Annotated in this window: 50 protein-coding genes and 4 tRNA genes (1 of these 54 running past the window's edge); 39 read left to right on the top strand and 15 right to left on the bottom strand. The window is 68.5% G+C overall.

The features are described from left to right. Window positions 1–268: the start of a glucose 1-dehydrogenase gene (locus ACFQ9V_RS10745; RefSeq protein ID WP_382459149.1), read on the bottom strand. It extends 629 nt beyond the left edge of the window; only the first 268 of its 897 coding nucleotides appear in the window; its start codon is at window positions 266–268; the stop codon falls past the left edge of the window. Between the two features lie 347 nt (window positions 269–615). Here ACFQ9V_RS10745 and ACFQ9V_RS10740 point away from each other — a divergent pair, with 347 nt between their 5' ends. The 8 genes from ACFQ9V_RS10740 (at window position 616) to ACFQ9V_RS10705 (ending at window position 14,855) form a co-directional block, all read left to right on the top strand. Then, a complete protein-coding gene (locus tag ACFQ9V_RS10740) occupies window positions 616–1,632 on the top strand; it encodes an acyl-CoA dehydrogenase family protein (protein WP_382459148.1) in 1,017 nt (338 codons plus the stop codon). Then, window positions 1,629–2,891 carry a PIG-L family deacetylase gene (locus tag ACFQ9V_RS10735; protein ID WP_382459147.1) on the top strand — a complete coding sequence of 421 codons (1,263 nt, stop codon included), beginning with the start codon at window positions 1,629–1,631 and terminating at the stop codon, window positions 2,889–2,891. The genes ACFQ9V_RS10740 and ACFQ9V_RS10735 overlap by 4 nt, the downstream gene beginning before the upstream one ends. Further along, window positions 2,888–3,562: a glycosyltransferase gene (locus ACFQ9V_RS10730; RefSeq protein WP_382459146.1), complete on the top strand. Its 675-nt coding sequence runs from the start codon at window positions 2,888–2,890 to the stop codon at window positions 3,560–3,562. The genes ACFQ9V_RS10735 and ACFQ9V_RS10730 overlap by 4 nt, the downstream gene beginning before the upstream one ends. A gap of 83 nt (window positions 3,563–3,645) precedes the next feature. Next, a complete protein-coding gene (locus ACFQ9V_RS10725; protein ID WP_382459145.1) occupies window positions 3,646–9,969 on the top strand; it encodes a hypothetical protein in 6,324 nt (2,107 codons plus the stop codon). 201 nt (window positions 9,970–10,170) lie between these two features. Further along, window positions 10,171–12,513 carry a fibronectin type III domain-containing protein gene (locus ACFQ9V_RS10720; RefSeq protein ID WP_382459144.1) on the top strand — a complete coding sequence of 781 codons (2,343 nt, stop codon included), beginning with the start codon at window positions 10,171–10,173 and terminating at the stop codon, window positions 12,511–12,513. A gap of 204 nt (window positions 12,514–12,717) precedes the next feature. After that, window positions 12,718–13,584 (top strand): GTP-binding protein LepA, encoded by an 867-nt coding sequence (locus ACFQ9V_RS10715; protein WP_382459143.1) that lies wholly within the window; start codon window positions 12,718–12,720, stop codon window positions 13,582–13,584. Between the two features lie 69 nt (window positions 13,585–13,653). Beyond that, window positions 13,654–14,307, top strand: coding sequence for a helix-turn-helix domain-containing protein (locus tag ACFQ9V_RS10710; RefSeq protein ID WP_382459142.1), 654 nt, complete (start codon window positions 13,654–13,656; stop codon window positions 14,305–14,307). Beyond that, a complete protein-coding gene (locus ACFQ9V_RS10705) occupies window positions 14,304–14,855 on the top strand; it encodes a PIN domain-containing protein (protein WP_382459141.1) in 552 nt (183 codons plus the stop codon). Before ACFQ9V_RS10710 ends, ACFQ9V_RS10705 begins: the two co-directional genes overlap by 4 nt. Window positions 14,856–15,146: 291 nt before the next feature. Here the strand turns inward: ACFQ9V_RS10705 and ACFQ9V_RS10700 are convergent. From ACFQ9V_RS10700 to ACFQ9V_RS10690, 3 genes are all read right to left on the bottom strand, one after another. After that, a tRNA-Phe gene (locus ACFQ9V_RS10700) sits at window positions 15,147–15,222 on the bottom strand. A 59-nt stretch (window positions 15,223–15,281) separates the two neighbouring features. Then, window positions 15,282–15,358: transfer RNA gene (locus ACFQ9V_RS10695), tRNA-Asp, on the bottom strand. 57 nt (window positions 15,359–15,415) lie between these two features. Further along, a tRNA-Glu gene (locus ACFQ9V_RS10690) sits at window positions 15,416–15,488 on the bottom strand. 342 nt (window positions 15,489–15,830) lie between these two features. Here ACFQ9V_RS10690 and ACFQ9V_RS10685 point away from each other — a divergent pair. Both ACFQ9V_RS10685 and ACFQ9V_RS10680 read left to right on the top strand, forming a co-directional pair. Continuing rightward, the gene (locus ACFQ9V_RS10685) at window positions 15,831–17,090 is read left to right on the top strand and encodes a M23 family metallopeptidase (protein ID WP_382459219.1); all 1,260 of its coding nucleotides are present in this window, start codon (window positions 15,831–15,833) and stop codon (window positions 17,088–17,090) included. After that, complete coding sequence (locus tag ACFQ9V_RS10680) at window positions 17,083–18,408, top strand: C40 family peptidase (protein WP_382459140.1); 1,326 nt, start codon at window positions 17,083–17,085, stop codon at window positions 18,406–18,408. The genes ACFQ9V_RS10685 and ACFQ9V_RS10680 overlap by 8 nt, the downstream gene beginning before the upstream one ends. Window positions 18,409–18,500: 92 nt before the next feature. Here the strand turns inward: ACFQ9V_RS10680 and ACFQ9V_RS10675 are convergent, their stop codons facing one another. Further along, on the bottom strand, window positions 18,501–18,992 hold the full coding sequence (locus tag ACFQ9V_RS10675; RefSeq protein ID WP_382459139.1) for an inorganic diphosphatase: 492 nt from the start codon (window positions 18,990–18,992) through the stop codon (window positions 18,501–18,503). A gap of 44 nt (window positions 18,993–19,036) precedes the next feature. Here ACFQ9V_RS10675 and tilS point away from each other — a divergent pair, with 44 nt between their 5' ends. The 15 genes from tilS (at window position 19,037) to lysS (ending at window position 32,090) form a co-directional block, all read left to right on the top strand. Continuing rightward, the gene (tilS, locus tag ACFQ9V_RS10670; protein WP_382459138.1) at window positions 19,037–20,140 is read left to right on the top strand and encodes a tRNA lysidine(34) synthetase TilS; all 1,104 of its coding nucleotides are present in this window, start codon (window positions 19,037–19,039) and stop codon (window positions 20,138–20,140) included. Window positions 20,141–20,156: 16 nt separating this feature from the next. Continuing rightward, window positions 20,157–20,708, top strand: coding sequence for a hypoxanthine phosphoribosyltransferase (gene hpt / locus ACFQ9V_RS10665; protein ID WP_370054821.1), 552 nt, complete (start codon window positions 20,157–20,159; stop codon window positions 20,706–20,708). 11 nt (window positions 20,709–20,719) lie between these two features. After that, complete coding sequence (locus ACFQ9V_RS10660; protein ID WP_382459137.1) at window positions 20,720–21,145, top strand: DUF1801 domain-containing protein; 426 nt, start codon at window positions 20,720–20,722, stop codon at window positions 21,143–21,145. A gap of 135 nt (window positions 21,146–21,280) precedes the next feature. Then, entirely contained in the window at window positions 21,281–21,631 is a 351-nt protein-coding gene (locus tag ACFQ9V_RS10655) for a nuclear transport factor 2 family protein (RefSeq protein WP_382459136.1), read from the top strand. 89 nt (window positions 21,632–21,720) lie between these two features. Next, on the top strand, window positions 21,721–23,724 hold the full coding sequence (ftsH, locus tag ACFQ9V_RS10650; RefSeq protein WP_382459135.1) for an ATP-dependent zinc metalloprotease FtsH: 2,004 nt from the start codon (window positions 21,721–21,723) through the stop codon (window positions 23,722–23,724). A 12-nt stretch (window positions 23,725–23,736) separates the two neighbouring features. Continuing rightward, window positions 23,737–24,312 (top strand): GTP cyclohydrolase I FolE, encoded by a 576-nt coding sequence (gene folE / locus ACFQ9V_RS10645; protein ID WP_382459134.1) that lies wholly within the window; start codon window positions 23,737–23,739, stop codon window positions 24,310–24,312. An 82-nt stretch (window positions 24,313–24,394) separates the two neighbouring features. Next, the gene (folP, locus tag ACFQ9V_RS10640) at window positions 24,395–25,198 is read left to right on the top strand and encodes a dihydropteroate synthase (protein ID WP_382459133.1); all 804 of its coding nucleotides are present in this window, start codon (window positions 24,395–24,397) and stop codon (window positions 25,196–25,198) included. After that, window positions 25,191–25,589, top strand: a complete 399-nt coding sequence (gene folB, locus ACFQ9V_RS10635; RefSeq protein WP_382459132.1) for a dihydroneopterin aldolase — start codon at window positions 25,191–25,193, stop codon at window positions 25,587–25,589. Before folP ends, folB begins: the two co-directional genes overlap by 8 nt. Next, window positions 25,586–26,134 carry a 2-amino-4-hydroxy-6-hydroxymethyldihydropteridine diphosphokinase gene (gene folK, locus ACFQ9V_RS10630; RefSeq protein WP_382459131.1) on the top strand — a complete coding sequence of 183 codons (549 nt, stop codon included), beginning with the start codon at window positions 25,586–25,588 and terminating at the stop codon, window positions 26,132–26,134. The genes folB and folK overlap by 4 nt, the downstream gene beginning before the upstream one ends. Further along, complete coding sequence (locus tag ACFQ9V_RS10625) at window positions 26,131–26,610, top strand: DUF3180 domain-containing protein (protein WP_382459130.1); 480 nt, start codon at window positions 26,131–26,133, stop codon at window positions 26,608–26,610. The genes folK and ACFQ9V_RS10625 overlap by 4 nt, the downstream gene beginning before the upstream one ends. Further along, entirely contained in the window at window positions 26,594–27,079 is a 486-nt protein-coding gene (locus ACFQ9V_RS10620; protein WP_382459129.1) for a PH domain-containing protein, read from the top strand. Before ACFQ9V_RS10625 ends, ACFQ9V_RS10620 begins: the two co-directional genes overlap by 17 nt. Beyond that, window positions 27,076–28,764 (top strand): PH domain-containing protein, encoded by a 1,689-nt coding sequence (locus ACFQ9V_RS10615; RefSeq protein WP_382459128.1) that lies wholly within the window; start codon window positions 27,076–27,078, stop codon window positions 28,762–28,764. The genes ACFQ9V_RS10620 and ACFQ9V_RS10615 overlap by 4 nt, the downstream gene beginning before the upstream one ends. Further along, window positions 28,761–29,564 (top strand): Rossmann-like and DUF2520 domain-containing protein, encoded by an 804-nt coding sequence (locus ACFQ9V_RS10610; RefSeq protein WP_382459127.1) that lies wholly within the window; start codon window positions 28,761–28,763, stop codon window positions 29,562–29,564. The genes ACFQ9V_RS10615 and ACFQ9V_RS10610 overlap by 4 nt, the downstream gene beginning before the upstream one ends. A 73-nt stretch (window positions 29,565–29,637) precedes the next feature. Beyond that, window positions 29,638–30,513 (top strand): pantoate--beta-alanine ligase, encoded by an 876-nt coding sequence (gene panC / locus ACFQ9V_RS10605; protein WP_382459126.1) that lies wholly within the window; start codon window positions 29,638–29,640, stop codon window positions 30,511–30,513. Between the two features lie 50 nt (window positions 30,514–30,563). Further along, on the top strand, window positions 30,564–32,090 hold the full coding sequence (gene lysS, locus ACFQ9V_RS10600) for a lysine--tRNA ligase (protein ID WP_382459125.1): 1,527 nt from the start codon (window positions 30,564–30,566) through the stop codon (window positions 32,088–32,090). 78 nt (window positions 32,091–32,168) lie between these two features. On the opposite strand, the gene ACFQ9V_RS10595 is transcribed toward lysS, so the two are convergent. Next, window positions 32,169–32,993, bottom strand: coding sequence for a cytochrome c oxidase assembly protein (locus ACFQ9V_RS10595; RefSeq protein ID WP_382459124.1), 825 nt, complete (start codon window positions 32,991–32,993; stop codon window positions 32,169–32,171). 113 nt (window positions 32,994–33,106) lie between these two features. On the opposite strand from ACFQ9V_RS10595, the gene ACFQ9V_RS10590 reads away from it, so the two are divergent. Beyond that, window positions 33,107–33,280 carry a hypothetical protein gene (locus ACFQ9V_RS10590; RefSeq protein WP_382459123.1) on the top strand — a complete coding sequence of 58 codons (174 nt, stop codon included), beginning with the start codon at window positions 33,107–33,109 and terminating at the stop codon, window positions 33,278–33,280. A gap of 146 nt (window positions 33,281–33,426) precedes the next feature. Beyond that, window positions 33,427–34,905: a cardiolipin synthase gene (cls, locus tag ACFQ9V_RS10585; RefSeq protein WP_382459122.1), complete on the top strand. Its 1,479-nt coding sequence runs from the start codon at window positions 33,427–33,429 to the stop codon at window positions 34,903–34,905. Between the two features lie 3 nt (window positions 34,906–34,908). On the opposite strand, the gene ACFQ9V_RS10580 is transcribed toward cls, so the two are convergent. After that, the gene (locus tag ACFQ9V_RS10580; RefSeq protein WP_382459121.1) at window positions 34,909–35,886 is read right to left on the bottom strand and encodes a pirin family protein; all 978 of its coding nucleotides are present in this window, start codon (window positions 35,884–35,886) and stop codon (window positions 34,909–34,911) included. A 42-nt stretch (window positions 35,887–35,928) separates the two neighbouring features. Here ACFQ9V_RS10580 and ACFQ9V_RS10575 point away from each other — a divergent pair, with 42 nt between their 5' ends. The 6 genes from ACFQ9V_RS10575 (at window position 35,929) to ACFQ9V_RS10550 (ending at window position 42,869) form a co-directional block, all read left to right on the top strand. Continuing rightward, window positions 35,929–36,360, top strand: coding sequence for a hypothetical protein (locus tag ACFQ9V_RS10575; protein WP_382459120.1), 432 nt, complete (start codon window positions 35,929–35,931; stop codon window positions 36,358–36,360). A 104-nt stretch (window positions 36,361–36,464) separates the two neighbouring features. Then, a complete protein-coding gene (locus tag ACFQ9V_RS10570) occupies window positions 36,465–38,987 on the top strand; it encodes an ATP-dependent Clp protease ATP-binding subunit (protein ID WP_382459119.1) in 2,523 nt (840 codons plus the stop codon). Window positions 38,988–39,093: 106 nt separating this feature from the next. Beyond that, window positions 39,094–39,606 (top strand): amino-acid N-acetyltransferase, encoded by a 513-nt coding sequence (locus ACFQ9V_RS10565; RefSeq protein ID WP_382459118.1) that lies wholly within the window; start codon window positions 39,094–39,096, stop codon window positions 39,604–39,606. A gap of 45 nt (window positions 39,607–39,651) precedes the next feature. Further along, window positions 39,652–40,284, top strand: coding sequence for a hypothetical protein (locus ACFQ9V_RS10560; RefSeq protein WP_382459117.1), 633 nt, complete (start codon window positions 39,652–39,654; stop codon window positions 40,282–40,284). A gap of 116 nt (window positions 40,285–40,400) precedes the next feature. Next, complete coding sequence (radA, locus tag ACFQ9V_RS10555) at window positions 40,401–41,762, top strand: DNA repair protein RadA (RefSeq protein WP_382459116.1); 1,362 nt, start codon at window positions 40,401–40,403, stop codon at window positions 41,760–41,762. Window positions 41,763–41,930: 168 nt separating this feature from the next. After that, window positions 41,931–42,869, top strand: coding sequence for an alpha/beta hydrolase (locus tag ACFQ9V_RS10550; protein ID WP_382459115.1), 939 nt, complete (start codon window positions 41,931–41,933; stop codon window positions 42,867–42,869). Here the strand turns inward: ACFQ9V_RS10550 and ACFQ9V_RS10545 are convergent. Next, entirely contained in the window at window positions 42,866–43,630 is a 765-nt protein-coding gene (locus tag ACFQ9V_RS10545) for an SGNH/GDSL hydrolase family protein (protein ID WP_382459114.1), read from the bottom strand. The genes ACFQ9V_RS10550 and ACFQ9V_RS10545 overlap by 4 nt on opposite strands. Before the next feature lie 100 nt (window positions 43,631–43,730). Here ACFQ9V_RS10545 and ACFQ9V_RS10540 point away from each other — a divergent pair. After that, window positions 43,731–43,820 (top strand) — tRNA-Ser (locus ACFQ9V_RS10540). 194 nt (window positions 43,821–44,014) lie between these two features. Here ACFQ9V_RS10540 and ACFQ9V_RS10535 read toward each other — a convergent pair. The 4 genes from ACFQ9V_RS10535 to ACFQ9V_RS10520 form a co-directional block, all read right to left on the bottom strand. Next, entirely contained in the window at window positions 44,015–44,572 is a 558-nt protein-coding gene (locus ACFQ9V_RS10535) for an RES family NAD+ phosphorylase (RefSeq protein ID WP_382459113.1), read from the bottom strand. Further along, complete coding sequence (locus tag ACFQ9V_RS10530) at window positions 44,573–45,067, bottom strand: hypothetical protein (protein WP_382459112.1); 495 nt, start codon at window positions 45,065–45,067, stop codon at window positions 44,573–44,575. It abuts the gene before it with no gap. 7 nt (window positions 45,068–45,074) lie between these two features. Continuing rightward, window positions 45,075–45,842: a TIGR04255 family protein gene (locus ACFQ9V_RS10525; RefSeq protein WP_382459111.1), complete on the bottom strand. Its 768-nt coding sequence runs from the start codon at window positions 45,840–45,842 to the stop codon at window positions 45,075–45,077. Window positions 45,843–45,999: 157 nt separating this feature from the next. Continuing rightward, window positions 46,000–47,109 (bottom strand): tyrosine-type recombinase/integrase, encoded by a 1,110-nt coding sequence (locus ACFQ9V_RS10520; RefSeq protein WP_382459110.1) that lies wholly within the window; start codon window positions 47,107–47,109, stop codon window positions 46,000–46,002. A 138-nt stretch (window positions 47,110–47,247) separates the two neighbouring features. Here ACFQ9V_RS10520 and ACFQ9V_RS10515 point away from each other — a divergent pair, with 138 nt between their 5' ends. After that, window positions 47,248–47,646: a hypothetical protein gene (locus ACFQ9V_RS10515; RefSeq protein WP_382459109.1), complete on the top strand. Its 399-nt coding sequence runs from the start codon at window positions 47,248–47,250 to the stop codon at window positions 47,644–47,646. A gap of 14 nt (window positions 47,647–47,660) precedes the next feature. Here the strand turns inward: ACFQ9V_RS10515 and ACFQ9V_RS10510 are convergent, their stop codons facing one another. The 3 genes from ACFQ9V_RS10510 to ACFQ9V_RS10500 form a co-directional block, all read right to left on the bottom strand. Continuing rightward, the gene (locus tag ACFQ9V_RS10510) at window positions 47,661–50,234 is read right to left on the bottom strand and encodes an AAA family ATPase (protein WP_382459108.1); all 2,574 of its coding nucleotides are present in this window, start codon (window positions 50,232–50,234) and stop codon (window positions 47,661–47,663) included. A gap of 659 nt (window positions 50,235–50,893) precedes the next feature. Beyond that, complete coding sequence (locus ACFQ9V_RS10505) at window positions 50,894–51,073, bottom strand: hypothetical protein (RefSeq protein WP_382459107.1); 180 nt, start codon at window positions 51,071–51,073, stop codon at window positions 50,894–50,896. A gap of 438 nt (window positions 51,074–51,511) precedes the next feature. Then, window positions 51,512–52,642 carry an IS110 family transposase gene (locus tag ACFQ9V_RS10500; protein WP_382459106.1) on the bottom strand — a complete coding sequence of 377 codons (1,131 nt, stop codon included), beginning with the start codon at window positions 52,640–52,642 and terminating at the stop codon, window positions 51,512–51,514. 1,405 nt (window positions 52,643–54,047) lie between these two features. Between ACFQ9V_RS10500 and ACFQ9V_RS10495 the strand changes: the two genes are divergently transcribed. The 4 genes from ACFQ9V_RS10495 (at window position 54,048) to ACFQ9V_RS10480 (ending at window position 57,524) form a co-directional block, all read left to right on the top strand. After that, window positions 54,048–54,677 (top strand): GntR family transcriptional regulator, encoded by a 630-nt coding sequence (locus ACFQ9V_RS10495; protein WP_382459105.1) that lies wholly within the window; start codon window positions 54,048–54,050, stop codon window positions 54,675–54,677. Next, a complete protein-coding gene (locus tag ACFQ9V_RS10490) occupies window positions 54,677–55,324 on the top strand; it encodes a GntR family transcriptional regulator (protein WP_382459104.1) in 648 nt (215 codons plus the stop codon). The genes ACFQ9V_RS10495 and ACFQ9V_RS10490 overlap by 1 nt, the downstream gene beginning before the upstream one ends. Before the next feature lie 470 nt (window positions 55,325–55,794). Then, on the top strand, window positions 55,795–56,448 hold the full coding sequence (locus ACFQ9V_RS10485; protein WP_382459103.1) for a GntR family transcriptional regulator: 654 nt from the start codon (window positions 55,795–55,797) through the stop codon (window positions 56,446–56,448). Window positions 56,449–57,347: 899 nt separating this feature from the next. Continuing rightward, window positions 57,348–57,524 carry a hypothetical protein gene (locus ACFQ9V_RS10480; protein WP_382459102.1) on the top strand — a complete coding sequence of 59 codons (177 nt, stop codon included), beginning with the start codon at window positions 57,348–57,350 and terminating at the stop codon, window positions 57,522–57,524. The last annotated feature ends 147 nt before the right edge of the window (window positions 57,525–57,671 follow it).

Raw genomic sequence — 57,671 nt, 5'->3', positions numbered from 1 at the left:
CCTCCTCCTCCGGCAAGTAGACGATCGCGACATCGGCGCCCTCCCGCGCGAACGCGATGGCGACGGCCGCGCCGATCCCGGAGTCGCCTCCGGTCACGATTGCCTTGCGGCCGTTCAGCCGCCCCGAACCGACGTAGCTGGCCTCGCCGTGGTCGGCGGGCGGCTCGAGCTCGTTGTCGCGCCCGGGCTCGCGGACCTGGGTCTCCGGCGGGTGGATGTGCGGGTAGCGGTCGACGGGGTTGTCGAATTGGTACTGGCTCTCAGGCATGCGCGTTCCTCTCGGGTCGCCCGGCGAAGGCGTCGTGCGGTCCCGTGTAGACGACGGCCTTCATGCTTCCTCCCGGGTGTTCTCAGGGTTGTCGGATTCGCTGCGGACGCTACGCGGCCGGGGACGCGGGCATACCGGGTTGTCTGCTCGGAGACCCGCGGGTACCGTGCGGCCGTCGGCCACGAAGTCGGAGCACACGCCGACGGACACACACGTTGCCTGAGCACAAGGGGGTTGAACACCGGCCCTCCTGACCCGATCGTGGCGATCATGGAGAACACCCGGATCGCTGACTTCCGGTGTTCACGCACCCCGCAGCCGGCGCCCCAGGCGCTGATCGTCGCATGATGACGGCACAGACGACGACCCAGGGGCTCGGGCTCGACGCCTACCTCGACGCCGCGGCGCAGTGCGGAGGCGCCGTCGCTCCGCTGCTGGAGGTGCTGCGGGCGACGCCGCCGGCCGGCCTGCTGCCGTTGCCGGGGTCGGGGCGGACGGCGGAACGCTTCCGCGGTCTCGCCCGCGTCGCCGCGGCGGATGTGACCGCCGCGCGGGTGATCGAACCTCATCTGGACGCGGTGGCGATCCTCGCGGAGGCGGACGCCCCCGAGCCCGATCAGGGCACGACCTGGGGCGTGTTCGCCGCGGAGGCGCCCGACGCCGCGCTGCTCGCCTGTCGGGAGCAGGACCGCTGGGTGCTGCGTGGCCGTAAGCCCTGGTGCTCGCTGGCCGGCCGGCTCACCAGCGCACTCGTCACCGCTGCGACGCCGGAGGGCGGCCGCCGGATGTTCGCCGTCTCGATGGGCGCTCCCGGCGTCACGGCCCAACCGGCGCGGTGGGTCGCACGCGGCCTCAGCGACGTCGTCAGCGGCCCGGTGGCCTTCGACCATTCGCCTGCCCGTCCCGTCGGCGGAGAGGGGTGGTACCTCGACCGTCCGGGCTTCCGGTGGGGCGCGATCGGCGTCGCCGCCTGCTGGTGGGGCGGCTGCCTCCCCGTCGTGGACACGCTCATCGCGCGCACCAGGAAGCGTCCGGACGACGCGATCCTCGCCGCGCGCACCGGCGAGCTCTACCGTCGCCTCGACGCCGGTCGACTGGCCCTGGAGGACGCAGCGTTGCGGATCGACGAGGACCGGGTCGCGGACGCGGCCGTACTCGCGCACGCCGTCCGGGGAACCATCGCCGACGCGGTCGTCGCGACCCTCGACGCCGCGCGCGACGTGCTCGGCCCGGCCGCGCTGGCGTTCGACGAGAGCCTCGCCCGCCGCTGCGCGGACCTCGAGCTCTACGTGTCCCAGTACCACCGCGGGCGGGACGACGCCTCGCTCGCGGGCCACCTGGCGGGAGGTCTGCTCGCGTGGTGATCTTCGACCCTTTCATCATGGCGACCCCGGCCGCGGTCTGGGAGGACTCTGCCCGCTGGTCCTCCGTGCCACGGCGCACCCGGGACTGGCTCGCGGGCTTCACGCGGATCGTGGTCTTCTCCGCGCATCCCGACGACGAGACGCTCGGCGTGGGCGGCCTCCTCGTCCAGGCCGGCGAGCTCGGGATCGACATCTCGGTGATCGTCGCGACGAGCGACCGCGAGGAGCGCGTGGTCGAGCTGACGTCCGCCCTCTCGAGGCTCGGGACGACCATCGACCTGACCGTGCTCGGCCTGACCGATGGCGGTCTCAAGCACGAAGCGGACCTCCTCCGTGACGGGATCGAGCTGGCGCTCGCGGCGCGCCGAAGCGACACCATGCTCGTCCTGGCGCCCTGGCCGGGAGACCGGCACGGCGACCACCGGACGCTCGGTCGCGAGGTCGCTGCGGCGTGCGCGGTGCACGGCGACACCCTCATGCTCTACCCGGTCTGGCTGTGGCAGTGGGGCTCGCCGGACGACCTGCCGTGGGCGCGAGTGAGCGAGGTCGAGTTGAGCGCGTCGGCCCGCGCGCGCAAACGCGTCGCGCTCTCCGCGTTCGCCAGTCAGCTGCACACCTCGGCCAACCCGGAGGGCGTGCTGACGAGCGCGTTCGTGGAGCGAGCCGTGCACGGCAGGGAGGTGCTGTTCGAGCCGGAGGAGAGCGTCATCGGCGACCATTTCGAAGCGCTGCATCAGGTCAGCGCCGACCCGTGGTCGGTGCGGACGCGATGGTACGAGCGCCGCAAGCGGCTTCTCACAAGTGCCGTGCTCCCGAAAGAGCAGTACGCCCGCGGATTCGAGATCGGCTGCTCCAACGGGGAGATGTCGGCCCTGCTGGCGGAGCGGTGCGAGGCGCTGGTCTGCGTCGACAGCGCGCCGACCGCAGTGGCCCTCGCGAGCGAGCGGACCGCAGCGGCCTCCAACGTCGTGGTGCAGCGCATGCGCATTCCCGAGGAGTGGCCGGAGGGGTCGTTCGACCTGGTCGTCGTCTCGGAGGTCGTGTACTACCTCGCGGCCGATCAGTGGGCGGAGACGGTCGATCGCATCCTCGGGTCGCTCGCCGAGGGCGGCCACGTGGTGCTCTGCCACTGGACGGGGCACGCCGACGACTTCGCCCAGTCCGGCTGGGACGCCCACGCCGCGTTCGCGAAGCGCGCAGGGCTCCGCGTGCTCGTCCAGCACCAGGACGAGGGCTTCCTCCTGGAGGTCTTCGGGTGAGGGTCGACCACGTCCTCGTCGCGGTGCCCGCTCGCGACGAGGAGGCCACGCTCGCGGACTGCCTCCACTCGATCGAGCGCGCCCGCTCGGCGATCGGCATCCCGTCATCCGTCGTCGTAGTACTGGACTCCTGCACGGACGGGTCGGCGGATGCCGCGCGTCGCTTCGCCGACGCCCTGGTCATCGAGCGAGACCACGGGAACGTCGGTCGGAGCCGTCACGACGCCGTGCTGGCCGGGCTGGCGCACGTCGACGCCGAGCCCGAGCACACCTGGATCGCCTTCACGGACGCCGACAGCTGCGTACCGCGCTCCTGGCTCCGGGAGCACCTCACGGCGGCGGACGGCGGCGACGCGTACGTCGGCGCAGTCGTCCCGCGGCTGGGCGACCTGGACGACGAACGTCGGCAGGCCTGGCAGCGCACGCACCCGGCCGGCGCCACGCTCGGTCACGTGCACGGCGCCAACCTCGGCGTCCGAGCGCACGCGTACCTCCGCGTCGGCGGATTCCTGCCCCTCTTCGTCGGCGAAGACGTGGACCTGGTCTCTCGACTGCGCGCGGCCCGGTACTCCATCGCGGAGAGCGAGCGGCACCCCGTGGTCACCTCGAGCCGGCTCGTCGGCCGAGCGCCGGACGGCTACGCCGCCTACCTGGGCGGCCTCGCGACCTGAGCGCTCACTGATGTCACAGTCCGGGAGCGGTGGTACCCAATAGCAGGCCCCCAGGCTTAGCATGCCCCCGACGAGGGGGCGTCATGGCACACGAATCCCGACGGCGGTGGATCGCTTCGCTGTGCGCGATCGTGCTCGCCACCTCCGCCCTCGCGGTGATCGCGGTGCTGCCCGACGGGCCCGCGCAGGCCGCCGCCACCGTTCCGTTCACATCGAAGTTCTCGGTCAACGCCAACGGGGCGATGATCTCGATCGGCAACGGCCTGCTGACCTGTCCGGCGTCGAGCACGTGCACCAGCGCGCAGAACGGGGCCGCGCAGGACAACAACAACTTCAACATGGTCAACCTCGATGCGGACAATGTCGCAGGCACCTTCAACTCCTCGTCCTCGCAGCTCGCCCTGCCGGCAGGGGCGAGCGTGCTGTGGGCGGGGCTCTACTGGGGTGCGCGCCTCGATGCCGGTACGAACGGGAGCGCGGGAAATGCGGCGAATATCGGCACGATGTCGTTCCGCGCCCCCGGCGACGCGGCCTACCGGACGGTCACGGCCTCCGCCGCCGCGCGTGACCAGTTCGGCCCGAACAGCGCGAGTTACAACGCGTACCAGCGCTTCGCGGACGTGACGTCGATCGTGCGGTCGACGGGCAACGGCGTGTACTGGGGAGCGAACGTCACAGCCGCGACTGGTCAGGACCGGTACGCCGGGTGGGCGTTGACGGTCGTCTACTCCGCGCCGGGCCTGCCGCTGCGCAACCTGACGGTGTTCGACGGGTTCAATGTGGTCGGGCAGGGCAATCCGCAGTCGGTGACGGTGTCCGGGTTCCTCGCGCCGAAGTCGGGGACCGTGGACGCCCAGCTCACGATGGTGGCGTACGAGGGCGACCTGTCGCTGACCGGCGACTACACGCTGCTCAACAGCACGCAGCTCGCGACGCCGCTCTCGCCCGGCTCCAACTTCTTCAACTCCACCAACGACCTCAACGGAACGTCGGTCACGACCCGGACCCCCGCGTATCAGAACATGCTCGGGTACGACATCAAGAACCTCGGGGCGTCCGGCGCGATCCCGAACAGCGCCACGAGTGCGACCTTCACCTTCTCGTCCAACGGCGACGTCTACTATCCGGGCGTCGTCGGGCTCGCCATCAACCTGTATGCGCCCGACTTCACCGCGTCGGCCAAATCCGTCGTGGATGTCAACGGCAACAATCCGGCGCGCCCGGGCGACTCGCTCCAGTACACCGTCAACTACGCCAACACGGGCCAGGATGCCGCGCTCGGCGCGGTCTCGCACGACACCCTCCCGGCGAACACCACGTACGTGCCGGGGTCGCTCGCCCTGGTCAACCCGGTCACGGGCGCGACGACACCGCTCACGGACTCCCCGGGCGACGACCGCGGCGAGATCGCCGGGCGCACGGTGACGGTGCGCCTCGGCGCCGGTGCGAACGCGACCACTGGAGGGAGGATGGCGTGCTCGGGGACGGGGTGCACCGACGACGGCACCTCGCGCCAGTCGTACACCTTCCAGGTGACCCTCGACGGCGCGGCGGGAGGCACGACGGTGACGAACCTCGCCACCCTCGACTACCGCACCGAGACCACAGGCACGGCAGCGACCTACACGTCCAACGTCGCGAGCATCGCGGTGCTCCAGCAGGCGGACGTCGGGATCACGAAGACGCTGTCGCCGGATCCCGCCCTCGCCGGCTCGACCGTGACGGCGACGCTCACCGTCCGCAACAACGGCCCGAACACCGCAGCCGCCGTGACGGTGACCGACCCGATCCCCGTCGGCTGGAACGGGGTCACGGCCACCACCCCGCAGGGGTCCTGCGCGATCGCGGCCGGGACGGTCACGTGCTCGCTCGGCGACCTCCCGAACGGCGCGGTCCTCGCGATCACCCTGAGCGGCACGGTGGACGCGGCGTCGACGGCGACGAGCCTCAGCAACGTCGCCTCGGTGAGCACGACCTCCTTCGATCCGGTCCCGGGCAACAACGTGTCGGGCGACACCGTCTCGCTCGCCCGCCAGGCGGACCTCGCCATCACGAAGTCGCCCAGCCCGTCGCCCGCCGTGCCGGGCACGCGGGTGGTCTGGACCCTCACAGTCACCAACCAGGGGCCGTCCGACGCGCAGAACGTCACCGTCGACGACCTCCTCGACGACCCGTCGCAGGCGACGATCACCGGTACGGAGGGCGGAACGAGCTGCGTCGTGCAGCCCAGCGGCTCCGCACGCTGCACGATCCCCACGCTGGCGGCCGGTGCCAGCGTCACGATCCCGCTCGACACCGTGCTGGCCACCGGGCTCGCCCAGGGGACCGTCGTCGGGAACACCGCCACCGTCGCCTCGAGCACGCCCGACCCGGTGACCACGAACAACACGGTCCACGCGACGGTCACCGCGAGCGCGCCGACGGCCGACGTCCGGATGACGAAGACGGCGCCGGCGCAGGTCGTCGCGGGTCAGACCATCACCTGGACGCTGGAGGCCGCCAACTGGGGTCCGTCGGACGCGGCGGCGGTCACGGTCACGGACACCGCGCCCGCCGGCGTCACCCTGACCTCGGCCTCCACGACCCGCGGCACGTGCACCGTGACCGCGTCGAGCCTGAGCTGCGACCTCGGCACGCTCCTCTCCGCCGGTGTCGCCGGCGACGGCTCCCTGCAGGCCGGCGCGGGAGCGACCATCACGCTGACCGGAACCGTGTCCGCGCTGGCCGGCGGCACGCTGTCCAACACCGCCACGGCCACCAGCACGACGCCCGACCCGGCCCCGACCAACAACGCGGCGACCGCCTCCACGACGGTCACCGCCTCCTACGACCTGTCGGTCGCCAAGACCGCGAACCGCACGACGCTGCCCGCCCAGGCGCCTGCGCCCGTCGTCTACACGATCACGATCAGCAACGCCGGGCCGTCGGCCGCGACCGACGTCGCGGTGGACGACACCCTGCCGCCTCAGCTCGCGCTCGGCTCGATCGCGGGATGCGCGGCGACGACGACGGCGACCGGGTTCACCTGCGTCGTCCCCGGCCCGATCCTGCCCGGCGGCACGGCGGTGATCACGGTTAGCATGACGGCGCAGCAGGTGCTCGCCGGCGGCCCGGACGTGGTGGAGACGGTGAGCATCAGCGCGGCGGGCGACACCGATCCCGGCAACAACACCGCGAGCTGGACGCTCAGCGGCCTCCCATCGGTCGACCTCTCCCTCGCGAAGAGCGCGCCGCCAACCGTGATCCCGGGTGCGGGGACCGGCGTCCCGGCGGGCGCGCCCATCCCTCCGGTGCCCTACACGTTCGTCATCACGAACAACAACGACCCGGCGAACGTCGCCGAGAACCTGGCCGCGATCGCTCCGGTGATCCTCGACACGCTCCCGCCAGGCGCGACCTTCGTAAGCGCCAGCGTCACCGCGGGCCAAGGCCAGGGCGTCGGCTGCACCACGGCAGGCCAGGACCTGCGCTGCCAGCTCACAGGTACCGGCGGGATCTCGCCCGACCTCGACGCGGGTCAGTCGGTCACCGTCCAGGTCCTGGTCTCGCTCGATCCGGGCCTCGCCGCGGGCTCGAGCCTGACGAACACGGCCACGGTGCAGAGCGGCGACCCCGTCACCAACCCCGACAACAACCCCTCCAACAACACCTCGACCGCCACCAGCATCGTCCAGCCGCTCGCCGACGTCGCCGTGACCGACTTCACGGTCGATCCGGTCGACCCCGCCGCGACCGGGCCTGGCACCCTGCGACACGTCCACGTCGTGCTGACGAACAACGGCCCGTCGACCGCGACGGACGTCACCTACCTCGCCACCCGCACCGTCGACGCCTTCGTCACGAACGCCGGGACCCAGCCGTCGAACTGCGTGAACACCGGCAGGGAGGCCTCCTGCACCATCGAGAACGGCGCGTTCGGCTCCAGCCTGCTGCCCGGCCAGAGCGTGACCATCGACTACGACATCCAGGTCTCGGCGAGCGCAGCGCCCGGCTCGTATCCGGACACGGTCCAGGTCGCGACGACGACCCCGGAGACCACCCTCGCCAACAACCAGCTCGTCCGGCCGATCGTGGTCGGGCCGGCGGTGACGGCGCTGACCGTCACGAAGACTCCGATCGGTACGATCCCGAACCCGGACGAATCGCCGAGCCCCGCCGATCCGACCCTGCCCCACCCCTCCTTCGTGGCCGGCAGCACCTTCAGCTACCAGATCGCCGTGAGCGTGCCGTCGACCGGGTTCTCCGACGCCGAGAACACGTTCCTCACCGATGTGCTCCCGCCCGGCTTCACGGCGACGACGGTCTCCTCGACGGGGAGCGGGCTGTGCACGATCACGCCGGAGATCGAGATCGGCGTGGGAGTGGTGAGCGACGTGGAGTGCGAGCTCGGCACCGTCCCCGGGTGGCAGGGGACCACGCCGCCTCCCGCGGTCATCCTCACGATCAACGGAGTGCTGGCTGACGACGCCGCGACGATCAACGGCGGCGACCAGTTCGCCGAGCAGGTGCCGAACACGGCGACCGCGACGACCTCGACACCGCTGACCGGCGGCGCGACCTCGGTCAGCGGCACCGCGGACGTCGACATCGTCAACGTCGCCGATCTGAAGCTCTTCAAGACGCCCGACTCGGCCACCGTGAACGCCGGAGGCTCCATCGGCTACACCCTGACGGTCGTCAACGCCGGTCCCTCCGGGGTCGCCCACGCCGTCGTGACCGATCAGCTCCCCGACGGCTTCGCACTGGACGCCGCGCAGTCGGACTGCGCGCCGCCGGTCGTCGGCGCGGACTTCAACGAGAACCTCGTCCAGCCGAGGCTGCCGGCCGCGGCGAACGTGATCGCCTGCCGGGTCGGGGTGGTCGGCGCCGGGCAGACCGTGTCCATCCACATCGTCACCGACACCGACCCCGGCCTCGCCGCCGGCGATGCCACCAACACCGCGGTCGTCGGCTCGCTGGCCAACGACGTCGACCTCACGAACAACACTGCCACCGCGACGGTCGCGGTGCAGCGTCTCACCAACGTGGCCATCTCCTCCTCGGTCAGCACCGACACACCGGCCGCCGGGCAGGACGTCACCTACACCGGATACCTCGTCAACAACGGCCCGTCGACGGCGGTCAACATCAACGGCGAGACGACCTTCCCACCCGGCTTCGTCCCGGTGAGCTTCGACGTCCCCGCCAGCAGCTGCACCTGGAACCAGCCACCGCCTGCCGATCCGGCGAGCGTGCCGTGGCAGAACTTCCAGTACGTGCTCACCTGCATGGTGCTCCCGGAGTTCGCCGTCTCGGCTCCGGGGTCGTCGGCCACGGACGTCGTCGTCATGCACATCCCCGGCGACACGCCCGCAGGGGCGTACACGACCACCGCGGTCGTGCGCAACGACACCCCTGAGACGACGCTCGCCGACAACACGACCTCACAGACCGTGCTCGTTCAGCGGGTCTCCGACACCAGCATCACCAAGACGCTGGTCGAACCGAACCCGCTGGTCGCCGGACAGCCCGCGACCTGGAGACTGACCGTCCACAACGCCGGGCCGTCCATCGCCGACAACGTCGTCGCGTCCGACAACGTCCCGACCGGGATGACCTACGTCTCGGCGACGATCGAGGGCGGAACGGCCTGCCCCGTGCCGACCACGAACGACCTCCGAGCGGGAGACACGGCGACCATCGTGCGGTGCCCGCTCGGGACGCTCGCGGTCGGCGCGTCCGCCTCCGTCCTCGTCACCTTCGCAGTCGACCCGGACACCGCGGGCACCGACCTCTGCAACACGGCCCTCGTGGGCTCCGGCTCGCTGGACCCGGACGTCACGGACAACCAGGCGACGGCCTGCGGCAGCACGACCGCCTCCGTCGACATCGCCGTCACGCTCTCGCCGTCGACGCAGACCACTGTGCCGGGCGGTCAGGTCCAGCTCACCGCCACCGTTCGCAACAACGGCCCGAGCCAGGCGACCGGAGTGGTCGCGACGCTCGCGTCGCCTCCCGCGTTCACCGGCGTCTCCGGCGTCGCCGTCTCGTGGCCGGCCGGTCGCCCGAAACCGCCCGACGGCGTGGGCGGCCTGACGTTCGCCGTCGGCACTCTGGCTCCGGGCGAGGAGGTGGTCTATCAGATCACCGGGATCGCGACCGGATCCCCGGGCGATGTCCTCCCGTTCACGTTCAGCGCGACGCCCAGCGAGCCCGACCCCGTGACGGCGAACAACTCGGCCGCTGCGCAGGTCGACATCGTCGCAGGGCCGCCGCCGTCGCCCACGACGCCTTCCGCTCCGTCGGCGATCGCGGCCACGGGTAGCGATGTCCTGGACCCGCTGATCATCGCGCTCGCGCTGAGCGCCGCTGGGCTGCTGCTGCTCGGAGCGCGCCGGCGGCGGACGCGTCCCTCTGACGACCGCTGACGGTGTCACGCGGCGTAAAGCTTGATATCCAGAGCGCGGGCGTACGGTCTTCCTCGCGTCATGGGTGGGGCTTCCTCGTGCCGTGCCGGCGCCGAGCCACAAAGAAGTGAAGAAAACTCACCATATCCATTGAGGAGGTGGTCGAAGCGGTCTAGTGTCCCTCATCGAGGGCGGAGTCGCCCGTCGTGCGGAGGAGTTGCCGTGGTCCGTTCTCGAGCCGTCTTATGCCTGCCGGTCCTCGGCCTTGTCGCCACCGCGCTTGTAGCTCCCTGGTCGGGCTCGGCCGTCGCGGCGACCGCGGCGCCGATCGTTTCGCTCAACACCGTGCAGCAGCGCGACCGCGATCAGTTCCAGACGAATGTCTTCTCGGACGGGGCGGCAGGCAAGGTCTACCGGGCATCGGTGGCGAGCGGACTGGAGGTCTCCGGCTCAAGCCTCAGCGGCGGATCCGGCTACAACTTCACCATTACTCCGCCTCCTGGCGGGTCGCTGAAGCCCGGTGACCAGCTGATCATGCTCCTGCCCAACGGCACCCCGGATCCGACGCTTCCGACTGTGAACATGGAGTACAACGGCTTCGGCGCCGACGCCGAGCAGGGCGAGCTGGACATCCGCGACCTCGCCTGGGATGCCACCGGCCAGATCTACCGGTTCGACATCTCCTTCGCGCAGCTCCCCGGGATGGGTCCATACGGCTTCTCCGCCGAGATGAGGATGGGTGAGAACGAGGGGACATCAGTCGACCTCGGCGCCCGGACCTTGAAGTGGCTCGAGACGCCGATCGGCTTCCCCGTGCAGACGGAGACGGAGTGGTTGCACAACGTGGGCTCGTCGGCCGTGGCGATCGGCGCCACGTCCGTCGCCGGTGACGCCTCGGCTGATTACTCGGTTGCCGCCGACTCTTGCTCAGGGAAGACACTGGCCGCGGGTGCGAAATGCTCGATAGGCGTGGGATTCTCGCCGACCAAGCCCGGACCTCGCGATGCGCTTCTGAACCTCCACGTGGGCGGCACCGTGCAGCAGGTCTCACTGGCCGGGCAGGGATCGTTCGGCACGTCCTCCATCACGACCTCCGGCTCCGACGAGCTCGACAAGGGGACCACGCATTCGCTCGTCGCCGGCCACTCGTTCGCGATCGAGACCCGGCCCGGCTACGTGTGGCAGACCCTGCAGCCGGCCGGCGGGGACTCGATCCAGACGATCGTGAACATGTCGACCGAGGACGAGAGCGGTCCGCTGCTGCCGGGAGTGCACCCGACGGTCAGCTACACCGCCTCGCAGGGCACCGGAGCGTACGGGGAGACGACGTTCGTCAACGACTTCAGCTGCGGATTCAACACCGGAAGCATGGATGTGAAGGCCTTCGCCGTCGATGCGTACAACTATCCGACCCTGGCGAACATCACCTATACGCAGACCTGCTCGAATGAGACGGCGCCGATGACCGGCGTGCTGCTCTGGCACTGGCGGAGCGACATCACCCCGCCGGCCGCGCCGACCGCCGTCGCGGTGAGCGGGTCGTCGCCGCGCACGGCGAGCTGGCGGCCGTCGGCCTCGACCGACGTCGCGCGGACGATCGCACGGCTGGTCGAGGGTTCAGGTGCCGCAGCCACGCCGGCCAGCGGCCTTCCCCTCTCCGACGGAACGGCGACCGCCGCCACGCTTCCCGCGCTCCAGAGCAACGAGCGGTACACCGTCGTCGTCTTCGCCGTCGACACCTCGGGCAACACGAGCGCGGCCGGGAGCACGACGTTCACCGTGGGCACTCCGAGCGCACCGCTCGCGCTCGCCGGACCGCCCACCAATGTGAAGGCCGTCGCGGGCGACGGGTCGGCGACGGTCTCGTTCACGCCGCCGGCGAACGACGGCGGTTCCCCGATCACGGGGTACCTTGTCCAGAACTGGGGCGGCCTCCAGCAGGCCACGGGGCCGGGCAGCCCCATCACGATCACGGGACTCCGCAACGGCAGCCCGAACAGCTTCCTCGTCTACGCCATCACCGCCGTCGGCCGGGGTCAGGCGTCGTACCTGAGCAATACCGTCGTACCCGGCCCGGTCACGCCGCCGCCGCCTCCGCCGAAGCAGTTCCTTCCCGACCCGGGCTTCGAGTCCGGGACCGGCGGATGGGTCGGCTTCGCCAACGGCACGGCCACCCGCGTCTCGTCTCCGGTGCGAACGGGAACGGGAGCGCTACAGGTGTCGACCACGAGCAGTACACCAACGATGGCCGGACTCACCCAGAACTCGGCGGTGTCGTCGAGTGTGGCGGGCGTGGCCTACTCGTTCTCCTGCTGGGTGCAGCCGAGCATCTCCGGCATGAATCTGCAGGCGCGGTTCCTGGAGTACACGCAGAACTTCAGCAGTGACATCCACCTGCCCGTGACGACGGCGAACGCGCTTCCTGTCGGCGTCTGGACGAACGTCGCCGTGACTGGGACCGCCGTCAAGAGCGGAGAACGGATGGTCCCTCAGATCTACGCCATCGATCAGACCCACGCGGGAGCCATCGTCTATGACGACTGCTCCCTCACCGCGAGCGGGTGACCCTTGGGGGCCGCGCGAACTGGGGGATCGCCGAGGCCTCGGAACGGTATCGAAAACACGGGCAGGCAGAACGTCCGACTCACACCCTGATTGCGGCTCTGCCGGCCGCGGCCGTGGGCGAGAAGAGCACCGAGACCAGCTGTCGGCCCTCCGGAATCGCACGCCGTCCTGACACGGCGACGATGTCGGTCCATGATGGACGTGATGGCAGATCGCATCTCTCCGCAGAGGATTCTCGAGCACGTCCAGCGGCTCGGAGAGCAGCATCCGCCGATCGCTCTCGACTCGGTCGACCGTGACGTCCGCGCACCGGGGGCTGTCGCCGATCGCTACGGCCACGTCATCGACTACCTCGCGCGGGTGGAGCTCGAAGTCGACCGGAACGTGCTCGAGCTGCTCGTGCTTCTGCCTGACGTGCACGAAGTCGACCGCATGTTCTACGCCGACGTGTGGCAGCCGCAGGAGATCCAGCACGGACTGATCCTCGACCGCCTGCAGCAGGATCTCGGCCGGCCGGCCGCCCAACCCGAACTCGCCGTCTCGTTCAAGATCAAGATCATGGGCGCCCTCGCGCACTTCTCGTCGATCCAGGACATCGCGCGGTTGCTCTACTACCTGACCGGCGCGAGTACCGAACGGCAGGCGGTGCTGGCGTACAACGTCCTCTACGACGGGATGCTGGACCTCGGCGAGGCCGCGATCGCCGAGACGATCATCAGCCCGATCCGCAGGCAGGAGCCGGGTCACTTCGCGTTCTACCGGATGAGCGCGACCCAGCTCGTGCAGAGCGGCGAGCTCAAGCCGTGGCAGCTCTACCTGGCGCGCACCCTGAGAGAGAAGACCTACAACCTCGTCGGCACGAACGGCCAGGACCGCTATCGCGCCCAGATGGGCGGCGTCGCGAGTGTGCTCGGCTTCGCCGACGATCTCGAGAAGTACGCACGCGAGGTCGGCAGGATCGAAGCGCAGCTGCTCTGGGCGGAGCAGAGCGGCATGGAGTTTCCCCCGTACGTGCTCAAGGCGCTGAAGGAGAGCATCGACCTCTACCGGGAACGCGGGTTCGACGCCTGAAATCGGCTCGTTAGGTGCTCGCTCGCGTGTGCGCCTTCCCGGCCGTCGCGATCGGCGCCGGGGGCGCGCTTGCGCGACGACATGGCCCATATCCGGAAAAAACGCTACTCGCGCGTCAAGGCCGCCTCGACTTCCGCCCTTCTGCGCGGCGACTCCATGTTCGATTTTTTCGATTTGCCGACTAGGATAGATGTCATGAACAGCTCGACCGATACGTCGCGCGTCCCCCGCCGAGCCCAGACGTACCTCCCTGAGCCTGAGGCTCGTGAGGAGCTACTCGACTTCGCGCAGTTGATGCACGAGCTCGAGGCCTATCTCGCGCAGCATTCGTCCAAGGCGGCGCTCGTGGACCCGCACGGTGAGGCTCGTCCGATCCCGGATGAGATCTTCCGCATCCTTGAACAGGTCACTAACGCGCTCGCGGCCGGTGAGGGCATCACTGTCGTCCCCCAGGGCATGACCATGACGACGCAGCAGGCTGCGGACTTCCTCGGTATCAGTCGCCCAACGCTGGTTCGGCTGCTCGAGGCAGGCGATATCGCGTTCGACAAGCCTGGCCGTCATCGTCGTGTTCAACTGGAGGACCTGGTCGCGTATCAGGCTAACTTCCGTAGCGAGCGTCGTGCGGCCCTGCGGGAGCTGCGCCGTGCCAATCTCGGCGCGAAAGTCCTTGTCGGCACTCCAACCGAGGTTCAGCGTCTTTCGGAGTTCGACGCTGAGTGAGCTTTCCTGCCTTCTTCGATACGAACGTCCTCTATGGGGCGCTCCTGAACGACTTCATTCTGGAACTCGCTGACAGAAGCCTCTTCCGGCCGCTGTGGTCGAAAGACGTCCTTTTCGAGCTTGCGAAGAATCTTGTGAAGAACGGCGAGGACCCGACGCTCGTTGAGAAGCGGGTCACCACTATGGAGCGCTACTTCGCAGACGCCATGGTCGCCGGCTACGACGACCTCGTACCGACGATGACGAACGACGAGAAGGATCGGCATGTGCTCGCGGCCGCGGTCCGCGGCGGTGCTGAGGTCCTGGTGACCTTCAACACTAGAGATTTCCCGGAGCGCTCGGTCGAGCCGTTCGACCTCGAAGTCGTTCACCCCGACGACTTCCTTCTGGATCAGCTGGACCTCTACCACGCACCAACGCTCCGCGCCCTCGTCGAACTCGTAGAGGGCTACGACTCCCCGGCGATGACCGTGGACCACTTCTTGCTCGCGCTTACCCGTGCCGGCGTTCCCAAATTCGCCGAGTCCGCGCGAGCCAAGCTCTACTGAATCCACCCTCGCGATGGTGGAGCAGGCTCCCGCTGAACTCGTGCGTCGCGGGTCCGATTCCGCTGAGGGAGAAGATGTCTCGCCGGTGAGCTTGTATTGACGGCGCCTTCTGCGCGCGTCAACGATGGACGCGTTGCTCAGTGCTTGCCGGCTCAGCGCGGTGCGCGCAGCAAGCACATTCCAACTCTCGCCGACGTCCCGGAGTCCGGCGAATGTAGTCAAAGGCTGTTTCGTGGGCCTCGCGATGCCAACGAAAAACCCCGGAATCCGTATCGGACCGGGGGTTTTATCTGGTGGCTCCGACCGGCATCGATCCGGTGACCTTTCGATTTTCAGTCGAACGCTCTACCAACTGAGCTACAGAGCCGGGAGGCACGAAGTGCCCACCTAGACGGAAGCCCTTCCAATCGGAAGGGCTTGTCGCCGTGGCGACCCTGACGGGACTTGAACCCGCGACCTCCGCCGTGACAGGGCGGCACGCTAACCAACTGCGCTACAGGGCCTAACTGTGGTGCTATTCAATTGTCTGTGTTGCTATTCATTCTAAACGGATGCCATCGTGACCCCAACGGGATTCGAACCCGTGCTACCGCCGTGAAAGGGCGGCGTCCTAGGCCACTAAACGATGGGGCCGGATCGTCCCGAATCGCTTTCGCTTTTCGATGACCACCGACGCATAAGCATACGGAAGTCCCCGGCAGAATGCGAATCGGGGTTGCAGCCCGGGCGGGTCGATCGCGCCGGTTCCCGCCACGCCCCGATGAAATGCCCGGTGAGAAGCCGGACGCCCTGGAAGATTGCGATCGACGGCCCCCTGTCGTCCGTGCGAGCCGCACGTGGTCCCGTTCGAGCACCGCCGCCCTCCTCCCGACCCGGGCGGCGTAGGGTGATGTTGCTAATGTTGCTCCTGGTGATGACGAGACCCGTGTTGATCGTGTGACAGACGATGTTCCCTCCGACGGGTTGAAGGTGACGATGAGATACGCGACGAGAGACGACACGCACCGGCGCAGGCCGCGCCGGGCGCTGCTGCGCCTCCTCGCGGTCGGGGCCATCGCGCTCACCGGGGTCGTCGGCTCCATCGCCGCACCGGCGTACGCCGACCAGTACCCGAGCTGGCAGGACGTCCAGAACGCCAAGGCCAACGAGGCCGCCGCTTCGGCCCAGGTGACGCGCATCACGACCCTGATCGCGCAGCTCGACCAGGAGGTCTCCGACACCCAGGCGGCCGCTCAGAAGCGCGGCGAGGAGTTGCAGGCGGCCGTAGAGGCGTTCGACACGGCGGACATGAAGGCCAGGGACCTGGAGTCCCAGGCGGCCGCCAGCCAGCAGAAGGCCGACGCCGCCGGCGCCCAGGCCGGCAAGCTCGCCGCGCAGCTCTACCGCACCGGCGGGCGCGACCTGACGGCCAACATCTTCCTGAGCGGCAACGGCGCCAGCGGCACGAACCCCGAGACGCTGCTGACCAGCCTCGGGAGCATGTCCAAGCTCACCGAGCAGTCCGACAGGGTCTACACCGACGCCCGCGTCGCCCAGAACACCGCCAAGGCGCTGTCGGCGAATGCGGAGGTCGCCAAGGCCGTGCGCGAGAAACTGCGGGTCTCGGCGACCGCCGCCCTGCAGGCCGCTGTCGCCGCCGCGAAGGCCGCACAGGCCAAGCTGGCCGAGCAGCAGAAGCAGATCGTCGTCATGCAGGCGCAGCTCGCCGCCCTCCGCGACTCCACGGCCAAGACGGTCTCGGGCTACGAGGCCGGCGTCGCCGCAGCGGCCGCGGCAGCAGCGGCGCGCGGCTCGGGAGGCCTCCCCGGCGGCTACGTCGGACCGCAGGGCTGGGCTGTCCCGGCCGCCGGCCCGATCACCGACGGCTTCGGCCCGCGCCCGTCCCCCGGCGGAATCGGCAGCACCTATCACATGGGCATCGACATCGGCGCCTCGTGCAACGCGCCCATCTACGCGGCGCACGGCGGCACCGTCATCTACGCGGGGCCCGACGGCACCCACGGCAACTACGTGCTCCTCGACAACGGCGGCGGCATCGAGACCGGCTACGCGCACATCCGCAACGGCGGCATCCTGGTCGGCATCGGCCAGAGCGTCGGGGCAGGCCAGCCGATCGCCCGCGTCGGCAGCACCGGCGCCTCCACCGGCTGTCACCTGCACTACGAAGTGCTGGTGAACGGCCAGAAGATCGACGGAATCCCGTTCATGAGAGCAAGGCAGGCACCCCTTGGCTAGCGACACTTCGAAGAACTCCCGTACCCGCACCGGCCTCGCGATCGGCGCAGGCGTGATGGGCGCCGTCACGGCCTCCATCGGCATCGTCGCCCCGGCGCAGGCCGTCGACTACCCGTCCTGGAACGACGTGCAGCAGGCGAAGGCCAACGTCGCCAACCAGCAGGCGATGATCACGAACATCACGACCCTGATCACGGGCCTGCAGAGCAGCGTCGACGCCGCCCGCATCGCATCCGAGAAGGCGGCGGAGGCCTACTTCCAGGCCAAGGACGCGCTCGCGGCGGCGACGGCGAAGCAGGCCGACCTCGAGAAGCAGTCGGCGGACGCGGCCGCGAAGGCCAAGACCTCGCAGATGCGCGCCGGCCTGCTCGCCTCCCACCTGGCTAAGGCCGGAGGCGGCACCGACGTCAGCACCGAGCTGCTGCTGAAGGGCGGCGGCACCGGCTCCAGCGCGGACAAGCTGCTGTTCCAGCTCGGCACCATGAGCAAGCTCACCGAGCAGTCGAAGGCCGTCTACGACCAGGCGACCAAGGACAAGAACACCGCCGAGTCGCTGAACGCGCAGGCCAAGACGGCCAAGACCGAGCGCGAGAAGCTCTCCGTCGCCGCCGACCAGGCGCTGACCGCCGCGCAGAGCGCGCAGTCCGCGGCCCAGGCGGCGCTCGTCGAGCAGCAGAACAAGTCGACAGAGCTGGTCGCCCAGCTCGCGACCCTCAAGAACACCTCGACGCAGGTGGAGGCGGCGTACCTGCAGGGCGAGAAGATCCGGCAGGAGCAGGCGGCGGCCGCGGCGGCTGCCGCAGCGGCGGCGGAGGCGCAGCGGCAGGCGGCGATCCGCGCGCAGCAACAGCAGCAGGCCCAGCAGCAGGCCGGCGGAGGGTCGTCCGGCGGCTCCTCCGGCGGAGGCAGCGGCGGGGGCGGCCCGGTCGCCCCGCCGAACGGGAACGTCGTCGACACCGCCATCTCGTACGCGAAGGCGCAGCTCGGCAAGCCGTACATTTTCGGCGGCGAGGGCCCGACGGGCTACGACTGCTCCGGCCTGACGATGAAGTCGTACGCCTACGCGGGCGTGTACATCGGCTCGCACTCGGTGAACGACCAGTTCTTCACGGCGGCCAACCGTGGCCAGATCGTGCCGTACAGCCAGCGCCAGCCCGGCGACCTCATCTTCTGGGGCGACTCGCCAGGCAACTTCTACCACGTCGGCATCTACCTCGGCGGCGGCATGATGATCGCCGCCCCCACCGAGGGCGACGTCGTCAAGATCCAGTCCGTCTGGGGCTCCCCCTGGGGCCAAGTAGCCCGCCCCAGCGCCTGACCCAAGCCGCCGAGACGGCTCAAAGTCCGCAAAAAACCGCCGAGTGGGCAGATTCTGTGCCCACTCGGCGGTTGTGCGTTCGGGTGCGAGGGTCAGTGGCCCTCGGCGGCGAGCTTGACGAAGCCGGCCTCGACGATGGCCTCGGCCTCCGCGGCGTCGCCCCAGCCCTCGATGTTGACGAACTTGCCCGGCTCGAGGTCCTTGTAGCGGGCGAAGAAGTGCTCGATCTCCTTGCGGGACTGCTCCGGGATGTCGTTGACGTCCTGGATGTGCAGCCAGCGCGGGTCCTTGTAGGGCACGGCGATCACCTTGGCGTCGCTGCCGGCCTCGTCGGACATGTTCAGCACGCCGACCGGGCGCACCTTGACGCCGACGCCGGGGAAGACCGGGTGCTCGAGCAGCACCAGCGCGTCGACCGGGTCGCCGTCGAGGCCGAGGGTGTTCTCGAAGAAGCCGTAGTCGGTCGGGTACACGAAGCTGGTGAACAGCACGCGATCCAGGTAGACGCGACCGGTCTCGTGGTCCACCTCGTACTTGTTGTGGCTCCCCTTCGGGATCTCGATGACGACGTCGTATGCGGCCATGCCGATGCTCCTTAGCTGTTGGAAATCTGCACTAACGTTACTGGATGCGCCTCAACGGGTCCTCGGGTGACGTGACGAGTGGAGCGCCGGCCGGGGCTCCGCGCCGGCCGCGCCTGACGCCGCCGATCGCCGACGCCCGCCGCGCGGTGCGGGAGGCCCTGGCCGCCGCGGCCGAGCTGCCCGCTGTCGACCCGCACGACGACCACGGCCCGGCGCGCCCCGCCCCGCTCGCTCCCGGAGCGCTCGTGCTCGTCGGCCTGAGCGGGGGAGCGGACTCCCTCGCCCTCGCCGCCGCGACCGCGTTCGAGGCCCCGCGCCGCGGCTACCTGGCCGGCGCGATCGTGGTCGACCACGGCCTCCAGCCCGGCTCCGCGGAGACCGCCGAGGCCGCCGCCGCGCAGGCCCGCGACCTCGGGCTCGACCCGGTGATCGTGGAGCGTGTGACCGTCGCGTCGGGAGCCTCCGGCCCCGAGGGCGACGCGCGCGCCGCACGGCACGCCGCCTTCGACCGAGCACGCTCGGCCACCGGCGCCGCCCGCGTCCTGCTCGCCCACACGCTCGACGACCAGGCGGAGACCGTGCTGCTGGGCCTGGCCCGCGGCTCCGGTCCGTCCAGCCTCCAGGGGATGCGCCCGGACACCGGGACGCTGCTGCGCCCGTTCCTCGGCCTCCGCCGCCGGACGACGCGCGCCTTCTGCGCCGACAGCGGGCTGACCCCGTGGGACGACCCGCACAACGACGACCCCGCCTACGCGCGCGTCCGGGTCCGCACCCGGCTGCTGCCCGCGCTGGAGGACGAGCTCGGTCCCGGCGTCGCCGAGGCTCTCGCGCGCACCGCCGAGCAGCTCCGCGAGGACGACGACGCCCTCGACGGCCTCGCGCTGGAGTGGGCGCAGGAGCTGGTCAGCCAGACCGAGGACGGCGCCGTCGCGCTCGACGTCCGCGGCCTCGCCGCCGACCCCGCCGCGCTCCGCCAGCGCATCATCCGGCTGGTCGTCTCGGCCGAGTTCGGGGTGTCCCTGAGCAGGGCGCACACCCTCGCCGTCGCGGAGCTCATCACGGGCTGGCACGGCCAGGGGCCGCTCAGCCTGCCAGGCGTTAGAGTTGTCAGGCAGAACGGCCTGCTCACGTTTCACCCCGACAGCTAAGGACAGCGCCTCCCTCATGGAACTCACGGACGTTCACGACGACCTGACCGAGATTCTGATCACCGAGGAGCAGATCCGCTCCCGCATCGCCGAGCTGAGCAGGACGGTGGAGGCCGACTACGCGGGCAAGGACGTCCTCCTCGTCGGCGTCCTCAAGGGCGCGGTCATGGTGATGGCCGACCTGTCCCGCGAGCTGCGCATCCCGGTCACGATGGACTGGATGGCAGTCAGCTCCTACGGCAGCGGCACCGCGTCGAGCGGCGTCGTGCGCATCCTCAAAGACCTGGACACCGACCTCAGCGGCAAGACCGTGCTGATCGTCGAGGACATCATCGACTCCGGTCTCACGCTTTCGTGGCTGCTCGCGAACCTGCACAGCCGCGGACCGGAGTCGATCGAGATCTTCACGCTGCTCCGCAAGCCGGAGGCCGCCCGCGTCGAGATCGACGTGAAGTACGTGGGCTTCGACATCCCGAACCAGTTCGTCGTCGGCTACGGCCTCGACTACGCCGAGCACTACCGCAACCTCCGCGGCGTCGGCATCCTGGCGCCGGCCGTCTACAGCTAATCGTCAGAGCGATGGCGGAGGTCAAGACCCAGCCGACGGACGCGGACGTCCGCGCGTTCCTCGAGGCAGCGACGCCTGCGCGACGCAGAGCCGACGGCCTGGTGCTGGCGGACATCTTCCACGAGGTGACGGGCGCCGAGCCGGTCCTGTGGGGTCCGTCGATCGTCGGCTACGGCAGCTACCACTACGTCTCGCCGTCCGACCCGCGCCGTCAGGGCGAGTGGCCCAAGACCGGCTTCTCGCCGCGCAAGGCACAGCTCTCGCTCTACGGCATCAAGGACCTTCCGGAGGGCGCGGACCTGCTGCCGTCGCTCGGCACGTTCACCGAGGGCGCCGGCTGCGTGTACGTGCGAAAGCTGGACGACATCGACCTCGCGGTGCTGCGCAGGTTGATCGCCATCGCGTGGGGCCGCGGGGACGACCCTCAGCGGCGGTAGACCTCGCGCAGGTCGCCCGGATGCGGCGGGCGGGCGGGGTCCAGCTTGCGCAGTCTCTGGCCGCCGCCGGCACGACGTCGACCGATTCGGCTCGCGCGACTTGCGCCCGCCACCGCGCCGTGGTCCGATGACCCCATGCCCTACGAACCTCCCGAGCTGTACCGACGCTGGCTTGCCGCGTGGAGCGACCGGCACGCGGCGCTGGAGCCCATCATCGCGGGCGACGCCGTCGGGCACTGGCCGGAGGGGGACGTGGTCGGACCGCGCGGGTTCGCCCGGGCCATCGCCGAGACCGTCGACCAGTTCGATCGGGTCGAGTTCGACGTGCAGGCGGGGCCGCTCGTCGGCGACGGGTTCGTGGCGGCGCGGTGGGTCCTCACCTGTCACATGGGGGACGAGACGATGTCGTTCGCCGGTCACGACTTCGTGCGGGTGGAGAACGGCATGATTGCGGAGTACTGGCCGGCGATCCTCCCGGCCTCCTGATCCAGCGCTGGACAGGCCAGCAGCGGTAAGCGCGCCCAGAGCGAACACGCAGCCGACCCACAGCGCCCAGGCGGTACTGTGGTCGCACCATGAACCTCAAGAAGATCTTCCGCGGCCCGATTCTGTACGTCGTGCTTGCGATCATCGCGGTGTGGATCGGCTCCAGCCTGATCACCATGTCGGGCTTCAAGCCCGTCACCACGCAGGAGGGCCTCAACCTCCTTCAGCAGGACAAGGTGTCGAGCGCGAAGATCGTCGACGGCGAGAACCGCGTCGACCTGATGCTCAAGCAGGCGGACGGCGCCAACGGCACCCAGGTGCAGTTCTACTACGTCACCCCGCGCGGCGCCGACATCGTCAAAGCGATCGACGACGCCAACCTCCCCAAGGGCTACGACGACTCCGTTCCGCAGCCCAACTGGTTCGTGAACATCCTCGGCTTCCTCATCCCCGCACTGCTCATCGGCGTGTTCTTCTGGATCATGATCTCTGGCATGCAGGGCGGCGGCAACAAGGTCATGCAGTTCGGCAAGTCCCGGGCGAAGCTCGTCACCAAGGAGACGCCGAAGGTCACCTTCGACGACGTCGCCGGGTCCGACGAGGCCATCGAGGAGCTCGAGGAGATCAAGGACTTCCTCAAGGAGCCCGCCAAGTTCCAGGCCGTCGGCGCCCGCATCCCGAAGGGCGTGCTGCTGTACGGCCCTCCCGGAACCGGCAAGACCCTGCTGGCCCGTGCCGTCGCGGGTGAGGCGGGCGTCCCCTTCTACTCCATCTCCGGCTCGGACTTCGTGGAGATGTTCGTGGGCGTCGGCGCCAGCCGTGTCCGCGACCTGTTCCAGCAGGCCAAGGAGAACTCCCCGGCCATCATCTTCATCGACGAGATCGACGCGGTCGGCCGTCACCGTGGCGCCGGTCTCGGCGGCGGTCACGACGAGCGCGAGCAGACCCTCAACCAGCTCCTGGTGGAGATGGACGGCTTCGACCCGAAGACCAACGTCATCCTGATCGCGGCGACCAACCGTCCCGACATCCTCGACCCCGCGCTGCTGCGCCCGGGCCGCTTCGACCGTCAGATCGGCGTGGACGCTCCGGACATGCTCGGCCGCAAGAAGATCCTGGAGGTGCACGGCCGCGGCAAGCCGCTGGCGGCCTCCGTCGACCTCGAGGTGCTCGCCCGCAAGACGCCCGGCTTCACCGGCGCCGACCTGGCCAACGTGCTCAACGAGGCCGCGCTGCTGACGGCCCGCTCCAACGCGCAGCTCATCGACAACCGCGCCCTCGACGAGGCCGTGGACCGCGTGATCGCGGGTCCGCAGAAGCGCACCAGGGTCATGAAGGACCAGGAGAAGCTGATCACCGCGTACCACGAGGGCGGCCACGCCCTCGCCGCTGCGGCGATGCGCCACACCGACCCGGTGACCAAGATCACCATCCTCCCGCGCGGCCGCGCCCTCGGTTACACGATGGTCATGCCGCTGGAGGACAAGTACTCGATCACCCGCAACGAGCTGCTCGACCAGCTCGCCTACGCGATGGGCGGCCGCGTCGCGGAGGAGATCGTCTTCCACGACCCGACCACCGGCGCCTCCAACGACATCGAGAAGGCGACCTCCATCGCCCGCAAGATGGTCACCGAGTACGGCATGAGCGCCGACATCGGCTCGGTCAAGCTGGGCCAGGCGAACGGCGAGATGTTCCTCGGCCGCGACATGGGCCACCAGCGCGACTACTCGGAGCGGATCGCCGAGCGCGTCGACACCGAGGTGCGCGCCCTCATCGAGAAGGCGCACGACGAGGCGTGGGAGGTCATCAACGACAACCGCGCCGTGCTCGACCGGCTCGCGGCTTCGCTGCTGGAGCACGAGACGCTCGACCACAACCAGATCGCCGAGATCTTCGTCGACGTCAAGAAGCTGCCGGAGCGCCCGCAGTGGCTCTCCAGCGACAAGCGGCCGATCTCCGACCAGCCGCCCATCCCGTTCCCCAAGGCGCCCATCGACGCCGGGGCCGTGGACGGCGGGGTCGACTCGGAGCCGCCGTCGTCGAAGCCGAAGCGGGCTCCCGCCATCAAGCCGCGGCCGGCCACGGCCTAGGCCGCGCACCGCATGACCGGATTCGATCGCGCACGCATCGAGGCGGCCGTCGCCGAGATCCTCGCCGCCATCGGCGAGGATCCGTCGCGTCCGGGCCTGGCCGACACCCCGTCGCGCGTCGCCGACGCCTACGCCGAGTTCTTCTCGGGCGTGGGCGTCGACGCGCGTCAGCAGCTCGGTGAGCCGGTGCCGCTGGAGGATGCCAGCGCCGAGACCGTGATCCTGCGCGACATCGCCTTCCGGTCGGTGTGCGAGCACCACCTGCTGCCGTTCCTCGGTGTCGCGCATGTGGCCTACCTGCCCGGGGATGCGGTGATCGGCCTCGGCCGCATCCCGCGCGTGATCGAGACCCTCTCGTCGCGCCCGCAGCTCCAGGAGCGCCTCACCGAGCAGATCGCCGACACGATCGAGGAGGGCGCTGCGGCCCGCGGCGTCCTCGTGGTGCTGGACGCCTCCCACGAGTGCGTGACCACCCGCGGCGCACGGCAGACCCGCGCCACCACCGTGACGATGGCCGCGCGCGGCGCCTTCGCCGAGCCCGCCTCCCGCGCCGAGCTGATCGCGCTCATCGGCGCAGGCGCAGCATGACGCGCACATTCGTGCCGAATGTCGACTCTCGCGAGCCGAAACGCGACATTCGTGCCGAATCGCGCGCCGTGGAGGCGACGGCGTGACGTTGGTCATGGGCGTGCTCAATGTGACGCCCGACTCGTTCAGCGACGGCGGCCTGTGGCTGGAGCCGGAGGCGGCGGTCGCGCACGCGCTCGAGCTCGTCGCGCAGGGCGCCGACCTGATCGACGTCGGCGGCGAGTCCACCCGGCCCGGCGCGCTGCGCGTCGACCCGGCGGAGGAGCGCGCCCGCGTCGTCCCCGTCATCCGCACGCTCGCCGAGCACGGCGTCACGGTCAGCATCGACACCCTCAACGCCTCCACAGCGCGCGCCGCCGCCGACGCGGGCGCCGCGATCATCAACGACGTCTCCGGTGGGCTGGCCGACGCCGGGATGCCGGACGCCGTGCTCGACACCGGACTCCAGTACGTCGTCATGCACTGGCGCGGCCGGCTCGACGCGGCCGACTCGCGCGCCGTCTACAGCCACACCGTGGCGGAGGTGCGCTCCGAGCTGTCCGCCCGCGTCACCAGCCTCCTCGACCACGGCATCGACCCGGCCAAGCTCGTGCTCGACCCGGGCCTCGGCTTCTCGAAGAACGCGCAGCACAACTGGCAGGTGCTCGCCGGCCTCCACGAGTTCGAGACCCTCGGCTACCCGGTGCTCATCGGAGCGTCGCGCAAACGGTTCCTCGGCACACTGCTCGGCGAGGGCGCCACCGTCGAGGACCGCGACGCGCCGACCGCCGTCATCTCCGCGCTGGCAGCGCAGGCCGGCGTCTGGGCCGTGCGCGTGCACGACGTGGTGTCGACGCGGATGGCCCTGGATGTGGTGCAGGCGTGGCAAGCTGGACGCGATGACTGATTCCGCTGCCGTGTCCGTCTCGCGCACGCCGACGGACGCGATCGTACTGACCGGGCTGCGCGTGCGGGCGCACCACGGGGTGTTCGACTTCGAGCGCGCGAACGGCCAGGACTTCGTCGTGGACGTGACGGCTCACCTCGACCTGTCGCCGTCTGCGGCCTCCGACGACCTCGCCCGCACCGTCCACTACGGCGAGCTGGCGAACGAGATCGCCGACGCCGTCCGCCGCGACCCCGTCGACCTCATCGAGACGGTCGCGGAGCGCGTGGCCGGGGTGGTGCTCGCGCACGATCCTGTGCACTCGGTGGAGGTCACGGTGCACAAGCCGGACGCCCCGATCGAGGTGCCGTTCGGCGATGTCGCCGTGCGCATCCTGCGGGGCCGGCCATGACGCCGCCGAACCGCATCGGGCGACCGGAGCGCCTGCGCGTCGGCGTCCCGGCCGTGCTCGCCTTCGGCAGCAACCTGGGCGACCGCGTCGCCACCATCCGCGAGGCGCTCCGGCTGCTCGCGGACGACGCCGGCCTCCGCGTCGAGGCGGTGTCCCGGCTCTACGAGACGCCGGCGCTCAAGCCGGAGGGCATCGACGAGGAGGCGCCCGCCTACCTCAACGCCGTCGCGTTGATCAACACCATCCTCGACCCGCTGGCTCTGCTGGCCGCGGTCAACCGGGTGGAGGACGCCCTCGGCCGCGTGCGCGGGGAGCGCTGGGGCGACCGCACCCTCGACATCGACATCGTGGACTACCAGGGGATCGTCGCCGACGACGACCCGCGCATCGTCCTCCCGCACCCCCGCGCGCACGAGCGCGCCTTCGTCCTGGTGCCCTGGCTGGACGTGGACCCGGACGCCGTGCTGCCGGGCTACGGGCCGGTCGCCGCGCTGGCGGCCCAGGCGACCGATCCGGTGACGCTGTACGAGGAGGGGGACGCATGAAGCGCACGCGTCCCACCTCCCTGATCGGCCTCGGGGTACTCGGACTGGTGGTGGGCTTCCTCGGGGAGCTCGCGGCGTCCGGCACCGGCATCGCCGTGTTCATCCCGCCGCTGACCCTGCCGATCACGCTGGTCGCGGTCGCGATCATCGTCGTGGCGTTCGCCATCCCGATCCGCCGGTCCGTGCGCGGCCGCAGCTCGCGCCGCATCGACCCGTTCCAGGCGACGCGGATCGTCGTCCTCGCCAAGGCGTGCAGCCTGAGCGGCGCGCTGCTGACCGGCGCGGGCGCCGGCATCCTGATCTACATCCTCACCCGGGACGTGCTGCCCGCCTCGAACGCGGTGCTGCTGACCTCGCTCGGCACGGCGGGCGCTGTCATCCTGCTCGTCGCGGGCCTGGTCGCCGAGTTCTTCTGCACCCTCCCGCCCGACGACAAGGACGACGACCCGGAGGCCGCCCGTGCCCGCTCGCATTGACCTCACCGTCGGGGAGTGGAACCGCGTCTCGCCGAAGTACGTCGTCGTGGTCGTCGTCAGCACCCTGATCAGCGGGATCGTCCTGAGCGCAGGGACGGTGTTCCTCTGGCTGGTCGCCGGGTGGTCGTGGGCGTGGACGCTGCTGGTGGTCGTCGTGGTCGCGACGCTCATCGGGCTGTTCATCGCGAACCGGCGCACCCGGTCGATCGGGTACATCCTGCGCGCCGACGACCTGCTCTTCCGACGCGGGATCATGTTCCAGCGCTTCGTGTCGGTGCCGTACGGGCGCATGCAGCTCATCGACATCACGCGCGGGCCGGTCGGGCGGATGCTCGGGCTGGCCGACCTGAAGTTCGTGACGGCGGCGGCGTCGACGAACGTCGTCGTCCCCGGACTCCCGGAGCCGCAGGCCGCGGAGCTGCGGGACCGCCTGGTGGAGCTGGCGGAGAGCCGCCGGGCAGGGCTGTGACCATTCCGGAGCCCGGGGGCGTGCCGCAGGGCGGGGCATCGGGCGCACCGCTGCCGGGTGCGCCTCTCCCCGGCGGCCCGCTGAACCCCGCCGAGCGCGCCGCCGAGCGCTTCACCGACGGCGAGTGGCACCGGCTCCACCCCGCGACGCCGTTGCTGCGCGGCGGCATCGTGTTCATCGCGGTCCTGGGCTTCGTGCTGTCCAACCTGCGCGAACGGCTGGTGAGCTTCTTCGTCGGAGCGCCCGACGTCGGCGGCGACCCGATCGACGCGATCGTCAACCACGGCTGGGAGGGCTGGGCGCTGCTCGGCGTCGCCGTCGTGCTGTTCGGCTGCCTCGCCGCGTTCTACGTGTCGTGGCGGATGCACAGCTTCCGGATCACCGACGACGCGGTGGAGGTGCGCAGCGGCATCCTGTTCCGCACCCAGCGCAAGGCCAGGCTCGACCGCATCCAGGGCATCAACGTGCAGCGGCCGCTGCTCGCGCGCATCTTCGGGGCGGCCAAGCTCGAGATCTCCGTGGCCGGGCACGACGCGAACGTGACCCTGGCATACCTCGGCTCGGTGCTCGCCGACGGGCTGCGGTCGGACGTGCTGCGGCTCGCGTCGGGTGTCCGGGAGGCGGAGGCCGCGGCCCCGGCTCCTGGCGTCGTCGCGGCCTCCCGCGCCGCCCAGGTCGGCGACTTCGTCAGCCGGCGCATCGACGACTTCCTCGCGCCGGAGCTCGACCCGAACGCGGCGCCGCCGGAGTCGGTCGTGAAGATCCCGCCCGTCCGCCTCGCCGGCTCGCTCGTGCTGAGCGGGTTCACCGTGTTCGTCGTCGCCGTGATCGTCCTGCTGGTGATCGGCTCGGCCGGCGGCGCGCCCTGGCTGCTGATCGTCGTCCTCCCCGGCCTGCTCGGCTCGGCGAGCTTCTACATCAACCGGTTCACCAAGTCCCTCCGGTACTCGATCGCGGGCACGCCCGACGGCGTACGGATGGGCTTCGGCCTGCTCACGACGAGCAACGAGACGCTGCCGCCGGGCCGCATCCACGCCGTCGAGGTGCTGCAGCCCCTCCTCTGGCGGCCGTTCGGCTGGTGGCAGATCCGCATCGACACGGCCGGTCACACGCGCGAGAAGGGCGCGGCGGGCCAGCCGAACACGACCATGCTGCCGGTCGGCGACCAAGCCGATGTGGCCAAGGTGCTGTCGCTGGTGCTCCCGGCGTTCACCGACGAGCACAGCGCCGCGATCCTGGAGGGCATGACCTCCCGCGGTCGCGACGCGTTCACCGGCAGCCCGCGCCGCGCGATCTGGCTGCGGCCGTTCTCGTGGCAGCGCACCGGTTTCCGGATGGTGGACGGGGCCGTGCTGCTGCGCCGCGGCTTCGTCTGGCGGAGCCTGGCGGTGGTGCCGCTGGCCCGGCTGCAGAGCCTGGAGTTGCAGCAGGGCCCGCTCGATCGGCTGCTCGGGGTGGCGGAGGCGCGCTTCCACACGGTCTCCGGCCCTGTTCATCCCCGGCTCGGCGCGATGGACGCGGCGACCAGCGAGCAGCTCTTCGAGAGCGTGGCGGTGCGCGCCGTGGCCGCCGCCGCCGCCGACCGCACCCACCGCTGGAGAGACACCCCGGGATTCGTGCCGAATGTCGACTCCAGCCCCGCGAAAAGCGACATTCGGCACGAATCCGACGAGGAGGACGCATGAACGACAGCACCCGCCGCTCCGGCCGTCTCGGCCTCGGCATCGTCGGCGCCGGGCGCGTCGGACCCGTGCTCGGCGCGGCACTCGCCGGAGCGGGCCACGCGATCGTCGGCATCTCCGCGGTGTCCGCCGAGAGCCGCGAGCGCGCCCAGGCGATGCTGCCCCAGGCGCCGATCCTGGACGTACCGACCCTCGTGGAGCGCAGCGAGCTCGTCATCCTCGCCGTCCCCGACCGTGAGCTGCCCGGCCTCGTCGCCGGCCTCGCCGCGACCGGGACCTGGCAGCCCGGTCAGCTCGTGCTGCACACCGCACCGGGCTACGGCGTCGAGGTGCTGCGCCCGGCCGCGGAGGCCGGCGCCATCCCGCTCGCGGTGCACCCGGCGTTCGAGTTCACGGGCACCAGCCTCGACCTCACCCGGCTGGCGGAGAGCTGGTTCGCCGTCACCGCGCCCACCCCGGTGCTCCCGATCGCGCAGGCCCTGGTGGTCGAGATGGGCGGCGAGCCGGTCGTGATCGCGGAGGCCGACCGTCCGGCCTACGCCGAGGCCATCGCGACGGCGACCGCGTTCTCGCGCTCGATCGTGGAGCAGTCCACCGGCATCCTCGCGGGGATCGGCGTCGAGAACCCCGGATCGTTCCTCAGCTCGCTGCTGCGCTCGGCCGTCGACAACGCCCTGACCCGCGCCGGAGCGCCGACCGCGCTCGACGTCGGCGACGTGCTGGAGGCGCTCGGCGCGGAGGACGGCCCGGGTGAGGGCGATCCCGGCGACGACGGTCGCGGCTGGTACCTCCGCGGCGAGTAGCCTGGATGCGGCCGCCTCGCCCGTGCGGGACCGGCGCCAACGACCTCACCGCCACCACCCCGAGAGGACCGTCATGCCGGACGTCGTGACCACCATCGCCGAACTGCGCGAGCGGGTGGCCCGCGCCAGGCGGGAAGCGGCGCTCGACGGCCCCGCCGACGCGCCCACGGGCCGGGTCGTGCTGGTCCCGACGATGGGCGCCCTCCACCGCGGCCATCTGAGCCTGGTGAGCCGGGCGCGCGACCTGGGCGGTCTCGTGGTCGTCTCGATCTTCGTCAACTCGCTGCAGTTCGGCCCGAACGAGGACCTGGACCGCTACCCGCGCACCCTCGACGCCGACGTCGCCGCGCTCGACGGCCTCGCCGACCTGGTCTTCGCGCCGACCGTCGCCGAGATGTATCCGGACGGCCCGTCCTCCACGCGGGTCTCCGCGGGCGAGGTCGGCCGGCTGTTCGACGGCGCCTCGCGCCCGGGTCACTTCGACGGGATGCTGACCGTCGTCGCCAAGCTGCTCAACATCGTCCAGCCCGACGTCGCCGTGTTCGGCCAGAAGGACGCCCAGCAGGTGCATCTGGTCGGCCGCATGGTCGACGACCTCGACCTCCCGGTCACCATCGCCGTGGTCGACACCGTGCGGGAGGAGGACGGCCTCGCCCTCTCCAGCCGCAACCGCTACCTGGACGACGACCAGCGGAGGGCCGCCATCACGCTGTCGCAGGCGCTCGCCGCCGGCGCGTCCGCGGCGTCCGGGGGAGCGGCAGCAGCCCTCGAAGCCGCGACCGCGCGCGTGCAGGCCGAGCCGGTCGTTAAACTGGACTATCTCGCGATCGTCGATCAGGACACGTTCCTCGAAGCGGGTGCGGACCTCCACGGTCCCGCGCTGCTGCTGATCGCCGCCCGCGTCGGCTCCACCCGCCTGATCGACAACGCGCGCATCACGCTCGGCTGAGCCTCCCTGAGACGCACGCCCTCCACAGAACCGCCGGAACGGAAGACACGATGACCGAAGCGCCCGCCACCGACCTCAACGCCGACGGCGACCTCACCGCCGACGAGATCAGCGAGCAGAAGGCCGTCCGACTGGCCAAGCGCGAGCGCCTCATCGCCGAGGCCGGCGACGCGGGCGGCGGCGCCTACCCGGTGCAGGTCCCCGTGACGACCACCATCCCCGAGGTGCGCGCCGCCTGGGGTCACCTGGAGGCCGACCAGACCTCCGGCGAGACCGTCGGCCTCGCCGGCCGCGTAGTCCACCAGCGCAACACCGGCAAGCTCTGCTTCGCCGTGCTGCAGTCGGGCGACGGCTCGCGCCTCCAGGCGATGGTCTCGCTCGCCGAGGTGGGCGAGGAGTCGCTGGCGCGCTGGAAGGAGCTGGTCGACCTCGGCGACCACGTCTTCGTCTCGGGCGAGGTCATCTCCAGCCGCCGCGGCGAGCTGTCGATCATGGTCCGCGGCTGGGAGATCGCGTCCAAGGCGATCCTGCCGCTGCCGAACCTCCACAACGAGCTCAACGAGGAGACGCGTGTCCGCTCGCGGTACCTCGACCTGATCGCGCGCGAGCAGGCCCGCCGCAACGTGCTCGACCGTGCCGCCGCCGTCGCGAGCCTGCGCAGCACCTTCGCGGGCCAGGGCTTCGTGGAGGTCGAGACGCCGATGCTGCAGGTGATGCACGGCGGCGCCTCCGCCCGCCCGTTCGTCACCCACTCCAACGCGTTCGACACCGAGCTCTTCCTGCGCATCGCGCCGGAGCTGTACCTGAAGCGCGCGGTCGTCGGCGGCATCGACCGGGTGTTCGAGATCAACCGCAACTTCCGCAACGAGGGCGCGGACTCCACGCACTCGCCCGAGTTCGCGATGCTGGAGGCCTACCAGGCGTACGGCGACTACAACTCGATCGCCGACCTGACCCAGCAGCTCATCCAGGACGCGGCGCTCGCCGTCTCCGGCTCGCACGTGGTCACCTGGGCGGACGGCACCGCGTACGACCTCGGCGGCCAGTGGGACCGCATCCGGATGTACGACAGCCTCTCGGAGGCCATCGGCGAGGAGATCACCCCGCAGACCCCGATGTCGCGGCTGCGCGAGCTGGCGGCGGAGGCCGAGATCGAGGTGCCGCACCCGCTGCCCGGCAAGTACGTCGAGGAGCTGTGGGAGCACCACGTGAAGTCGGGGCTCGTGCGCCCGACCTTCGTCATGGACTTCCCGGTCGACACCAGCCCGCTCGTGCGCGCGCACCGCTCGCGCGACGGCGTGGTCGAGAAGTGGGATCTGTACACGCGCGGCTTCGAGCTGGCGACCGGCTACTCCGAGCTGATCGACCCCGTCGTGCAGCGCGAGCGCTTCGTGGAGCAGGCGCGCCTCGCGGCCGCCGGCGACGACGAGGCGATGCGCTTGGACGAGGAGTTCCTGCGCGCCCTCGAGTTCGGCATGCCCCCCACCGGCGGCATGGGCATGGGCATCGACCGCCTCCTCATGGCCCTCACCGGCCTCGGCATCCGCGAGACCATCCTCTTCCCCCTGGTGAAGTAACGCCGAGGGGCACGTAAACGCCCCTAAAACGCGGTTTTAGGGGCGTTTACGTGCCCCTCGATGCGGGGAGCGGGGGGCTCAGCCGCGCTGGTGGAGGTGCGCTTGCGTGAGCGCCTCCATCTCCTCGTCGCTGAGCTCGTCCAGCTTCTTTCCCTCGCGGCGGTCCAGGCGCATCCATCGGATGAACAGGATGACCAGGATCGGGACGTCCGCGATCTCGGCGATGAACCACAGGAAGTCGCCGGACAGATGCTGGTCGTGCAGGGCGCTCGGGAACCACAACGGCAACGGGCCGACGATCGCCGGAGCGTGGTCCAGCACGGCGTCGTTGAGCCGCAGCAGCAGCCCGGGGATGGCGTCGAGCAGCAGCGCGACGAACGCCAGCAGGAACTCGACCGTGATGAAGAAGCTGGTGTGGATCACGGAGTGGGCCGCGATCGGCAGCACCATCAGCAGGCCCGCGAGCGGCACCAGCACGGAGATGGTCCATTCCGACCACGGGTTGTCGCGGAGGACCGCTGCGACCGGCGTCAGGAAGATCATGAACGCCGCGCAGGCGAAGACCGTCGCGAAGATGGCGTTGCCGAACAGCCGCACCGGTCGCGACTGCAGGAACCGGTCGGTGCGCCCCTGACCCGTGCTGCCCAGCGCCACCCGCGCGAGCGCGATCGGCCTCCCGAGGCTCACGAGCGCGGGCACGACGAACAGCAGCAGCGCGATCCGCGTCGTGAACGCCCAGCGCAGCTCCTGGCTCTCGGCGCCTAGGAAGCCGAACGAGATGACCGCGTACGAGCCGAGCCCGAGCAGCAGGTACATCCACGTCAGCCGCGCCGGCCAATGGTGGCCGCGGCGCCGCAGGGACAGCACGCCGCCGAGGTAGAGGGCCACCGCTGCGACGAGCATGACTGCGGCCGCCGGGTCGAACGACCAGGTGGTGAGGAAGACGAGGAAGGGAGGCGTGGTGCTGCTCCGGGGGAGTCGGGTTTCACATGTGCGCGAGGTACCATTATCCCGCTATGGGAGACATCATCGGTGGAATCGTCTGGTCGCTGGCCCCGACCGTGCTCGTCGGCCTGCTGTTCTGGGCGATCATGCGCGCCATCGTGCGTGCCGACCGCACCGAGCGCAAGGTGTACTCCCGCATGGAGAACGAGGAGCGCGCCCGCCGCGGCCTCGCCCCCAAGAGCTGAGCGCACTCTCAGGAGGAGCCCGCCGCCCGGCCCGATGACGCCGTCCGATCGTGCGCCGTCTCGCTCCGGAGGCTCGCCGCCCGCTACGGTAGGCATTCGAGGGCGCCGTTCCGGCGTCCTCACCGGCTGACGCCCGAGGGGGATGGATGGACGCGGGTTTCCTGACCACGACGATCGTCGTCCTCGCGCTGCTCCTCGACTTCGTCATCCGCGTCATCGCGATCATCGTCGTCCCGCGCAACCGCAAGCCCACCTCCGCGACGGCCTGGCTGCTGGCCATCTTCCTCATCCCGTACATCGGCGTGCTGTTCTTCCTGCTCATCGGCAGCTACAAGCTCCCGAAGAAGCGCCGCGAGAAGCAGGAGGAGATCAACACCTTCATCCTCGACAGCACCGAGGGCATGGAGCGGGTGCGCCGCGACCACCCGTGGCCGACGTGGCTGGAGTCGGTGGTCGAGCTCAACCGCAACCTGGGCGCGATGCCGCTGGTCGGCGGCAACCGGGCCAGCCTCAACGGGCACTACGACGACTCGCTGGCCGCGATGACCGCCGCGATCGCCGACGCGAAGAAGTACGTGCACGTCGAGTTCTACATCCTCACGCTCGACAAGACCACCGCGCCGTTCTTCGAGGCGATGGAGGCCGCGGTCGCCCGCGGGGTCGTCGTGCGCGTGCTGCTCGACCACATCGCGTCGGTGCGCACGCCCGACTACAAGGCCACCATCAAGCGCCTGACCACGATGGGCGCGAAGTGGCACCTGATGCTGCCGGTGCAGCCGTTCAAGGGCAAGTACCAGCGACCGGACCTCCGCAACCACCGCAAGCTGCTCATCGTGGACGGGCGGGTGGCGTTCATGGGATCGCAGAACGTCATCGACCGCAGCTACAACAAGAAGTCGAACATCAAGCGCGGCCTCAAGTGGAAAGAGCTCATCGTCCGCCTGGAGGGCCCGATCGTCGCCGGTCTGAACGCGATCTTCATCACCGACTGGTACAGCGAGACCGACGAGCTGCTCCGCCGCGAGACGGAGCCGATCACCGACGAGGACGCCCGCAACGCGAACGACCCCGAGGAGCTCGACGCCCAGGTGGTGCCGTCCGGCCCCGGGTTCGCGGGCGAGAACAACCTCCGGCTCTTCCTCGCGCTGCTGTACTACGCGCAGGAGCGCATCGTCATCACCTCGCCGTACTTCGTGCCGGACGAGGCCATGCTCACGGCCATCACGACCGCCACCCAGCGGGGCATCGCCGTCGACCTGTTCGTCTCCGAGATCGGCGACCAGGCGCTCGTCTACCACGCGCAGCGCTCGTACTACGAGGCGCTGCTGCGGGCCGGCGTGCGGATCTGGATGTACAAAGCGCCCTACATCCTGCACGCGAAGCACTTCACGATCGACGACGACGTCGCCGTCATCGGGTCGAGCAACATGGACATGCGCTCGTTCCTGCTGAACATGGAGGTCTCGCTGATGGTGCGCGGACGCTCGTTCGTCGAGCAGATGCGCGAAGTGGAGGACGGCTACCGCCGCGACAGCCGCGAGCTGACCCTGGACGAGTGGATGAAGCAGCCCCTCCGCTCCACCGTCCTCGACAACCTCGCCCGCCTCACCTCCGCCCTGCAGTAGCCGTTAGCCGCGCGGCTTCAGCCGCACCGTCGGCAGCGCCGGCGCCGGCAGCGCGCTGCCGGCATACCCGCCCACCGTCCCGAACCGCCCCTCCGGATCCTCCCCGTCGATCACGTCGCGCTGCCACTCGGCCCGCGCCGCGACGATGTCCTCGTGGCTGCGGCCGATGAAGTTCCACCACATGACGATCTCCTCGCCGAGCGGCTCGCCGCCGAGCAGCAGGAGGCGCGCGGGCCCGGCGGCCTCCACCTCCACGGAGTCCCGCCCGGGGCAGAGGTACGCGAGATGCGCGAGGGGCACGGCGGAGCCGGCGACCGTCACCTCCCCGGCGTCGACCAGGACGCCGTGCTCGAAGGCCGGATCAAGCGGCACGGTCACCCGCGCTCCCGCGGGCAGGGTGAGCTCCGCGCCGACCAGCGGAGAGAACACGGTCGCCGCCGTCCCGCTCCCGGCCAGCGCGCCGACGAAGGTCCGCACGGTCGCGTCCCCGAGCGCCGCCGGCGACGGGACGTGGTGCTCGAAGAAGGGGGCGACCTCCCGCGACGCGCTCGGCAGCGCCACCCAGAGCTGGACGCCGTGCAGCCGCTGCGTCCCTGGCGTGGACACCTCGGAGTGGCTGATCCCGCGTCCCGCCGTCATCAGGTTGAGCTCGCCCGGCCGCACCAGGGCGTGGCTGCCGACGCTGTCGCGGTGGTCGATCTCGCCCTCGAACAGCCAGCTCACCGTCTGCAGCCCGGTGTGCGGATGCGGCGGGACCTGCATCCCGCCGGTCAGCGAGACGTCGTCCGGGCCGTAGTGGTCGACGAAGCACCAGCCGCCGATCAGGGAGCGCCGCCGCTGGGGGAGGGTGCGCCGCACGGTCATCGCACGCGGTCCGCCGAGCGGAACCTCGCGCGGCTCCAGGATCTCCACGCCCGCGTCGGCGACGATCACGTCGTCGCCCGCGAGGACCTCCACCGGGTCGCGCTCGAGGTTGCTCATGGCGGCATCCTAGGCGTCATCGCGCCACCATAGAATGAGCGCGTGAATCGTGCAGCGCGCCCCCGGACGTCCATCGCCGCCTCCGCCGTGCTCGTCGCAGCGGCCCTGCTGCTCGCGGGATGTACGAGCACGCAGGTGAAACCCGCGAAGGACTACGCGGGCGAGCCGCAGGGCGTCCAGCCCCCGGCCAGCAGCGCGGGCGGCGCCTCCTGGGCGACCTGGCTGGACAACGGAAAGCAGTTCGGGATCGTGCTCAACGGCAGCTCCACCTGCCCGCCGACCGTGCAGTCGGTGAAGGTGGTGGCGTCCAATCAGCTGGAGGCCATGCTCGCCCCCGCGGCCGGCGGCGTGTGCACGCACGACATCGTCCCGCACACCACCGTGTTCGACACGCCCAGCGGCCTGACGACCAGCTCGGACGTCACCGTCAAGCTCCCCGACACCACCCTCACGATCGCCGCCATCCGCGGCTGACACGGCGTCACGCCTCCAGCGAACATGCCTCCGAAGCACGGGATGCCGCGGCTACCCTCGATGTATCGGCGCCGACCCTGCAACGGTGTCGCCAAGGAGTAGACATGTTCGAGAGATTCACCGACCGCGCTCGCCGCGTCGTCGTCTTGGCCCAGGAAGAGGCCAAGATGCTCAACCACAACTACATCGGGACGGAGCACATCCTGCTCGGCCTGATCCACGAGGGTGAGGGTGTCGCCGCCAAGGCTCTGGAATCGCTCGGTATCTCGCTGGACGCCGTCCGCGAGCAGGTCCAGGACATCATAGGCCAGGGTCAGCAGCAGCCGACCGGCCACATCCCCTTCACGCCGCGCGCCAAGAAGGTCCTGGAGCTGAGCCTCCGCGAGGCCCTCCAGCTCGGCCACAACTACATCGGCACCGAGCACATCCTGCTCGGCCTCATCCGCGAGGGCGAGGGCGTCGCCGCCCAGGTTCTCGTGAAGCTGGGCGCCGACCTCAACCGCGTTCGTCAGCAGGTCATCCAGCTCCTCTCCGGCTACCAGGGCAAGGAGCAGGTGCAGGTCGGCGGCAACGATCAGGCGACGGCGCAGGCAGGCAGCCAGATCCTCGACCAGTTCGGCCGCAACCTCACGCAGGCCGCGCGCGACAACAAACTCGACCCCGTGATCGGGCGCGAGAAAGAGATCGAGCGCGTCATGCAGATCCTGTCGCGCCGCTCCAAGAACAACCCCGTGCTGATCGGTGAGCCCGGCGTCGGCAAGACCGCCGTCGTTGAGGGCCTCGCCCAGGCGATCGTCCGCGGCGACGTGCCCGAGACGCTGAAGGACAAGCAGCTCTACACACTCGACCTCGGCTCGCTCATCGCCGGCTCCCGCTACCGCGGCGACTTCGAGGAGCGCCTGAAGAAGGTCACCAAGGAGATCCGCACCCGCGGCGACATCATCACCTTCATCGACGAGATCCACACGCTCGTCGGCGCCGGTGCGGCCGAGGGCGCGATCGACGCCGCCAGCATCCTGAAGCCGCTGCTGGCCCGCGGCGAGCTGCAGACCATCGGCGCGACCACGCTCGACGAGTACCGCAAGCACTTCGAGAAGGATGCGGCGCTGGAGCGCCGGTTCCAGCCCATCCAGGTGGCGGAGCCGTCGCTGCCCCACACGATCAACATCCTCAAGGGGCTGCGCGACCGGTACGAGGCGCACCACAAGGTGTCCATCACCGACGGTGCGATCGTGGCAGCGGCGAACCTCGCCGACCGCTACATCCAGGACCGCTTCCTGCCGGACAAGGCCATCGACCTGATCGACGAGGCCGGCGCCCGCCTGCGCCTGTCGATCCTGTCGGCGCCGCCGGAGCTGCGCGAGTTCGACGACAAGATCGCCGCCGTGCGCTCCCAGAAGGAGGCCGCGATCGAGGACCAGGACTTCGAGAGGGCCGCCTCCCTGCGCGACGAGGAGAAGAACCTCCTCGGCGAGCGGCTGCGCCTGGAGAAGCAGTGGCGCTCGGGCGACGTCAAGACGACGGCCGAGGTCGACGAGGGCCTGATCGCGGAGGTACTGGCTCAGGCCACCGGCATCCCGGTCTTCAAGCTCACCGAGGAGGAGTCCGCTCGCCTGGTGTTCATGGAGAAGGCCCTGCACCAGCGGGTCATCGGTCAGGAAGAGGCCATCTCGGCGCTCTCCAAGACCATCCGCCGCACCCGTGCCGGCCTGAAGGACCCCAAGCGCCCTTCCGGCTCGTTCATCTTCGCCGGCCCCACCGGTGTCGGTAAGACGGAGCTGGCCAAGGCGCTCGCGGAGTTCCTGTTCGACGACGAGTCGGCGATGATCTCGCTCGACATGTCGGAGTACGGCGAGAAGCACACGGTCTCCCGGCTGTTCGGCGCCCCTCCCGGGTTCGTCGGCTTCGAGGAGGGCGGCCAGCTCACCGAGAAGGTCCGCCGCAAGCCGTTCAGCGTCGTGCTGTTCGACGAGATCGAGAAGGCGCACCCGGACATCTTCAACTCGCTGCTCCAGATCCTGGAGGAGGGACGTCTGACGGACGGTCAGGGTCGCGTGGTCGACTTCAAGAACACCGTGATCATCATGACCACGAACCTCGGCACGAAGGACATCTCCGGCGGCCCCGTCGGCTTCCAGATCGAGGGCGACCCGACCACCGGTTACGACCGGATGCGCGGCAAGGTCTACGAGGAGCTCAAGAAGAACTTCAAGCCGGAGTTCCTCAACCGCGTGGACGAGATCATCGTGTTCCCGCAGCTCAACAAGGCCGAGCTGCTGCAGATCGTGGACCTGTTCATCAAGCGCCTCTCCGACCGGCTGCTCGACCGTGACATGACGATCGAGCTGGCGGTCCCGGCCAAGGAGCGCCTGATCGAGGTCGGCTTCGACCCGACGCTGGGAGCCCGGCCGCTGCGCCGTGCGGTCCAGCACGAGATCGAGGACCGGCTGAGTGAGAAGATCCTCCACGGCGAGCTGAACGCGGGCGACCACGTGCACGTCGACTTCAAGGACGGCGACTTCGTGTTCACCACGACCGCCCGCCAGGAGTCCGTCAGCGCCGGCGCCAACACCGCCGCCGCCATCGGAACCGGCCCGGCCACTCCCGACCTCGCCGCGAACGGCTGAAACCGCCGAGTACGCGAATAATCCGTTCGAAACCGCCGAGTACGCAGACTGTCTGCGTACTCGGCGGTTTCTTCGTGCGGGGGTGGGGGTCGGTAGGGTTGGAGGCGTGAGTTCTGACGGCGCGTATGTGGTTCGGAGGGCGCGGACCAGCGACGTGCCCGGTATCCGGGAGCTCGTGGAGCCGCTCGTGCAGCGGCGCATCCTGCTCGGCAAGGAAGCGGTGACCTTCTACGAGTCGGTACAGGAGTTCCGCGTCGCCGAGACCGCAGAGGGCGAGCTGATCGGCTGCGGCGCGCTGCACGTGATGTGGAGCGACCTCGCCGAGGTGCGCACGCTCGCGGTCGCGGATCCGTGGCTCGGTCGCGGTGTCGGCCGCGCGCTGCTCGGCCGGCTGGAGGCCGACGCGGCGGAGCTCGGACTCAGCCGGCTGTTCTGCCTCACCTTCGAGGTCGGCTTCTTCGAGCGCAACGGCTTCGAGGACATGGGGTCGGAGTCCATCGATCCGACGCTGTACGCCGAGCTCGTCCGCTCGCACGACGAAGGCGTCGCGGAGTTCCTCGACCTCGCCCGCGTGAAGCCCAACACCCTGGGAAACACGCGCATGTTGAAGCATCTCTGAGCGCGCCTGCCCCGGCGTGTCGCGGGTCGGCGCTACTCTGCGGGCATGTCGACGTTCAAGAACCCAGTCGGCCCGAAGCCGAGCGGCGTTTACTGGCGCCGTCGGCTCATCGTCCTCCTCGGCCTCGTCGCGGTCGTGGTGGTCATCGTCCTGATCGTGGTCCGGCCCGGCTCGTCGAGCGGCGAGCCCGCCAAGGCTCCCGTGACGACGAACACGCCGGCGCATACCCCGGCCGCCACGAGCATCCCGACCTCCAGTGCCAGCGCGAGCGGCCAGGCGTGCAAGCCGGCCGACGTCAAGGTGGAGGCCGTGACGGACGCCGCGAGCTACACCGCGGGCCAGCTCCCGCAGCTCTCGGTCGCCCTCACCAACACGGGAGCGAACGCGTGCGTCCTCGACGCCGGGACCGCCCAGCAGGTGTTCACGATCACCAGCGGCTCGGAGGTCTACTGGAAGTCGACGGACTGCCAGAGCTCGAAGGTCGACGCCCAGGTGCTGCTGCAGCCGGGCAAGACGATCTCGTCGCAGACCCCGATCACCTGGGACCGCACGCGGTCCGACCCCTCCACGTGCCAGGCGCAGCGCGCACAGGTGCCGGCCGGCGGGGCGTCGTACCACCTGCAGGTGTCGGTCGCGGGCATCACCTCGGCGACGACGAAGCAGTTCGCGCTGCGCTGAGCCGCCCTGTTTCTCCTCCACAGATCGGGCGTGGGCGGGACTACTCCACGAGTTCCGCGATCCTCCCGCGGATGACGGTGGCCGACCGTAGTGTGGAGCGCGACTGAGGAGGTTCCGTGGCAAAGGCCGCTGTGACGTATCGCTGCACCGGGTGCGGCTGGACGACGGTGAAGTGGGTGGGCCGCTGCGGCGAATGCCAGGAGTGGGGAACCGTCGCGGAGGCGTCGGCGCCGACGGGCGTGTTCCGTGCGCTGAAGCCGGTCGTCGTGAGCGCGGACCGGGCGGCGCGCGCGATCACGTCGGTCGGCACGGAGCCGGCGGAGCGCCGGCCGAGCGGCATCGGCGAGTTCGACCGGGTGCTCGGTGGCGGCATCGTGCCGGGTGCTGCCATCCTGCTGAGCGGTGAGCCAGGGGTCGGCAAGTCGACGCTGCTGCTGGAGGTGGCCTCCCGGGCCGCGAGCGAGGGCCGGCCAGTGCTCTACGTGAGCGCCGAGGAGTCCGTGGGCCAGGTGCGGATGCGGGCCGAGCGCACCGGCGCCATGCACGACCAGCTCTTCCTCGCCTCCGAGACCGACCTGGCGACGATCATCGGTCAGATCGACGCGGTGCGGCCCTCGCTCGTCATCGTGGACTCCGTGCAGACCGTGTCGAGCGGGTCGATCGAGGGGATGGCGGGAGGTCCGAGCCAGGTGCGCGAGGTCGCCAGCACGCTCATTCGCGTGGCCAAGGAGCGCGACCTCCCCATCCTGATCGTGGGCCACGTCACCAAGGACGGCTCGATCGCCGGTCCGCGGCTGCTGGAGCACCTGGTGGATGTCGTGTGCCAGTTCGAGGGCGACCGCCAGACCGCGCTGCGGTTCGTGCGTGCGCTGAAGAACCGGTTCGGGCCGACGGACGAGGTCGGCTGCTTCGAGATGGCCGGCGACGGCATCGCCGAGGTGCCCGACCCGAGCGGACTCTTCCTCAGTCGCACGGCGACGCCGGTGTCCGGCACCTGCGTCACCGTGGCGATGGAGGGCAGGCGGCCGCTGCCGGTGGAGGTGCAGGCGCTCGTCGTGGCGACCACGGCGCCCAACCCGCGGCGCGTGACGAACGGGGTGGACTCCTCGCGCGTCGCGATGCTGCTGGCGGTCCTGGAGCGGCGTGCCGGCATCCGCCTGGGCGACAAGGACGTGTACGTGTCCACCGTCGGCGGGGTGCGGCTGGCCGAGCCAGGAGCCGACCTGGCCATCGCACTGGCGGTGGCGTCGGCGGCGACGGACCGTGCCATCCCGCACACACTCGTCGCGTTCGGCGAGATCAGCCTGGCGGGGGAGATCCGGCCGGTGACGAGCGGCAAGCAGCGGGCGACCGAGGCGACGCGGCTCGGATTCTCGACCCGCATCGACGAGCGCGCCGCGACGATCCGGGAGGCGCTGCGCGTCGCCTTCACCGCCGCCGCCACCCCACGCGAGCGAGAACTCGACGCCGCCTTCTGACCCGTCCCCGCCTCCGGCGCCCCCGCCCGCAGCTAACGGAGGACATCCGCCCCCGACACGCCGCGCGACTCCTCCGCTGACTGCTCGCACGCGGCGCGTCGAACGGAATCTCCTCCCGTAGCGACGCGAGGGTTCTCGCGGCCGGGCGGCCGGGCCACAATGGGCCGCATGGCCAACCTGACGTTCACCCTCCGTTCGGGCCGACGTGTCGGCGTCACCACCCTGGGCGACCCGGTCGCCGCGCGTGTCATCGTGTTCTGCCATCCCGCCCCCGGCTCGTCGGTGTTCGACCCCGACCCGGACGCGTCGGCGAACCGCGGCGTCCACATCGTCTCGCTCGACAGGCCGGGCTACGGCTCCAGCGACCCGTGGCCGGCCGGCTCCTGGCCCAGCATCGTGGGCGCCGCCGACGACATCGCCGAGTACATCCGCGAGATGAAGCGGCTGGAGTCGCCGATCGGCGTCAACCGCCCGCCGACGATCGGCATCGCCGGCTGGTCGGCCGGCGGCCGGGTGGCGCTCGCCTTCGCGGCAAAGCATCCCGAGCTCGTCGACCGGGTCGCGGTGGTCGCGACGCCCGCCCCGAACGAGGACGTGCCGTGGATCCCGCCCGAGCTGCAGAAGCAGTCCGACGAGCTGGGCCGCCTCTCACCCGACGAGGCGAGGAGCCGGCTGTCCGCCATGCTGCAGGGCCAGGCCGACGCGATGCGGGCCGCCGACCTGGAGAGCGGCGTCCCCCTCGACGCGCTCGGCGCCGGACCGGTGGACGCCGAGGTGCTCGGCCGCCGTGGCCTGGAGGACCGGCTCGGCCGGATGCTGAAGGACGCCTACCGCCAGGGTCCGGGCGGCGTGGCGGCCGACATCCTGAGCTACACCACGCGTCCGTGGGGCTTCGATCCGGGAGCGGTGCGGGCGAAGACGCTCATCATCGGCGGCGACGCCGACCCGATCGCCGGCCACGCGCACGCAGCCTGGTACCGGAAGGCCATCCCGGACGCCCGGATGGAGATGGTGCCGGGCGCCGGCCACCTCGTCATCGCGCCGGCCTGGGAGCGGGTGCTGTCGTTCCTGGCGCCGCACCCGGAGCCGCTGCACGACGCAGGCTAGAGCGCGGCCCGCCGCGGAAACTTGGCCTTCGCCTGCTCGATGACCGCGGGCAGGAAGGCGGACGCCCAGACCCGGTAGCCGTGGTCGTTCGGGTGAAACCAGTCGTCCGCGAAGTGGTGCAGCGCCCCGCGCCACCCCTCCCGCCGCATGGCCTCGTGCAGCGGGACGACCGTGAGTCCGCGCTCGGCGGCCGCTTCGCGGAGGATGTCGTTCCCGACCGCGACCTTGCGCTCGTTGTGCGGCAGGTAGAAGTACGGGAGGTCGGCCACGATCGCGTCCGCCGGCAATGCGTCGAACACCCGGCCGATGCCCTCCCGGAACCGCGCGGCGTCGAAGTCGGCGATGTCGTTCGCGCCGATCGACACGGTGACGAGGTCGGGGGCGTGGTCGGCGAGCCGGGGCAGTTGGTCGGCGGCGGCCAGCGCGACGGTCGCCCCGGACACGGACAGGTTGACGACCTGGACGCTGCGCCCGGTCGCGGCGCGGACGTGGTTGGCGATCACGCCGACATAGCTGTTGCGCGGCGCGGAGGCGCCGATCCCCTGCGCGGCACTGTCCCCGATGGCCACGTAGAGGATTTCGCCCTCCGTCTTGGCGTGGTCGCGCCACCACGCGGAGTGCACGGGCAGCGTCTCGTTGATGCGCTCCTTGCCAGCGGCGAGCGACGCGCGCTGCTGCGCGACCCACGCCCGCCCGGCCACCGCGCCTGCCGCGACGACGAGGGCGCCGCCCAGCCAGATCACCGGCTTCAGAATTCCCACCCCGGCAGCGTACTGCCGTCCTCTTGCGCTTCCCTGAGCTTCGGACGCGCCCGGCCCGCCCGATTCGCGGTGACCGCGCGCATCCAGTAAACTCATCGGCGGTACCGTGTCCGAGCGGCCGAAGGTGCAACTCTCGAAAAGTTGTGTGGGTGAAAGCCCACCGTGGGTTCAAATCCCACCGGTACCGCCAGTGTGAAACCCCTGCCATCCCCGTGTTTACAAGGGATGCGGGGGTTTTTGCTTTCGCCGAAAAGGTCGTGTGACTACATTTTGACTACATCTCGCGAGACGGTTCAGGCGCTAGGCAGTGATCGGTGGGCCATTTGTTGATCGGCATAGGCAGGCCATAGCTCTAATGCGTTAGTCGGTCTGATCTGTCCGCTTCTATGCGAGCACGCGCACCTCATCGACAGCGAGTTGAGGCGGGTCGATCTCGCTAACGTTGAGCGGGTGCCATGTCTCGGTAGATGGATCGCCGAATAGCGCCAGATTCCAGGCGTCCGCCCAATTCGCAGCGGCCGAAGGGTAGGCAATGCCTGTTGACCCCCACGCCCACGTCGCATGTGCCAGGTCCCAACAAGCCATATAGCGTTCATGTTCATCGACGTCGGACGAAGTCAGGCGATCGAGCGAGATTCCAACGTCCGCTTGCGCTTGCTCGTGCCTCACGTCCAAGCATTCACCCGGGATATTCAAATCGACCTCAAAGAGACGGATTCGCAAATGGTCCTGCAGCGAAAAGAATTCAGGGTGTCGCCTCAAGAACTCGGCAACAGCGCCCTTTGCGGTTTCCGCAAAATAGATTGCCTTGAAGGAGCCGTCTCCGAATCGACCGATCGAGGTCCACGGCAACTCGGGAGCGTATTCCGCCGCAGCTGGAGTCCAACGGAAAAGGGCGATGCTCCCCGGCCGCCACAGTGGTGCAAATGTCTCGTAATGCACCTAGCTGAACGACGGGTTCAAGTACGATCGGGTGAGTTCGAGCACGCGATCCAGGTGGCCTCGCCGGATTTGATCAGCGGGTGTGGCTCCGCCAAGCGCCGGAACTGAGGTGCTCGCCCATTGCGGCAGCGCAGCGGGCTCGAGAACGCAGGACACGTTATAAACGATCTGAGCGAGGACGTCCCATCGTCGCTCGTAGTCGCGGCTAATGGGTTCTTCTCCGTGTGCGTAACGGACGAGCTTCGCCTCGCTAATGCCAAGAAGACGAGCCGTCTCCTCGAAAGAGACATCAGCAAGCCGTGCCAGCAGCACGCCGAGGAGGGCTGTCCGTTGTCCGCCATCGGGACCGCCGCTTTTCGAAATCCGAACCGCCTTCGCAATCACAGCTTCATCAACGGTCGCGCGGAGATGATCAGTAAGCGGCCCGTCCGAAATAGCGACACCCGAGACCGCATCAACGCTCTCGGTCGCAGCGATGTCTGCAAGTAGCGTCATCTTTCTCTCACTTCTGAGTTCGGGGCCGGGGCTGCAGCGAGGACCTGTAATCCTCGGTGGTAGCCCAGTGGAAGAAGCTTGTCATACCCTCGCTGAAATAACGCAGCAAGCTCACGATATCTTCCCCGGGAGCAACTGGATATGGCCTCTCAGTGAAGTAGTCCATGTCGAGGACATAACGACGCTCTGCACCTTCGTCCGCGAGACCGCTGCGCACGACGAGCATGTTCTCATCGTCTTCGAATTGAACTTGAAATGCGGCCTGCAAGATTGGAACCGGAAGGTCTTCGACCGCGAGGATCCCGAGCACCTCGGGTCGAATCGAGGAGCGGAAGAAACTGGGATCGTCCGAACCTATCGCGTTGATCTTGCGAAGACCGATTCTGATGCTGTCTGCTGGTCGCAAAGTGCTGCGAAGCGCCCGCAGTATGTTGTCTATTCTCGAGAGGAACTCGTCGATGCTCGAGTACGACGGAGTCTCGAGCGAAACGAAGTTTACGGCAAGCCCAACGGTCCATTGTTTGGCCTCATCGGTCAGCCGCCACACCGGCGGGCTTGCGCTGAGGCCTATGGAATCGGGTCCCACCTGGACGCTGGCAGACTGCTCCTTGGGTAGGAGGATCGGGTACTGCTCGCGGAGAACGGTCTGAAAGCCAGTAAGTCCCGCACCTGAGATCAACGCAAGAATCGGGGGAAATTGAATCTGGCAGAGCACGCTCGTTAAGGGCGCGTCGTCGAATACGACGTCCTCATGTGTTCCGAAGTTGAGTGACAACTGACCTCGCACCGTTCGACTTGGCTACAACCTACCTCGGAAGCTCCCGTCTTCCACGAAGTTTGACAGTTGCGGTTCCGTTGCGTGTCGTTGAGCGAGGGGTTTCTCAGCGTCCGGGTTACAACATCGAGCGCGTTCGCTTGACTCGTGAGCTGCTCTAGTGGGCCGCCAAGGTTGCCCGAGCGCGCGCTGTATCCATAGCGATGGCTACAGCGTCCAGGTCGTCATCGAATAGATCCGCATACGTGTCGAGGGTCATTGCCGCAGACGAATGGCCAAGCATGCGCTGCACTGATTTGACGTTGGCGCCGGCACTGATCGCGAGGCTGGCTGCCGTGTGTCGAAGGTCATGAATCGTGACACGGGGGAACGTTCCGTCGTCGGCCTGCGATCGCGCGATTGCCGAGACATACCAGCCTCTACGTCGATCAGGTTGGTGCAGGTAGCTGTCCCCATCGCCAAAGAGCAGCTGTGATGGGGCCTTGCTCGCGGTCGTTGTAGCCAGTAGCGGTACAAGGAACGGTGGAATGGGGACGCTTCGAGCTTCGCCGGTCTTTGGGGTTCCGACATGGATCGTGCCGGAGACTTCCACGGCATTCTCATGCACTTCGACGCGTCGGCGAACTAGGTCAACATCGCGAACGCGCAGCGCAGTTGCTTCGCCCCACCGCAGGCCAGTGTAGGCGAGGAAGAGAACCATAATTCGGTGCCTCTTCGCATTCTCCGCAAGGAGATCGACCTGCGTGTGGCTCAGATACTTGTGCTTGCCCTTTAGCTTTCGAGGGAGATTGACGCCGCGTGCAGGGTTGGAGGGGATTCGGCGATCCAGAACTGCGGTGTCGAGGATTCCGGCAAGCACGCCATAGGCGCGGAGGACAGTTGTCGCCGAGCGCGGCTTGCCATCGCCTTTAGTGAAGGCTGTCACCCAGTTTTGGACCTCCGAGTGACGGATCTCTCCCACCCGCCTGCTTCCCCATTTCGGTTCGACGTGCAGTCGCCAGGCGATCTCGACAGGGCGAAGCGACGAAGGCTTGAGATGGTGCTGGTTGGCCAGCCACTCCGACCCGAGGACGCTGATCGTAGATCGTGACGCTCGAGCGTCCACGAACTCGCCTCGAGCCTTCGCGACCTCGACGGATGCCAGAAAGAGTTCGGCGTCTCGCTTGGTCCGAAAGCCCCGCTTGCCGGTGAGGTCGTGCTCAGGTGTTCTGTACTGGACGCGGTATCGCTTGCCGCCGGCCGTTTCGTACGCGTGAATGCTCCCCATACCTCAACTCCAATCGCCGATCGACGCTTTGCGCCGCGATGAGGTGGGTGGCATCAGGCTACGCGCGGGCGCCGACATCCCGTCTTCGGGAGACGGAGCAGAAGTAGCGGGGACGGCAGTCTCGGGCAGACTGGTCCCGTGGAACGGCAACCTCCGGAGCCGAAGCCTTGGGGTGCTTCGGACGATGAAGCAATCGCACTGTGCCGCGAGTGGATGATCTACCTCGGCGCTGCAGACACCGTCGTGGCCTCCGGAGACGCGGTTCGCGCATGTGACCTCTATAGCGCGGGCTACTTGGCGTGGGTCGACAATGAACGCGGTAACCTCGACGTCGCTCAAGTGACCAGAGCGGCGTCGGTCTCGGCGGCCGACGGAAGACGAGGTCTGATCTTCGTGCGACATGGCGTGCTCCCGCAGGCTGTTGATAGGGCCGACGAACTCGGTGTCGCAATCTTTGGGTTCGATCCCCAGGGTGCAACCCTGGATGGAGGCAATCTGCTTGGGCTCGAGCTGTGCTCGATTGGTCTCGCCCGATAGGGCGAACGCCTCGGTCATTCCAGGCCAGCCAACGTCAGTCGACGATCGGACGGCGTTACGATCGGTCCGGTGGCCGACTGCGCGGCCCGTCGGAGATCGGTCTGTGCTGCTGCGCGCGACTTTTCCATCGTCTCCTCCACAGAATGGCGTTGCATCATCTCGACCAATTGCGACTTTGCGGAGGTCTCTGTCGGAGCTACGAGAACCGATGCATTGTGTGCCTTGCCGCGGGTTAGACCGACATACAAGCCGGCAGCATCGACGACGGGTCCAACGAGTGATCGCTCCGTTGTCTCGCCTTGGACTCCATAGACGGTCGTGGCGTATGCGAGGTGGATGTGGGATTCGGCGTAGGCGAGGCTGACCTTCCGCAGGTCTGTCGTGTCGGCGCTCGCCGCGAGGATCACGTGGTCTGTGCCGATTGTCTTCACGATCCAGTTCTGGCGGTTCTGGACGTCGGCTGCGATGTCATTCCGTCGGGTCTGGACGACGTCCCCGACGAAGATCGCTTGACCTGATTGCCCGGACATGGCGACCGTGATGGAGATTGCCCCGGATTCGATTCGTCGGTTCTGGATGGCTTCGCTGATCTCCTGCGCTTCCGCATGTGTAGCGGTGACCAGTGAGATCGTCTCGCGGCGCTGTGCCGCGTCAAACCATCCTTCGACCATCGCCTCACGCGCTGCGACATCGCTGTTTGTCATCACGACGTGGTTGGTACGGACCAGGTCATTAGCCACATCGCGCATTTCGTCCACGCTCCGCGGCTCTCGAAGTCGCATCGAAATATCCGCCCACTCCGGATCCTTGAAACGGTGGGTAGTCGTGAGCTCCACGTGCCGGAGCGACCGGCGCCAGAAGAGTGCCATCGCGCCCGAATGCCCGACCGGCAAAGCCTGTCGCTGATCCCCGATCAGAGCGACCCCCGCTCCAGTGGCACGTGCGACGTCGAGAAGCGCGGACGCGGCCTCAAGATCCAGCATGCCGGCCTCATCCACGACGATGCGATCGCCAAGGTTGATTCGGATACGGGGGCCGCCATAGATGCCGCCTGACGTCGTATCCGCTTCGCCGATTGAAAGCTGGGTCCACGTCGTTGCGCCGGAGGGGTCGGGCGTCCAGCGCCATCCGAAGTCGTAGAGAAGCTGGTGGAGGGACGACGATGCGCTCATCGTTTCCCGCCCGGCGACCGCGGAAGCCTTCTTGGTCGGGGCGACGATGATCATCTTGTGACCGTGTCGACGCAGGGCTGCGCCCGCGACTTTGAGCATCGTTGTCTTGCCGGTGCCGGCCGGGCCGGAGATGACGACGTTGCGCGAGGTGCCCCCGATCGCGGCGGCACCAGCGAGTTGGCCGTCATCGAGCGTGCGATCGGGCTCAAGAGCGTGGCCGATCGCGGCGACCTCGGCCGTGTCGAGGATCTGTCCGGGCGCGGAGAAGGCGTCGACCTTTTGGGCGAGCGTGGCCTTCAGCGTGGCGGTAGAGACCGCCATGAGGTGCTTGACGTGCTTCGGGGCGTCCGGTTCGGAGATCAGTGTCACTGTTCGGGAGTGCGCCACGACTTCCTCAGCGAGCTTCGCGAGGACGTCGCGGTTGGCGACGACGCCTGTCCCGGCGATCGCGCGGAGCGCACCGGCGCGCACGTCCATCCAGCTGAAGCGGCCACCGCTGCCGGTCGAGCGGGCATCCGCGTCGACAACGGCCTGGACTGCCAGTAACTCGATGTCGAGATCCTCGACCGCGACAGCCGGAAGCGGCGCAGGAGAACGTTCCATGCCGAGCGCAGGGTCGGCGGTGAAGAGTTCTTCCCGGACGAGCGCGGCCCATCCGTCTTCGTTCAGTTCGCCCGGCTTGTTGGGCCGGCCGACAGCCCACGCCCAATGATCGATCTGACTGAGCACATCGTGGGAGGGCTCCTGCTCCGGGTGCTGCTGCTTCCACCAGGCGATACGGGCAGCCTTGTTAGCTTCGATCTGCGCGGACCGCTTCGACAGCGGTCGCACCAGGTGCTGCAGCTGGGCGATCTCCCCATCCGCGGTGAGGGTGAACCCCTTCGCAGCTAGGGCCCGGATCCAGGTGGGGTCGGTTCGGGAGGCGAGGTCACCTTCGGCGTTGACCACGTTCTGGAACCGCAACGCGACGCGGGTGTCGATGTTGGACCATTTGCCGTCGACGCCTTGGACTTTGACGTTGAGCCAGAGGTGCCGGTGCTTGTGCGGGTCCAACGACCGGGAGCGTTCGTGTCGGAGTTCGACGACCTCGATCCGGGCGAGATCTTCGCGGATGGCGCCGCCTTTGCCGCGGCGGGCGTTGAGCTCGGTTTGCCACAACTTCACAATCCGGTCCCGGAGCCGGTCTTGGAGGTCCTCGTACGCGGCGGCCAGTTCGGGGTCGAGCATGGCGGCGATCGAGAACGACTTCGGCGCGTTGATCGTCGCATCCAGAATCAGATCAGCGACGGGCGACTCGAGATCCCGGCCACGCCGTTCCCCGGTCAGTGGGTCGAGTCCGTCAACCCACTCCCTGAGCTGATCCCTAGTGAGGAGGTCGTCGCGGATGGCGCCGTTCTCGACGATGTACCGGCTCATGACGGCGTCGGCGTATCCGGCGGCGGCGATGACACCGTCTGCCGTTTTGGCGGTGAGGGTGGCATCACAGACGCCGGAGAAGGCGTAGTTGACCGCTTGCTTGACCCCGTGGGAGGACTGTCCCCGCTTCCACCTTGCTACTCCGCCTCGCACCTAAACTCACCTCCCACTAACCTCGACTTGGGCTTCCCGAAACTGGACAGTTCTGTCCTTTCGAAGAAAAACTCCCTCTACTTACAAGTTCCGGTTCGGCGGACGTTTTTGCGCGCATTTGGCGCGCACCCGAACTCCCTCCGGAAATCGCCGGCCCCGCGAACAACGGTGACCGGCCGGATCTGGCCTGTGTTTCCGGGCGTCTGAGAAGGCAAACCACCTTCACCTGTGAATTTGCAAGCCGCGCCGATTTCGACGTGTACCCCGGGTGCAGATCCGTCCGTCTTGCTGCCGCGGCGGCTCACGATAGGGACGTCCGAGGGGCTCGCCGGCGAGCGGCGCTGCGGCGCGGTGTCCGAATCGATTGCCCTCATACCTACACGTTGTGTTTTCGAGCTGGTTTTGACGCGCTGACCCCTCAAATGTCCGAAACCCGCTAGAACTTCGTTCGAATCGAGCGGACCTTCGACTCGAACCACGACGGGGACCGCGGGGCCATCGTGCGACTAACCACCGGCGCGGGCGGGAGCCGACTGCGGCCTGGGCTCGTCGTGAGCGAGCCGGGTGAGGTTGACGAACGGCACGCATGCCGTCTCCGCAGTGAGCGCGGCAAGCCATCCGATCGGCGTGGACGGGTCGGCGGTGATCGCCCAACCGTCCATCACGTAGCGGCTGACAGTCTCCACGCATTCCTGCTTCTCTGTAGCTGTCGGGTTCGAGGATCCTTCCACGCGGATGAGCCCGCCTTGTAGTTCCGGTGCCATGTTGTTGGTGTCGATGGTGAATACCCGCGTCGCAATCACTCCCTCGTAGGGTCCATCTTTTTGAGTGCCTTTCCGGCGGGTGATCGAGAGCGAGTAGGAGGTGTGCAGTGCCGGGATCGTGGAATAACGGAGCGGAGCGAAGCGGAGTGAGCATATGCCGCGAAAGCCCGGCATGGAGCACCGGGAGGGACTCTTCTATGTGTTTTGTCAACGTGTTTTTCGCGGTCTGCTGGTTCTTTGGCGCGGCTTTTCGGTGAGGGCGATTTGAACGAGCGGCGGTCCGTGAGTGCCCGGGTTCGCGGGCGGGATAAGCCCGGAGGGCGCGCCCGTGAATGTGGGAACGGCAAGGACGGAAGCGAGTTAGATTCGGCTGCCGGAAGGGTCCGCTGAGGCGGTGAGGGAGTATGCCGCCGTTGGCTGCTCTATCTGTCGTGGTGTTTGGTGGCCCATGATGGCCACAAGCTGGCGGAACACTTCGCGGCAGATGTATCTCTTGAGAACGCGGCGGATCTCCCGGTTGGTTTTGCCTTCTCCCCGGCGGCGCTCCACGAACGCTCGAGTGTTCGCGTCATTCGACATTCGGACCCGGGCGATCACATCGAATGCTCGATTCAGTTGTCGATCGCCGGAGCGGCTGAGCCGATGTCTGATCGTGTTGCCGGAGGAAGCGGGTTGTGGCGCAACGCCGGCCAAGACCGCGAACGCAGCTTCCGACCGGACTCTGCCGGGGTGGGAGTAGGCGCAGAGAATGATCGCCGCGGTCACCGGCCCGATCCCCGAGATCTCTTGCAGCGTCGGCGCCAGCCGCTCGGCGAAGTCCCGCAACAGTTCCTTGTTCGCCTCGAGCTGACGGGTGCCCTCGATCACGGCGATGGCCAGGCGGCGTGCTTCCATTCGAGCGATCTCGGCTGACGGTTCCCGGGTCTTGCTCGGGCGCCAGGCAGCGATCGTGTCCAGCTGCTCGGCCGTCAACGACTTTCGTGCGTCCAGCCCCAGGTCCAGGATCCGCAGCAGGGGCAGGAGCGCGTTCTTGTTGGCGGTGCGTTGGGTGTCGAGCATCGAGCGGGCGACCAATAGGATCCGTAACGCTGCCCGATCCCCAGCTGCGCGGGGAAGGATCACCAGCTCGAGATCAGTGCCCAGCACGGACCTCGCGGCCGCGGAGGCGTCAATGGCATCGGACTTGCCGTTGCGGCTTGCCGCTGCCTTCGTCGGCGGCTTCACCTCGCCGACTTCGAAGCCGTCACCATAGAGCCGCTGCGTTAGCCGCGCACCATAGGAGGATGTTCCCTCCACCGCCGCGAATACACGGCAGCCTGCCGTGCGGCGGCGGATCCATCCGATCGCGCGGCTCATCCCCGCGGCACTGGTCGGGAAGACCTCCGTGGCAATGCTTCGTCCGGTGCGGCACTCAACCAGCGAGTAGGTGTGGGTCTTCGCGTGGGTGTCTACTCCGACGACGAAGTCGAAGCGTTCCGCGATAGTCGTCATGTTCTCTCCTGCCCTGATCTGAAGGAAATCGGTCTGCGGAAAGTGCGCGAAGACAGCTCTGTAACGAGTCACACCTCAAGGGCGGACACTCTTCTAATCAAGTCATTCGAGCGGCACAGGCCGATGCACGACAGCAGCGTGGACGGGTCCCTCCAAAGGCACCGCCACAGCGGGCCAGAGCTACGAAGAGTCACGCGCCGCCATCGAGCATCAGCCTGTCAACCAACCACAGGCCGGCCAACACCTATTACAGAGCTAGGATCGGGCGGCGGAAAGGCCCTCAAATCCCACAGGGCAGCGCCGCTTGCGGCTGTCCTCGACTCGCGGAACGTGAGGACATGAATGTGGCCCCGTCATCGTCTCGGGTTACGAGGCGGGGCCACTACTCGGACCTCCTGCATCCCCACGTCGAAGAGCCGCAAGTAGACGTATTCGTCCACGTTTGATCAGGGTCGCGGAACTCGGATCACTTGCCGCCGTACGCCGGCACGCAACCACGTTGACTTCGGAATACGCCGGGCCGCCGATTTCTAAGTCGAGTTCGTCGGGGCCAGGCTGCGAAGGCAGGCACACGCGTCGAACGTCGGGCCATTGCTGTGCGTCGACAAGAACGATCGTGTCTTTCATATTGCGTGGCCGGCAGCAGTCAGCCGATCGCGCAAACAAGCTCGATTGCTTCCACCGGCCGAGCAGGCGGCGCTTCCAACTGACGCCGATCTTCAGCGGGTGCTTGAGGCGCGTTGAACCATCGCGCAACGGCCTGTTGAAGGATTTCGCTCGGAAGATCGAGGCCTTTGGGCCTCGTCGCGGTAGACCTCGCTGTTTGGTAGCGGCGACATTGCTGCCGAACCTGCCACGGCTTCGTCGTCCCCTGTGACGAGTCGTCACCTAGGAATTCGCGAGCGGCTCCGGATCTTCGGGCAGTGTCGTGGAGTAGCCGTAGGTGTCCCGCGTGAGTTGCTCGATAAACGCTTCGGGCGAGGCACCGTGCCGCGCTGCCAATTGCGTGAGCCGTAGGAGGTCGTCGCGAGCAAGAACTACGGTGACTTGCCCGGCGGGTTCCCGATCGAGATGCATTCTCGCTGCCTTCCCGGCTGAGGTGCCGCCATGATCTGGCGCAGCTGGTTCGAACAGTGTTCGGGGGTCTTGCGTACCCGAAACGCAAGACCCCCGGTAGGGAACCGAGACCCGAACTCGGAGCCCAAGAGCCGGAGAGCGAACACCTGGGGGGAGGGGTCGCTCTCCGAGTCTGTATTCACACTGCGTGTGCAGTATAAGGCCAATCTAGGACTCTAATCCAGATTAAAGTTTCGGTGCGAGCCCATGAAAACTAGACTGGAGTCAATTCGACCGAGGAGGAGTGCCCTTGCCCGTTCCTGGCGCTGCCCCAGCACCGACTCGAGTGTTGGCGCGCGACCGCGCTTATAACGCGGTCAAGAAGGCCATCCTGACCCGGGCGATCCTGCCGGGGGAGCGGCTGGATGATGAGAAGCTGCAGGCGTGGCTACGGATGTCGAAAACTCCGATCCGGCAGGCGCTTCAAACTTTGACCCTCGAAGGGCTCGTGGAAACCGCCGCACATTCCTACACCCGCGTCGTCGAGCCTCGAGCGGAGGACGCGGTGCTGAATCTGCAGACGATCGGTGTCTTCGTCCTCGGAATACTGGACCTCACCATCGCTTCGCTCAGCGAGGATCAGAGAGCCGAACTTCTGCAGGATCTCGATCGCCTTATCGCCGCTCTGAACAACCGGGACATCGAGGGGTCGATCGCAGCGTCCCAGAACTACTACGCGCATCTGATCGCGCTGTGCCCCAACCATGTGCTCGTGGAGCTGTCCGAACGAACCCTCGCAGCGCGGGCGTACTTCGTCGTGGTCGCCTACCGAGCACTCGGAATCGAATGGGGCGAGGCCGAGCGGGCGTATCGGCAACTCCGAGAGGCGCTGGCTCTCGATGATCGGGAAGCGGTCAGCGACGCCACAGCGATCGTGTTCCGAATCGACGTGCCACAAGGCCGAAAGGCGGACGCCTGATGCCCATCCCCGATCCGAGCGGAGATCCGGAGACCACTCGTGAGCTCGTGCGCGATCGCGTCTACCTCCAGCTCCGGGACGCGATCATCACCGGTGTGCTGCTCCCAGGAGAACGGCTCGACGAAGCCGAGTTGCGGACGTGGTTGCAGGTCTCCGGGACCCCGATCCGGCAAGCCCTGCACGCGCTGAGCGTGGAGGGCCTCGTGCAGACCGCGCCCCAGTCCCACACCGCCGTGGTCGCGCCGCGTCCGGAGGATGCGCAGCCAACTCTTCAGACCATCGGAGTGCTGTTGGCCGGCGCCACTCAGCTGACACTTCCGCACCTGGGTGATGGTGACCGTGCGGTGCTTCTGGCGCATGCCAACGAAGTCATCGCCCGCCTCACCACCGGCGACGTCGCTGCGATCACCCAAGCGGCCGAAGAACTCTTCACTGCGCTGCTTCGTTCCTGCCCAAACCCCGTGCTGCTCGATGTCATCACCCGCGCAGCACCCTCACTCAGCTACCACGTCAGCGTCGCCCACCAAGGGCTCGACGCCGACCTCGCCGACCTCGCAGCGGGCTACAAAGAACTCAGCGCCGCACTTTCGGAACACGACGACCGCGGCTCCGTCGCAGCCACCAAGCGCGTCTTCCGCGTCGGATAGCTCGCAGCAAAGTAACGAGGAGCCGTGCCAGGTCATCCAGATGTAGAGAGCACGCCGAAAGCGTGTAATGAATGCGGCGGCCCTGTCGATCGACTACAGAACCCCTACGTCGGTACCGGGCTGTCCGTGCACCGCTATTTCGACATATGCCGCCGTTGCGGCCATGCCACCTACCCGCCAACCGAAACGGCCCGGGCCGCCCCTGTTGCAGCACCGCGGGGCTGGCGGCGTTGGTTCAGAGGAAAGTAGTTCGAGGTGTCTTACTTGGTCGATGACCCGGTGAGCGTTGTCGACAGCATGAAGCGACAGTTTGAGGCCTGACTCGATGAGCGCGGCGCGCAGCTGGCTCCCGATGCGGAGACGGACAACTTCCGTTCACGCCCAAGGCGCGCGTACTGGTGAGCCGATGTCATAATGTTGGGTGGCAGCCCCCGCGTCGCCCGAGCGTCGGCGGCTGTCGTGGAGAGTCTGTGCCTTTACCCGAGAACTCGTCGCCCGCCGGCACGCGGCCATTGGCGCGTGAACATGCGTACTACTCGATCCGCGAAGCGATCCTGAACGGGTCGCTCCAGCCGGGGGAACGATTGGAAGACGCGGCCCTGCAGCGTTGGCTTGGTGTTTCGCGAACCCCTATTCGGCAGGCTCTTCTCGCCCTAACCCAAGAAGGCTTCATTGAAACCGCCCGACAAGCGCATACCCGCGTTGTCAAGCCGCGACCTCAGGACGCTGGCACCTATCTTCAAGCCGTTGGCGCCCTCGTGATGGGCATGACGATAATCACCCTTCCCGTGATTTCCGATGCACAACGAACCGCGCTTTGCGATGCGCTCCAGTCGGCCGGGGAGGCCATTAGCGCGCAGAACACCACCGATTTCATTGCTCAAAGCACCCTGTACTGGGCGACCGTGACGGAAGTGTGTCCTAACCCTTTGCTCCGCCGACTCGTGGAGCAATCGGCAACGGCGCTCGGCTACAACGCTGTGGTCGCCGCGACGCAAACGTCGATCGACTGGGAACGCCTGCGACGACGAAATCAGCAGCTTCTCAATGCGCTAAAAAGCGGTGACTCAGCGGCCACGGAACGCGCCACAAGGGACGTTTTCGGTCTGCCTCTCCAAAGCTAACTCGTTTTGGGGTGGGACGAGCGCGTCCACGTGGCTATTGGAATTCTAATTCCTCTATACAATTGCTTCCGGGGCGCTCGCTAACCGAGCGCGCGTTCTGCCGACGGCTAGGGTTTGTCGGCGAGGGCCCGGCATTCGGGTTGCCGGGTCCTCGAAATAGTTCAGGCGCGAATGCGAAGTTGCGAGGTGACGAATGTTGTGTCCCCGATGCGGCACTCGCATGACCCTCCAACGGAACACGTTCTACGGGATTGGCCTCGCAGTCAGCGAATTCATCTACGACTGCGACGAATGTGGCTTCATCAGATTTGCCCCCCAGCGTCCCGCCCCCAGCGAAAAACCCGATCCGCCCGAGCAAACGCCGACAGGAAGGCCATTTCGACGAAGGTTGGGTCGGTAAGTTCATGAGCATCCGCATCGTTCGGCGCTGCCAGTGCCGAAGCCGCTTCAATGTGAGCCTCGGCGTACCGCGATGAGCAAGACCAGTTTCCCGGATGCGGATGCGTGGCGGGCTTGGGTCGAGCAAGTGGTTGACACTCCGCCTGCCGCCGTCCTGATGGCAAGACTTGCTGTCGAGCGCGAGTTCGTAGTGGCTGTAGCTATGGCCGAAGCATCCGCAGCTGATCCTTCAGGGGAGTTAGCACCCTCACCCATGCTGAGCTTGCCTCGCGAGTTGGAGCCAGCTCGCGCAAGATCGCGAAAGCGAGACTCATCCTCGTCGAAACCGGCCTAGAAACCCTCGAGATTCACCCACTCAGACGAAATGGGCCGTACCGAAAGCTGCACCCGCCACGGCACGAGCCCTTCGTGTCCGAGTCGCCGTAAGGAGACCGGCTCCCTCTAGCCGCGCCATGGGCGCCTATTACGAAGGCTCCGACACTCGATACGGAGCGCCAGTCATGACAGCGCTCAGCGCCGACGCCACAGAGAATCTCGCTGACTCCGGCTACACGCCGACACAGTGGTCCAGGATCCACTTCTCCGACGGCAAGTTTGCGGACGTCGGTGAGATCGAGGCAACGAGGTTGACGCGGGAGCCCTTTGAAACCGGCGCCGCCGCGGGCCGTTCCACTTAAGTGCCTACGTGCATTCGCTCTTTCTCTTCGATCGCTTCTACCATCGTTACCCTGGTGTTCCCCCGTTTCTTCGGTCACTTATCATCGGCCTTGTTTGGTTCGGGAGGTTGGTCTTTATGGCTAGACGTTTCCCTCGGGAGTTCCGTG

This window comes from Leifsonia sp. NPDC056665 (assembly GCF_042791795.1).
Taxonomy (GTDB): domain Bacteria; phylum Actinomycetota; class Actinomycetes; order Actinomycetales; family Microbacteriaceae; genus Leifsonia.
This window is presented reverse-complemented; position numbering and strand designations above follow the sequence as displayed.

Bases quoted from the DNA above. Each gene is read 5' to 3' on its own strand.
- ACFQ9V_RS10740 (WP_382459148.1), top strand. From the start codon at position 616: ATGACGGCACAGACGACGACCCAGGGGCTCGGGCTCGACGCCTACCTC.
- ACFQ9V_RS10520 (WP_382459110.1), bottom strand. From the start codon at position 47,109: ATGGGGAGCATTCACGCGTACGAAACGGCCGGCGGCAAGCGATACCGC.
- ACFQ9V_RS10530 (WP_382459112.1), bottom strand. From the start codon at position 45,067: ATGACGCTACTTGCAGACATCGCTGCGACCGAGAGCGTTGATGCGGTC.
- ACFQ9V_RS10610 (WP_382459127.1), top strand. From the start codon at position 28,761: ATGAACGACAGCACCCGCCGCTCCGGCCGTCTCGGCCTCGGCATCGTC.
- ACFQ9V_RS10595 (WP_382459124.1), bottom strand. From the start codon at position 32,993: ATGCTCGTCGCAGCGGTGGCCCTCTACCTCGGCGGCGTGCTGTCCCTG.
- cls (WP_382459122.1), top strand. From the start codon at position 33,427: ATGGACGCGGGTTTCCTGACCACGACGATCGTCGTCCTCGCGCTGCTC.
- tilS (WP_382459138.1), top strand. From the start codon at position 19,037: ATGCGCCTCAACGGGTCCTCGGGTGACGTGACGAGTGGAGCGCCGGCC.
- ACFQ9V_RS10570 (WP_382459119.1), top strand. From the start codon at position 36,465: ATGTTCGAGAGATTCACCGACCGCGCTCGCCGCGTCGTCGTCTTGGCC.
- ACFQ9V_RS10660 (WP_382459137.1), top strand. From the start codon at position 20,720: ATGGCGGAGGTCAAGACCCAGCCGACGGACGCGGACGTCCGCGCGTTC.
- ftsH (WP_382459135.1), top strand. From the start codon at position 21,721: ATGAACCTCAAGAAGATCTTCCGCGGCCCGATTCTGTACGTCGTGCTT.
- ACFQ9V_RS10625 (WP_382459130.1), top strand. From the start codon at position 26,131: ATGAAGCGCACGCGTCCCACCTCCCTGATCGGCCTCGGGGTACTCGGA.
- panC (WP_382459126.1), top strand. From the start codon at position 29,638: ATGCCGGACGTCGTGACCACCATCGCCGAACTGCGCGAGCGGGTGGCC.
- ACFQ9V_RS10685 (WP_382459219.1), top strand. From the start codon at position 15,831: ATGAGATACGCGACGAGAGACGACACGCACCGGCGCAGGCCGCGCCGG.
- ACFQ9V_RS10675 (WP_382459139.1), bottom strand. From the start codon at position 18,992: ATGGCCGCATACGACGTCGTCATCGAGATCCCGAAGGGGAGCCACAAC.
- hpt (WP_370054821.1), top strand. From the start codon at position 20,157: ATGGAACTCACGGACGTTCACGACGACCTGACCGAGATTCTGATCACC.
- ACFQ9V_RS10480 (WP_382459102.1), top strand. From the start codon at position 57,348: ATGACAGCGCTCAGCGCCGACGCCACAGAGAATCTCGCTGACTCCGGC.
- folK (WP_382459131.1), top strand. From the start codon at position 25,586: ATGACGCCGCCGAACCGCATCGGGCGACCGGAGCGCCTGCGCGTCGGC.
- ACFQ9V_RS10725 (WP_382459145.1), top strand. From the start codon at position 3,646: ATGGCACACGAATCCCGACGGCGGTGGATCGCTTCGCTGTGCGCGATC.
- folE (WP_382459134.1), top strand. From the start codon at position 23,737: ATGACCGGATTCGATCGCGCACGCATCGAGGCGGCCGTCGCCGAGATC.
- ACFQ9V_RS10500 (WP_382459106.1), bottom strand. From the start codon at position 52,642: ATGACGACTATCGCGGAACGCTTCGACTTCGTCGTCGGAGTAGACACC.
- ACFQ9V_RS10715 (WP_382459143.1), top strand. From the start codon at position 12,718: ATGGCAGATCGCATCTCTCCGCAGAGGATTCTCGAGCACGTCCAGCGG.
- ACFQ9V_RS10590 (WP_382459123.1), top strand. From the start codon at position 33,107: ATGGGAGACATCATCGGTGGAATCGTCTGGTCGCTGGCCCCGACCGTG.
- folB (WP_382459132.1), top strand. From the start codon at position 25,191: ATGACTGATTCCGCTGCCGTGTCCGTCTCGCGCACGCCGACGGACGCG.
- ACFQ9V_RS10550 (WP_382459115.1), top strand. From the start codon at position 41,931: ATGGCCAACCTGACGTTCACCCTCCGTTCGGGCCGACGTGTCGGCGTC.
- ACFQ9V_RS10510 (WP_382459108.1), bottom strand. From the start codon at position 50,234: ATGAGCCGGTACATCGTCGAGAACGGCGCCATCCGCGACGACCTCCTC.
- ACFQ9V_RS10560 (WP_382459117.1), top strand. From the start codon at position 39,652: ATGTCGACGTTCAAGAACCCAGTCGGCCCGAAGCCGAGCGGCGTTTAC.
- ACFQ9V_RS10655 (WP_382459136.1), top strand. From the start codon at position 21,281: ATGCCCTACGAACCTCCCGAGCTGTACCGACGCTGGCTTGCCGCGTGG.
- ACFQ9V_RS10580 (WP_382459121.1), bottom strand. From the start codon at position 35,886: ATGAGCAACCTCGAGCGCGACCCGGTGGAGGTCCTCGCGGGCGACGAC.
- lysS (WP_382459125.1), top strand. From the start codon at position 30,564: ATGACCGAAGCGCCCGCCACCGACCTCAACGCCGACGGCGACCTCACC.
- ACFQ9V_RS10490 (WP_382459104.1), top strand. From the start codon at position 54,677: ATGCCCATCCCCGATCCGAGCGGAGATCCGGAGACCACTCGTGAGCTC.